Annotated in this window: 53 protein-coding genes and 1 pseudogene (2 of these 54 cut by a window edge); 29 read left to right on the top strand and 25 right to left on the bottom strand. The window is 59.6% G+C overall.

Annotation, left to right across the window (positions count from 1 at the left end; translation table 11 throughout):
* Positions 1-202, bottom strand: the beginning of a protein-coding gene (locus tag ABRP66_RS05360) for a Na+/H+ antiporter family protein (RefSeq protein ID WP_349838423.1). The gene continues 1,145 nt to the left of window position 1, outside the view; only the first 202 of its 1,347 coding nucleotides appear in the window; it begins with the start codon at positions 200-202; its stop codon lies beyond the left edge, outside the window.
* Between the two features lie 65 nt (positions 203-267).
* Entirely contained in the window at positions 268-591 is a 324-nt protein-coding gene (locus ABRP66_RS05355; RefSeq protein WP_349838422.1) for a chorismate mutase, read from the bottom strand.
* Between the two features lie 118 nt (positions 592-709).
* Here ABRP66_RS05355 and pcrA point away from each other — a divergent pair, with 118 nt between their 5' ends.
* On the top strand, positions 710-3,241 hold the full coding sequence (pcrA, locus tag ABRP66_RS05350) for a DNA helicase PcrA (RefSeq protein WP_284783438.1): 2,532 nt from the start codon (positions 710-712) through the stop codon (positions 3,239-3,241).
* Here the strand turns inward: pcrA and ABRP66_RS05345 are convergent.
* The 3 genes from ABRP66_RS05345 to ABRP66_RS05335 all read right to left on the bottom strand — a co-directional run bounded on the left by ABRP66_RS05345 (position 3,238) and on the right by ABRP66_RS05335 (position 7,064).
* Positions 3,238-3,996 (bottom strand): M23 family metallopeptidase, encoded by a 759-nt coding sequence (locus tag ABRP66_RS05345; protein ID WP_284783439.1) that lies wholly within the window; start codon positions 3,994-3,996, stop codon positions 3,238-3,240. The genes pcrA and ABRP66_RS05345 overlap by 4 nt on opposite strands.
* A 424-nt stretch (positions 3,997-4,420) precedes the next feature.
* Positions 4,421-6,061: a histidine-type phosphatase gene (locus ABRP66_RS05340; protein ID WP_349838421.1), complete on the bottom strand. Its 1,641-nt coding sequence runs from the start codon at positions 6,059-6,061 to the stop codon at positions 4,421-4,423.
* A 247-nt stretch (positions 6,062-6,308) separates the two neighbouring features.
* Positions 6,309-7,064 (bottom strand): M23 family metallopeptidase, encoded by a 756-nt coding sequence (locus tag ABRP66_RS05335; protein ID WP_284770605.1) that lies wholly within the window; start codon positions 7,062-7,064, stop codon positions 6,309-6,311.
* A gap of 517 nt (positions 7,065-7,581) precedes the next feature.
* On the opposite strand from ABRP66_RS05335, the gene ABRP66_RS05330 reads away from it, so the two are divergent.
* From ABRP66_RS05330 to ABRP66_RS05310, 5 genes are read left to right on the top strand one after another with little or no spacing between them, the layout of a single operon-like run.
* Positions 7,582-9,369, top strand: a complete 1,788-nt coding sequence (locus ABRP66_RS05330; protein ID WP_284783441.1) for a cell division protein PerM — start codon at positions 7,582-7,584, stop codon at positions 9,367-9,369.
* Between the two features lie 22 nt (positions 9,370-9,391).
* Positions 9,392-10,000, top strand: a complete 609-nt coding sequence (gene purN, locus ABRP66_RS05325; RefSeq protein WP_284783469.1) for a phosphoribosylglycinamide formyltransferase — start codon at positions 9,392-9,394, stop codon at positions 9,998-10,000.
* Positions 10,001-10,027: 27 nt separating this feature from the next.
* Complete coding sequence (gene purH / locus ABRP66_RS05320) at positions 10,028-11,560, top strand: bifunctional phosphoribosylaminoimidazolecarboxamide formyltransferase/IMP cyclohydrolase (protein ID WP_284783442.1); 1,533 nt, start codon at positions 10,028-10,030, stop codon at positions 11,558-11,560.
* 31 nt (positions 11,561-11,591) lie between these two features.
* Positions 11,592-12,572, top strand: a complete 981-nt coding sequence (locus ABRP66_RS05315; protein ID WP_284783443.1) for a hypothetical protein — start codon at positions 11,592-11,594, stop codon at positions 12,570-12,572.
* 32 nt (positions 12,573-12,604) lie between these two features.
* On the top strand, positions 12,605-13,219 hold the full coding sequence (locus ABRP66_RS05310) for a hypothetical protein (RefSeq protein WP_284783445.1): 615 nt from the start codon (positions 12,605-12,607) through the stop codon (positions 13,217-13,219).
* An 80-nt stretch (positions 13,220-13,299) separates the two neighbouring features.
* Here the strand turns inward: ABRP66_RS05310 and ABRP66_RS05305 are convergent, their stop codons facing one another.
* The 6 genes from ABRP66_RS05305 to rpmB all read right to left on the bottom strand — a co-directional run bounded on the left by ABRP66_RS05305 (position 13,300) and on the right by rpmB (position 16,233).
* Positions 13,300-14,019, bottom strand: coding sequence for a TetR/AcrR family transcriptional regulator (locus ABRP66_RS05305; RefSeq protein ID WP_284770610.1), 720 nt, complete (start codon positions 14,017-14,019; stop codon positions 13,300-13,302).
* A gap of 112 nt (positions 14,020-14,131) precedes the next feature.
* Complete coding sequence (locus tag ABRP66_RS05300) at positions 14,132-14,914, bottom strand: putative nucleotidyltransferase substrate binding domain-containing protein (protein ID WP_284783446.1); 783 nt, start codon at positions 14,912-14,914, stop codon at positions 14,132-14,134.
* A gap of 336 nt (positions 14,915-15,250) precedes the next feature.
* The gene (gene rpsR / locus ABRP66_RS05295) at positions 15,251-15,505 is read right to left on the bottom strand and encodes a 30S ribosomal protein S18 (protein ID WP_005279904.1); all 255 of its coding nucleotides are present in this window, start codon (positions 15,503-15,505) and stop codon (positions 15,251-15,253) included.
* Positions 15,506-15,520: 15 nt separating this feature from the next.
* On the bottom strand, positions 15,521-15,826 hold the full coding sequence (gene rpsN / locus ABRP66_RS05290) for a 30S ribosomal protein S14 (protein WP_005279906.1): 306 nt from the start codon (positions 15,824-15,826) through the stop codon (positions 15,521-15,523).
* A 3-nt stretch (positions 15,827-15,829) separates the two neighbouring features.
* Entirely contained in the window at positions 15,830-15,994 is a 165-nt protein-coding gene (gene rpmG, locus ABRP66_RS05285; RefSeq protein ID WP_023025964.1) for a 50S ribosomal protein L33, read from the bottom strand.
* Between the two features lie 2 nt (positions 15,995-15,996).
* The gene (rpmB, locus tag ABRP66_RS05280) at positions 15,997-16,233 is read right to left on the bottom strand and encodes a 50S ribosomal protein L28 (protein ID WP_005279911.1); all 237 of its coding nucleotides are present in this window, start codon (positions 16,231-16,233) and stop codon (positions 15,997-15,999) included.
* Positions 16,234-16,749: 516 nt separating this feature from the next.
* Here rpmB and ABRP66_RS05275 point away from each other — a divergent pair.
* Together ABRP66_RS05275 and rpmF are read left to right on the top strand one after the other, a co-directional pair.
* Positions 16,750-17,019, top strand: a complete 270-nt coding sequence (locus ABRP66_RS05275) for a type B 50S ribosomal protein L31 (protein WP_005279912.1) — start codon at positions 16,750-16,752, stop codon at positions 17,017-17,019.
* 15 nt (positions 17,020-17,034) lie between these two features.
* Entirely contained in the window at positions 17,035-17,208 is a 174-nt protein-coding gene (gene rpmF, locus ABRP66_RS05270) for a 50S ribosomal protein L32 (protein ID WP_005279913.1), read from the top strand.
* A gap of 173 nt (positions 17,209-17,381) precedes the next feature.
* Here rpmF and ABRP66_RS05265 read toward each other — a convergent pair.
* Positions 17,382-18,755, bottom strand: a pseudogene (locus ABRP66_RS05265) (MFS transporter).
* A gap of 315 nt (positions 18,756-19,070) precedes the next feature.
* On the opposite strand from ABRP66_RS05265, the gene ABRP66_RS05260 reads away from it, so the two are divergent.
* The 3 genes from ABRP66_RS05260 (at position 19,071) to ABRP66_RS05250 (ending at position 21,502) form a co-directional block, all read left to right on the top strand.
* Positions 19,071-20,573: a S1C family serine protease gene (locus ABRP66_RS05260; RefSeq protein ID WP_349838420.1), complete on the top strand. Its 1,503-nt coding sequence runs from the start codon at positions 19,071-19,073 to the stop codon at positions 20,571-20,573.
* A gap of 61 nt (positions 20,574-20,634) precedes the next feature.
* Positions 20,635-21,243, top strand: coding sequence for a MogA/MoaB family molybdenum cofactor biosynthesis protein (locus tag ABRP66_RS05255; RefSeq protein ID WP_023025969.1), 609 nt, complete (start codon positions 20,635-20,637; stop codon positions 21,241-21,243).
* A gap of 28 nt (positions 21,244-21,271) precedes the next feature.
* Positions 21,272-21,502 (top strand): hypothetical protein, encoded by a 231-nt coding sequence (locus tag ABRP66_RS05250; RefSeq protein WP_284851804.1) that lies wholly within the window; start codon positions 21,272-21,274, stop codon positions 21,500-21,502.
* Positions 21,503-21,613: 111 nt separating this feature from the next.
* Here the strand turns inward: ABRP66_RS05250 and mscL are convergent, their stop codons facing one another.
* The 3 genes from mscL to ABRP66_RS05235 all read right to left on the bottom strand — a co-directional run bounded on the left by mscL (position 21,614) and on the right by ABRP66_RS05235 (position 23,609).
* Positions 21,614-22,111: a large-conductance mechanosensitive channel protein MscL gene (gene mscL, locus ABRP66_RS05245; RefSeq protein WP_284783451.1), complete on the bottom strand. Its 498-nt coding sequence runs from the start codon at positions 22,109-22,111 to the stop codon at positions 21,614-21,616.
* Positions 22,112-22,266: 155 nt separating this feature from the next.
* Positions 22,267-22,989 carry an SAF domain-containing protein gene (locus tag ABRP66_RS05240; RefSeq protein WP_349838419.1) on the bottom strand — a complete coding sequence of 241 codons (723 nt, stop codon included), beginning with the start codon at positions 22,987-22,989 and terminating at the stop codon, positions 22,267-22,269.
* 38 nt (positions 22,990-23,027) lie between these two features.
* Positions 23,028-23,609, bottom strand: coding sequence for a 5-formyltetrahydrofolate cyclo-ligase (locus tag ABRP66_RS05235; RefSeq protein ID WP_349838418.1), 582 nt, complete (start codon positions 23,607-23,609; stop codon positions 23,028-23,030).
* 68 nt (positions 23,610-23,677) lie between these two features.
* Between ABRP66_RS05235 and ABRP66_RS05230 the strand changes: the two genes are divergently transcribed.
* The 4 genes from ABRP66_RS05230 (at position 23,678) to sepX (ending at position 28,310) form a co-directional block, all read left to right on the top strand.
* Complete coding sequence (locus ABRP66_RS05230) at positions 23,678-24,604, top strand: UTP--glucose-1-phosphate uridylyltransferase (protein ID WP_284770618.1); 927 nt, start codon at positions 23,678-23,680, stop codon at positions 24,602-24,604.
* A gap of 75 nt (positions 24,605-24,679) precedes the next feature.
* Complete coding sequence (gene glp / locus ABRP66_RS05225) at positions 24,680-26,014, top strand: molybdotransferase-like divisome protein Glp (protein ID WP_349838417.1); 1,335 nt, start codon at positions 24,680-24,682, stop codon at positions 26,012-26,014.
* Positions 26,014-26,724: a GNAT family N-acetyltransferase gene (locus ABRP66_RS05220; RefSeq protein WP_284783460.1), complete on the top strand. Its 711-nt coding sequence runs from the start codon at positions 26,014-26,016 to the stop codon at positions 26,722-26,724. Before glp ends, ABRP66_RS05220 begins: the two co-directional genes overlap by 1 nt.
* A 146-nt stretch (positions 26,725-26,870) precedes the next feature.
* On the top strand, positions 26,871-28,310 hold the full coding sequence (gene sepX, locus ABRP66_RS05215) for a divisome protein SepX/GlpR (RefSeq protein ID WP_502879907.1): 1,440 nt from the start codon (positions 26,871-26,873) through the stop codon (positions 28,308-28,310).
* On the opposite strand, the gene ABRP66_RS05210 is transcribed toward sepX, so the two are convergent.
* Positions 28,307-28,969 carry a DNA-3-methyladenine glycosylase I gene (locus ABRP66_RS05210; RefSeq protein WP_284770622.1) on the bottom strand — a complete coding sequence of 221 codons (663 nt, stop codon included), beginning with the start codon at positions 28,967-28,969 and terminating at the stop codon, positions 28,307-28,309. The two genes, sepX and ABRP66_RS05210, sit on opposite strands and share 4 nt — an antisense overlap.
* Positions 28,970-29,140: 171 nt before the next feature.
* Here ABRP66_RS05210 and ABRP66_RS05205 point away from each other — a divergent pair, with 171 nt between their 5' ends.
* Positions 29,141-29,554: a DoxX family protein gene (locus ABRP66_RS05205; protein ID WP_239269179.1), complete on the top strand. Its 414-nt coding sequence runs from the start codon at positions 29,141-29,143 to the stop codon at positions 29,552-29,554.
* On the top strand, positions 29,541-30,242 hold the full coding sequence (locus ABRP66_RS05200; protein WP_284785413.1) for a zf-HC2 domain-containing protein: 702 nt from the start codon (positions 29,541-29,543) through the stop codon (positions 30,240-30,242). Before ABRP66_RS05205 ends, ABRP66_RS05200 begins: the two co-directional genes overlap by 14 nt.
* Positions 30,243-30,262: 20 nt before the next feature.
* On the opposite strand, the gene pmt is transcribed toward ABRP66_RS05200, so the two are convergent.
* Complete coding sequence (gene pmt, locus ABRP66_RS05195; RefSeq protein ID WP_502879906.1) at positions 30,263-31,888, bottom strand: protein O-mannosyltransferase; 1,626 nt, start codon at positions 31,886-31,888, stop codon at positions 30,263-30,265.
* A 24-nt stretch (positions 31,889-31,912) separates the two neighbouring features.
* Between pmt and rsmI the strand changes: the two genes are divergently transcribed.
* The 3 genes from rsmI (at position 31,913) to metG (ending at position 36,867) form a co-directional block, all read left to right on the top strand.
* Entirely contained in the window at positions 31,913-32,761 is an 849-nt protein-coding gene (gene rsmI / locus ABRP66_RS05190; RefSeq protein ID WP_284783467.1) for a 16S rRNA (cytidine(1402)-2'-O)-methyltransferase, read from the top strand.
* 282 nt (positions 32,762-33,043) lie between these two features.
* Positions 33,044-34,900 (top strand): BCCT family transporter, encoded by a 1,857-nt coding sequence (locus tag ABRP66_RS05185; protein ID WP_284853818.1) that lies wholly within the window; start codon positions 33,044-33,046, stop codon positions 34,898-34,900.
* 134 nt (positions 34,901-35,034) lie between these two features.
* The gene (gene metG, locus ABRP66_RS05180; RefSeq protein ID WP_284770626.1) at positions 35,035-36,867 is read left to right on the top strand and encodes a methionine--tRNA ligase; all 1,833 of its coding nucleotides are present in this window, start codon (positions 35,035-35,037) and stop codon (positions 36,865-36,867) included.
* Between the two features lie 93 nt (positions 36,868-36,960).
* Here metG and ABRP66_RS05175 read toward each other — a convergent pair whose 3' ends face one another.
* Together ABRP66_RS05175 and ABRP66_RS05170 are read right to left on the bottom strand one after the other, a co-directional pair.
* Positions 36,961-37,461, bottom strand: coding sequence for a GNAT family N-acetyltransferase (locus tag ABRP66_RS05175; RefSeq protein WP_284783720.1), 501 nt, complete (start codon positions 37,459-37,461; stop codon positions 36,961-36,963).
* 10 nt (positions 37,462-37,471) lie between these two features.
* Complete coding sequence (locus tag ABRP66_RS05170) at positions 37,472-37,966, bottom strand: GNAT family N-acetyltransferase (RefSeq protein WP_349838415.1); 495 nt, start codon at positions 37,964-37,966, stop codon at positions 37,472-37,474.
* 25 nt (positions 37,967-37,991) lie between these two features.
* Here ABRP66_RS05170 and ABRP66_RS05165 point away from each other — a divergent pair, with 25 nt between their 5' ends.
* From ABRP66_RS05165 to ABRP66_RS05150, 4 genes are all read left to right on the top strand, one after another.
* The gene (locus tag ABRP66_RS05165) at positions 37,992-38,831 is read left to right on the top strand and encodes a TatD family hydrolase (protein WP_284770629.1); all 840 of its coding nucleotides are present in this window, start codon (positions 37,992-37,994) and stop codon (positions 38,829-38,831) included.
* A gap of 269 nt (positions 38,832-39,100) precedes the next feature.
* Positions 39,101-40,276 carry a resuscitation-promoting factor gene (locus ABRP66_RS05160; protein ID WP_284770630.1) on the top strand — a complete coding sequence of 392 codons (1,176 nt, stop codon included), beginning with the start codon at positions 39,101-39,103 and terminating at the stop codon, positions 40,274-40,276.
* A gap of 93 nt (positions 40,277-40,369) precedes the next feature.
* On the top strand, positions 40,370-41,233 hold the full coding sequence (gene rsmA, locus ABRP66_RS05155) for a 16S rRNA (adenine(1518)-N(6)/adenine(1519)-N(6))-dimethyltransferase RsmA (protein ID WP_349838414.1): 864 nt from the start codon (positions 40,370-40,372) through the stop codon (positions 41,231-41,233).
* Entirely contained in the window at positions 41,230-42,210 is a 981-nt protein-coding gene (locus ABRP66_RS05150) for a 4-(cytidine 5'-diphospho)-2-C-methyl-D-erythritol kinase (protein WP_284783730.1), read from the top strand. Before rsmA ends, ABRP66_RS05150 begins: the two co-directional genes overlap by 4 nt.
* A 54-nt stretch (positions 42,211-42,264) precedes the next feature.
* Here the strand turns inward: ABRP66_RS05150 and ABRP66_RS05145 are convergent, their stop codons facing one another.
* The gene (locus ABRP66_RS05145) at positions 42,265-43,584 is read right to left on the bottom strand and encodes a hypothetical protein (RefSeq protein ID WP_284770633.1); all 1,320 of its coding nucleotides are present in this window, start codon (positions 43,582-43,584) and stop codon (positions 42,265-42,267) included.
* Positions 43,585-43,675: 91 nt separating this feature from the next.
* Here ABRP66_RS05145 and ABRP66_RS05140 point away from each other — a divergent pair, with 91 nt between their 5' ends.
* From ABRP66_RS05140 to ABRP66_RS05125, 4 genes are all read left to right on the top strand, one after another.
* The gene (locus ABRP66_RS05140; RefSeq protein ID WP_284783731.1) at positions 43,676-45,484 is read left to right on the top strand and encodes an ABC-F family ATP-binding cassette domain-containing protein; all 1,809 of its coding nucleotides are present in this window, start codon (positions 43,676-43,678) and stop codon (positions 45,482-45,484) included.
* The gene (locus tag ABRP66_RS05135) at positions 45,451-47,184 is read left to right on the top strand and encodes an alpha/beta-hydrolase family protein (RefSeq protein ID WP_284783733.1); all 1,734 of its coding nucleotides are present in this window, start codon (positions 45,451-45,453) and stop codon (positions 47,182-47,184) included. Before ABRP66_RS05140 ends, ABRP66_RS05135 begins: the two co-directional genes overlap by 34 nt.
* Positions 47,185-47,320: 136 nt before the next feature.
* The gene (locus ABRP66_RS05130) at positions 47,321-47,899 is read left to right on the top strand and encodes a hypothetical protein (protein ID WP_284783734.1); all 579 of its coding nucleotides are present in this window, start codon (positions 47,321-47,323) and stop codon (positions 47,897-47,899) included.
* A 99-nt stretch (positions 47,900-47,998) separates the two neighbouring features.
* Positions 47,999-48,322 (top strand): putative quinol monooxygenase, encoded by a 324-nt coding sequence (locus ABRP66_RS05125; protein WP_005279956.1) that lies wholly within the window; start codon positions 47,999-48,001, stop codon positions 48,320-48,322.
* Between the two features lie 208 nt (positions 48,323-48,530).
* Here the strand turns inward: ABRP66_RS05125 and ABRP66_RS05120 are convergent, their stop codons facing one another.
* Both ABRP66_RS05120 and ABRP66_RS05115 read right to left on the bottom strand, forming a co-directional pair.
* Positions 48,531-51,623 (bottom strand): acyltransferase family protein, encoded by a 3,093-nt coding sequence (locus ABRP66_RS05120; protein ID WP_349838413.1) that lies wholly within the window; start codon positions 51,621-51,623, stop codon positions 48,531-48,533.
* Positions 51,624-51,767: 144 nt separating this feature from the next.
* Entirely contained in the window at positions 51,768-52,559 is a 792-nt protein-coding gene (locus tag ABRP66_RS05115; RefSeq protein WP_284852447.1) for an HAD family hydrolase, read from the bottom strand.
* A gap of 68 nt (positions 52,560-52,627) precedes the next feature.
* Here ABRP66_RS05115 and ABRP66_RS05110 point away from each other — a divergent pair, with 68 nt between their 5' ends.
* The gene (locus tag ABRP66_RS05110) at positions 52,628-53,662 is read left to right on the top strand and encodes a 3-hydroxyisobutyryl-CoA hydrolase (RefSeq protein ID WP_349838412.1); all 1,035 of its coding nucleotides are present in this window, start codon (positions 52,628-52,630) and stop codon (positions 53,660-53,662) included.
* Here ABRP66_RS05110 and ABRP66_RS05105 read toward each other — a convergent pair.
* The 3 genes in view from ABRP66_RS05105 to ABRP66_RS05095 are tightly spaced (at most 25 nt apart) and all read right to left on the bottom strand, a layout consistent with a single transcriptional unit that may run on beyond the window.
* Positions 53,652-54,845, bottom strand: coding sequence for a DUF6882 domain-containing protein (locus ABRP66_RS05105; RefSeq protein ID WP_284783368.1), 1,194 nt, complete (start codon positions 54,843-54,845; stop codon positions 53,652-53,654). The genes ABRP66_RS05110 and ABRP66_RS05105 overlap by 11 nt on opposite strands.
* Positions 54,846-54,870: 25 nt before the next feature.
* Positions 54,871-55,470, bottom strand: a complete 600-nt coding sequence (locus ABRP66_RS05100; protein WP_284783370.1) for a TetR/AcrR family transcriptional regulator — start codon at positions 55,468-55,470, stop codon at positions 54,871-54,873.
* Positions 55,463-56,249, bottom strand: partial view of an MMPL family transporter gene (locus ABRP66_RS05095; protein ID WP_284783373.1) — the final stretch only. It continues 1,592 nt past the right edge of the window; the window shows 787 of its 2,379 coding nt (coding positions 1,593-2,379); its start codon lies off the right edge, out of view; it ends in the stop codon at positions 55,463-55,465. The genes ABRP66_RS05100 and ABRP66_RS05095 overlap by 8 nt, the downstream gene beginning before the upstream one ends.

The raw sequence follows: 56,249 nt of genomic DNA, 5'->3' as shown, positions 1-56,249 counted from the left end.
CAAAGGCGCCCAAGAGGGCATAACTTAAGGCAATCTTGGCGCCGCCGCCGAGCCCGTCCTGGAAGGCGACCATGGTGGCATCCAGGCCCATGCCGGATAGGAGGCCGCCGACGATTGCACCGATGAAAAGCGCCACCACCACGTGCACGCGCAGGAGGGCAAGCGCGAGCATGACGATGACGGCGATGAGTACTGCATTCATGCCCCGAAAGCGTACTGCATAGTATGGGTGAGCTCGTAATTAATCCGAGGGGTTGAGTGATGGCTTTACCCCAGACGGCCGCGCCCCATGCGCAGTAGGGCAGAGGCGATGGTGGGGCCTTCCTCCCCAAGTTCCGCGCGAAACTCATTGAGGATGGCGATCTCGCGGGTGTGTACCAAGCGCGTGCCGCCGGAGCTCATGCGGGTGCGACCCACCGCGCGGGAGACCTCTGTACGGCGCTTGACCGCATTCAAGATGATCTGATCCAGGCGGTTGATTTCCTCGCGATACTGCTGGATTTCCGCATCAGATAGGGGATCATCCGTGCCAGTGGGCGTGCGGATATCCAAGCCATTGTCAACGATGGATTCATTATTTTCAGCGGTCATGGTCTCTTATTGTGCCACTTCGCCGTGCCAAGGTGCCACTCGGTTAGGTATTTAGAAAACGCTGTGTACGCCGCAAATACGGGCCATGTCCGGTGGGGCTAGTAGGTTGGTAGGCATTATGACGAATAACTCTCCATTTAGCCCTTCTTCCACCCCGCGCGAACCCGCATCTGGCACTACCTCCCGTGGCGGCTTTGCCCCTAGCCAGAATCCCTTTGGTAGCACGCCCAGGCCCGCGGAATCCGATCCTTTAACCCAAGGATTGAACCCGCAGCAATTAGAGGCGGTTACCCACACCGGCAGGCCCCTGCTGATCGTCGCCGGTGCGGGTTCCGGTAAGACCGCGGTGCTGACTCGCCGCATCGCGTACCTTATGCGCCATCGCGGGGTTAACCCGTGGGAAATCCTCGCCATTACCTTTACCAATAAGGCCGCCGCGGAGATGAAAGAGCGCGTGGGCTCTCTGGTAGGTCCGGTGGCCGAGCGCATGTGGGTGTCCACCTTCCACTCCATCTGCGTGCGCATCCTGCGCCAGAACGCGCAGCTTGTACCTGGACTAAATACCAACTTCACCATTTATGATGGCGACGATGCCCGCCGGCTTTTATCCATGATTGCCAAGGACATGCAGCTGGATCTGAAGAAATACACCCCGCGCGTGCTGGCGAACCAGATCTCCAACCATAAGAACGAGCTCGTGGGCCCGGCTGAGGCGGCAGAAAAGGCGCAGCAGACCAAGAATCCGTTTGAGACAACCGTGGCGGATGTCTACGTCGAGTACCAGCGCCGCCTGCGCGCGGCCAATGCGGTGGACTTTGATGACCTCATCGGGGAAGTAGTGCGCATTTTCACCGAGCACCGCCAGGTGGTGGAGTTTTATCGCCGCCGGTTTAAGCACGTGCTGATTGATGAGTACCAGGACACCAACCACGCCCAGTACGCGCTGGTTGCAGCGTTGGTGGGCAAGGGCGAGCTGGGCCCCGATGCCCCAGAGCTGTGCGTAGTGGGTGATTCCGATCAGTCCATTTACGCCTTCCGCGGCGCCACTATCCGCAATATCGAGGAATTCGAGCGCGATTACCCGCAGGCACACACCATTTTATTGGAGCAGAACTACCGCTCCACGCAGACCATTTTGAACGCGGCCAATGCCGTGATTGCGAAAAATGAGAACCGGCGGGAGAAAAACCTGTGGACCGCGCACGGCGATGGCGAATCCATCGTGGGGTATGTGGCGGATAATGAGCACGATGAAGCCCGCTTTATCGCCGCGGAGATTGATGCGCTGGCGGATAAGGGCCACAGCTACTCCGATATCGCCGTGATGTACCGGACCAATAATGCCTCCCGTGCGCTGGAGGATATCTTCATTCGTTCCGGCATTCCCTACAAGGTCGTTGGCGGAACGCGCTTTTACGAACGCCGCGAAATCCGCGATATGGTGGCCTACCTGCGCATTATGGATAACCCCGACGATACGGTGAGCCTGCGCCGCATCATCAACGTCCCCAAGCGCGCCATCGGCGATAAGGCCCAGGGCCAGATTGCCCTGCACGCGGAAAACCAGGGGATAAGCTTTGGCAAGGCGCTTGCCGATGTCCCCCGGGGCGACGTCCCCGGCCTCGGCACCCGCGCCGTTAATGCCGTTACCAAATTCAACGACATGATGGATGGAATCCGCGCACAAATCCCAGGCATGCGCGATGAGGTGACCGGCCAGCCCGATTTGGGCGAACTGCTCACCGCAATCCTGGATGCCACCGGTTATAAGGCGGAGCTAGAAAACTCCAATGATCCGCAGGACGGCGCGCGCCTCGATAACCTCAATGAGCTGGTGTCCGTAGCCCGCGAATTTACCTCGGAGGCTGCCAACCAGTTGGCCGCTGCTGGTGCGGATGCCGTCGAACCCAATGAGCTATTAGAAGAAGGCGAAGCCGCGCCGGGCTCGTTGCAAGCCTTTTTGGAGAAGGTCTCCCTAGTTGCGGATGCGGATCAGATTCCGGATTCTGAGACCGGGGTAGTGACCATGATGACCCTGCATACGGCCAAGGGCTTGGAGTTTCCCGTCGTCTTTGTCGCAGGCTGGGAGGACGGCCAATTCCCGCACATGCGCTCGCTGGGTAACCCGAAGGAATTAAGCGAAGAGCGCCGCCTGGCCTACGTGGGCATTACTCGCGCCCGCGAAAAGTTGTACCTCACGCGCGCCATCTTGCGCTCTGCGTGGGGCAATCCGGTAACCAATCCCGCCAGTCGCTTCCTCGCCGAGATCCCAGAGGATCTCATCGACTGGCGGCGAGAGGATTCTGATAGTGATCTCACCGGTTACTGGGGAGCCGATGACTATCAATATGGCCGGAGCTATCGCCGCGGTTCTAGCGGCGGCTATTCCGGCGGTGGGGGTGCTGGGTTTGGCCAGCGCGCTACGTCTTCCCCTTCGCAACGCACTCGCCAGCCTGCAGCTAATTCCATGCCGAAGAATAAGAACCTCAACCTTGCTGTAGGAGACCGCGTCAATCACGCGAAGTACGGGCTTGGAACCGTGATTGAAACGGCCGGTTCCGGCGCCCGCGCCACGGTGACCGTGGACTTCGGTTCCTCTGGCAAGGTGCGGCTCATGCTCATCGGCGGTGTGCCGATGGAAAAGCTCTAGACCGAAATCCCGCGCTCGTCGAACCAGCCCACTGGGTCAACGGCTGCGCCGCCGCCTGGGTGGATTTCGAAGTGCAGGTGCGGGCCGGTGGAGCGGCCCTCATTGCCGATGTCCGCGATGTGGTCGCCGGCAGAAACGTGGTCTCCCACATTGACGCGCAGCGAGTTGGCGGGCATGTGGCCGTAGACAGAGATGCTGCCATCGACGTGCTGGATGCGAATCCAGTTGCCAAAGCCTTGTGCTGGACCGGAGTTAATGACTGTGCCGTCCATGACGGAGTAGATCGGGGTTCCGACTGGGTTAGCGACGTCGATGCCGTTGTGCATCGCGCCCCAGCGCATACCGAAACCCGAGGTCAAGGTGCCGGAGGTGGGAAAGACCACCGTATTGCCAGCGGCGTCCTTGCCACGCTCAGGGGTCAGCCCGGAGCGGTCTCCCTCGGGAGCGAAGGCTTCCCGCAGGCCTGGAACGGAGGAGGGGTCCAAGACGATGTTGACTCCGCCGGATTCATTCTGGCTAAATTCCGGGACCGCATCGCCGTTGAGTACACCAACGGCGGTATTTGCGAGGCCGACGGCGGCGTCGATCACGCCTGCGTTATCAACGTTGGTGGCTTGCGGCTCAGAGGAGCCATTGGAAACGTCCACGCTGGCCACTGGATCAGCAGCAAAAGCGGAGGTGCCGGTAGCAAAAACGGTGCCAAGCGTGATGATGCTTAGCGCTACATTCCTGCGTGCGCGGTTCATGCGCTTCATAAGTTTAAGTCCTTTTCATGGCTGTGCATGGTCTCGAGGCGCGCAAACCTTGAAGGTTTCGCGTCTTTCAACTGCCCTGTGCGACACGCCGAGGGAATGGAAATACCCCATTTGGTGGTCGCTTGTGGCAACGAGTTAAAAGTTAGCCTGCCCATGGGTACCGCGCAATCTGGAAAAATGCTGGTAGAAACCACGATTATTCGAAAAGTTTCGAACATGCCAGCTTGTTGCGCGTGTTACGAAAGTGGCCAAAGTTGCGGGTTTGAAGTACTGGTTTAAGCTCTGGGGGTAGCTGGCGGGGGTGCTGGGATGGGCTTGTCGGTGTCGAGCCGGAAAACTGCCATTTACCTGCGACAAGGCCCTGTACTGGACTCGGCTGAAAGCGTCTTGGGGTCCCTGTCGGGCAGGGTCATTCCTAAGGGCGTTAGAAGGGGAGCTGGCTACCAAATTTGTGCAGTTGTTGTTGAATTTGTGGGCCGAAAGCGTTGACCGCACCGATTCCTATACTGATGGCCAGTGCGCCCGCAATGACACCGATGATCCCCCAGAACTGCGGCTTGGAAGAGAGGGAATCAGCAACCGGTAGTTGGTGATCTGCAGCGTCTTCAGCATCCATGAGGTGGGCTTGAGAGTGATCTGAGGTGGAGCCTAAGGGTAAGCAATCGGCGAGCTCCTCGATAGTATAAAACGTTGAGTCAGCGGCAATAGGCTCACAGCCATCGTGGAACGGGATTTCCTTTTCGTTGTAGAGCATCCGCACAAGGGTCTCTCCGCGATCATTTTGGAATGCGTCCCATTGAATATTCGCGCCCATCGGGGAGACGGTATCACCACGCCATGCGGAGTTATCCCAGCTGTATAAATCATCCTCTGGGACACCTTGTTCGGAACCAGGCAGCTTCAGTAGGGCAGCCAGCGGGATGATGGTCTCGGCGTGGCCGAAGCGATAATTGGCCGCCACGTCGCCGCCAGCAGCGCGGTCCTGAACGTTTCTAATCATCTCCTCAAGCAGTGGTTCATAGTTGTCGTAGGCAATCGTCTGGCCCTGGATAGCCGGGCCTTTCTCATAGAAGTCTTCTACGTCAAGCAGGTACGCAAAGGTTGGTCCGCTGTTATCGTCCATGTACTCATCAAAGATCCACCCCTCCGCCGGGGCCTTTTCCTCGTGCTCCAAAGCTGGAGCGATGATGTAGAGGTTGTAGAACTGCAAGGCGGCGTCAACGATGCCCTCAACGGATTTATCGTCCTTTTCTCGGGCGGAAAAGCGAACGGAGCCATCTGCTAAACCGTTGATAAATTCTGGCGTAAAAATCTTAGCCAGCAAGCTGCGTGCAGCCTGCTGCGACTCTGGCTTGGCGTAGGCCTGTTGTAGTTTTTCCTGTAAAGCCTGAGAGTCCTTCCACTCTGTATAGCGCTGATAGGATGCAGCGTTTTTATCCTTGTGTGCGTACATCAGGTCAGGGCGTGCGGCGATATTAACGTGGCCATCTTTCGTGTCATCGTCCAAGTGTGTGGCCAGTGAAGGGGACTGTTCCAGTAGACCTTCCCCGAAGTTCCACCCAGAGTCATTGGCGCGGTCCTCTCCAGAGGAAGTGAAGCTCACCTTGAGGTCCTCGGCGGCAATCGATCCCAGTAGCTCCGCATTGCGCTGTGCATTGCGCTTGCCGATGCCCCTGAGCTCTTCTCGTCCCACTTCCGTCAGGTTTCCATAACCGGCTTCTTGGCCAGGGCCACCGGATAGCTCTCGGTTTACCGCTATCATGGCCTCTACTTGCGGGATGAGCTTTGTACCGAGCTCGGTAAGCTGATCGCGTTGTTGGGCATACTCCAGCATCTGCTGCGCGAGGTCATCGTATTTAAAGCTTGATAGGCCGCGGGATCCGTGGCGATCTACCGTTGAGGTGTAAATCTGGTGAAACCCACTGGGGGCTTCGGCGTAGCTTGATCCCTGTGGCTGGTAATGCTGCTTGGTGGAGTAGTAGGTGGCGCCTTCGGAAGCTAGAGCTGGTGCGGGCGCGAGGGTACAGCTCAGGGCAGTGATGAGGGAGAGAGTGCGTGTACGCATATGAGTATTCCTTGCTGGAGAGCTGGATAAAAAGACAGCTGACAGCTTAAGGGCCGCATCTTGCAATCACATGGCATGTAGGTAAATTGCGGGAATACTTTTCGGCTCTCGGCGGAGTGTGCGACGCATCCGCGAATTGGGATTGAATTCTGCTGCTGCGAGCGAGCGGAGGTGGATGAGACAGTAGGTATAGCAAAAGCGCCGCAGAGGATGTCTGCGGCGCTTTAACAAGAAGGGAAGAAGGCTCTTAGAGCTGGATGCCTCGCTCGGCCAGCCATGCCTGTGGGTCAACGGCGTCACCGGAGTTCGGGTGAACCTCGAAGTGGAGGTGAGAACCGGTGGAGAAGCCCATGGAGCCCATACCGGCTATCTTCTGGCCGGCACGCACGTGCTCGCCCACGGCAACGTCGAGGGTCTGCATGTGGCCATAGACGGTCATGGTGCCGTCATCGTGGAGGATGCGGATCCACTGGCCGTAGCCGGAGGCAGGGCCGGAATCGATAACGGTGCCGTCCATGATGGAGAAGATGGGGGTTCCAATGGCGTTGGCGATGTCAACGCCGGCGTGGAACGAACCCCAGCGCGGCCCGAAGCCGGAGGTGAAGGCGCCTTCAGCGGGGCGGGCAATGGAGGGGGCGCGAGCGGCAAGGTCCTCGGCGGCGCGGTCAGCGGAAGCCTGGATGGACTTGCTCAGCTGGTCCACCAAGTTGGTGACCGGCTTTGCCTCAGCAACGTTGAGGATCTGCGGTGCAGCATCGGAGGAGCCTGCTGGGGCGTTGTTAACCTCGGAAGTATCAGCGGCAAGCTTGTAGTCAACAGACTGCGTCTTGGTGGTGGTAGTTGCAGTGTTGTCGGACTCAACGTTAGCGGCAGCTGCGCCGCCTACGCCGGCGGTGGATACGGCACCGGCTGCAACGGTCATGACAGCGATACGACCCTTGGTGGTCTGCGAGGTGACAATCTTGCGATGGCGGCCGGCGCCACGCTGAACTTTGCTTCGCATTAAATCTTCTTTCGTATCTTTCACAATCTTCAAAAAGAGCGTTACATCGTCTCTGGGGTAGTTACGAGATTGTGACCTTCTTGTTACCAACGAGATGTAACAGTAGCGTCTCAAAAAGATAACAGCAAGCCAAAAGTTGTTTTTTTCTCGGGCCGATCTGGAATAAGCCTACATGCAGGCAACTTCTGGAGAATTTTACGCATGGTGCGATATAGATCTCTTAAAGCCAAGCCCCCGCGGTAGCCCCGAGTCTGTAATAGTGCACCTTAGGTGCCGGTTGTGGAAGCGCCCCCGCATGAAATTACTGTGACCAGTGGGGGATAAGGGGGAAAACTTCATTCCTTATATATATGTCTACAGTAGTTACTGAAGAAGTCCACGGTGATTTTGGAGGTGCCTCGTCGCGCCACCCCGCTACCGCGCGGAAAAGGTGGCAAAGTGGACGCCGATGAACAAAAACACCAGCCCCCAATCTCGGTCAACGCCCCGCCCGCGTAGCCAGGCGCGGGGCCGGACAGTGCAGACAGAGCGCGCCCCTCGTGCACCCCACGCCACCGCGACGCAGAAGCCACATAATTCTGCAGAACGCGTCGCCCGCAAAGCCGGGTCGAAGGCGAAGGCCCGTCGCACGCCGGCTCCGCTGACGAAGGCCGGGCGCATTCGCCAATTATTCATGTCGGCGGCGCTGCCGAATATTATTGTCGTCCTTATTATTGTGGCGCTCGCTTTCGGTGCGCTCTTGCTTTTCGGCTCACCGCTCGCGTGGTTGCCCACCATTGTGGCGGAAGCCTGGATGGTCTTTAACCTCGCGCCGGTATCCGCGGCCGGGGTGGACCTGTCGTTCCTCCCAGCCTTGCCCGCCCTCATCCTCGCCACGGTGGTGGCGGTGCGCGTGCGCGCCGCGGTGAAACACAAAGTCAGCGTGAAGGACCTGGCGATACTTGTCGCTTGCGTGGTGGGCGTTCCCGTGGTGTTGACCTGCATTGCTTGGGTGATGTTGTGGGATGCCGGCAAGGTCTTCGATGTGTCCCCGCCCAACCTTGCTGCCGCGCTGGCCCGGGTTATCGTCGTGCACTTGGCCGCGATGGCGGCTGGCATGGGCGCCCGCCTGTGGCGTGCCTTGGCCAAGCGTTATGACGCCCCGCCGCTGCTTGTCGATGCCGCCCTTATCGCCCTGCGCTACCTTGCCTACCTCGCCATTGGTGCGGCGGTAGTCTTCGTGCTCGTTTTCATCGTCAACTTCTCGCGCCAAGGGGAGATGATGGATGAATATCCGTCCATCTCTGGGCTGGGCATTTTCACCCTTATTTTGTTGAGCCTGCTGTATATCCCCAATGCCATCGTCAGTACCGGGGCAGTGCTGGTGGGCTCGGAGTTTTCGGCAGGGGAGGCACAGGTAAGCCTCTTTAGTACACACCTTGTTCCGCTGCCACCGCTACCGATTACTGGTGGCATCCCGGCTTCCTCGCCGGGGTGGGCGGTTGTGTTCATGGTGGTTCCCCTCATCGCCGCGACGCTGTCCTTGTATAAGAAGCGCCCATCCTTCCAGAAGGCGCTCGCAGCCACAGTGGCTACCGCGGTCATCATGTTCTTCGCGTGCTACCTCGTCAGCGGCACGCTGGGCTACTACGGCCACACTGGCCCGCACCTGTGGACCGCTGCCGGCCTCGCCGCGCTGTGGATCGCCCTGGTGGGCTTGGCCGTCGCGGCGGCCTTTGCGCTCATGAACTGGCGCGACGCCCGCGCAGCCGAGGTGGAGTCTTCGGCGGCGGAGTCCGCCGAAGAGGATTCAGAAGACGCTGCAGAGTCTGCAGAAGATACCGCTTCCGAGAACACCGCTGATGCAGAGCAGCCTGATGCAGACAAGGCCGAGGCCGATGAGGCTGATGGCGACGATGCTGATGCCGATGTGGGCGAGAGCGACACGGACAAGGACGAGGACGAATCGGAATCGAGTGACGGTGAGGACTCCGAGTCAGCGGCGAATGACGCGGACGACGCAGCCGACTACGATGATGCTGCCGCAGAATCCACGGACACCGCAGACACCGCCGAGGACGAGGTCATCGAAGGGGAGGTCGTCGAAGACGGCGACGACGGCGCTGATGCGGAGGACGCCGCGGGCGATGGTGGGAAAGAGGGGGCATCGGAAAGCAGCGAGCACGAAGCAGCTGAAGACCCCGAGATCCTGGAAGGTGAGATCGTGGAAGAGGACGCAGACGAGCACGGCGCTGGTGCGGTAGAAGGCGGCGAAGCACCCCAATCGGAAGCGGCAGATTCTACTGAAAGCGGGAAGAGGGACTAGGCTATAGCGCGTGACTTCACCGATGCCACCACGCGCTACTGATGCTACTGACCGCCTACGAGTTGTCGTGCTTGTTTCTGGGACGGGCTCGCTTTTGCAAGCCATCTTGGATGCCCAAGATGAGCACTACCGTGTGGTGAAGGTGGTAGCGGATAAGCCGTGTCGAGGTATTGACCGCGCCCGAGAACGCGATATCGATACTGAGATCGTGGAAATGGGCGCCGACCGTGCCGAATGGAATACATGTCTGGCTGATGCAGTAGGTGCTGCGCAGCCAGACATTGTTGTTTCTGCAGGTTTTATGAAGATTTTGGGGGAGGGCTTCCTCCGCCGCTTCGAAGGCCGCACCATCAATACCCACCCGGCGTTATTGCCTGCGTTTAAGGGCGCGCACGGGGTGCGCGATGCGTTGGAGTATGGCGTGAAGGTCACAGGCTCTACCGTCCATTTCGTGGACGCGGGCGTGGATACCGGTTCCATCATTGCGCAGCGGCCGGTGGCCGTGCGGGCAGACGATGATGAGGCCAGCCTCCACGAACGCATTAAAAAGGTAGAGCGCGAACTCATCGTCGATGTGCTGCGCGCGGCGCAGCCCCGCGGCGAGGAACTTTTTATTCAACTCGCAGACTAAGACTTTTCGAAAGGCTTAATCCTCCTCATGAGCGAAGACCGCAAGCAGGTAAAGCGCGCACTCATTAGCGTGTACGACAAGACAGGGCTGGAGGATCTGGCCCGCGCACTTGATAAGGCAGGCGTAGAGATTGTCTCTACCGGCTCCACCGCCAAGAAGATTGCAGACCTGGGAATCGAGGTCACCCCGGTTGAAAAGCTCACCCGCTTCCCCGAGTGCTTGGAAGGCCGCGTCAAGACGCTCCACCCGCGCGTGCACGCCGGGATCCTGGCCGATACTCGCAAGGAAGACCACCTGGCGCAGCTCAACGAGCTTGAGGTAGAGCCCTTCCAGCTCGTCGTGGTCAACCTGTACCCCTTCCAGGAAACCGTAGCCTCCGGCGCGGACTTCGATGGCTGCGTGGAGCAGATCGACATCGGTGGACCTTCCATGGTGCGCGCGGCGGCCAAGAATCACCCGTCCGTTGCCGTGGTCGTGGATCCGGCGCGCTATGGCGAGGTAACCCAGGCCGTTGAAGAGGGGGGCTTTAGCCTTGACCAGCGCCGTGGTCTCGCCCGCGATGCCTTCCTTCACACCGCTAATTATGATGCGGTGGTCTCCGCGTGGTTCGTGGACCAGCTCAGCGACGGCGAGGAGACCACCTCGCTGCGCTACGGCGAGAACTCCCACCAGGCCGCCACCGTCACCCGGATTGGCACCAAGGGCTTGGCCAATGCCAAGCAGCTCAACGGCAAAGAGATGAGCTACAACAACTACCAGGACGCCGATGCCGCCTGGCGCGCGGCCTGGGATCATGAGCGCCCCTGCGTGGCTATTATCAAGCACACCAACCCGTGCGGCATCGCCGTATCGGACGAGTCCATCGCTACGGCCCACCGAGCGGCGCATGCCTGCGACCCGATGTCCGCATTCGGCGGCGTCATCGCCGTCAACCGCGAGGTTAGCGAGGAGATGGCCGAGCAGGTCAAGGGTATTTTTACCGAGGTCATCGTCGCACCCGCCTATGAGGAAAAGGCGCTGGAGATTCTGCAGTCCAAGAAAAACCTGCGCGTGCTTTTGGCCGAGCCAGAAGCACAGGGCGAGGAGCGCAAGTACATCTCCGGCGGCGTGCTGCGCCAAGAGCCGGATACCTACCAGGCCGAGGGCGATAAGCCCGAAAACTGGACCCTAGCAGCGGGCGAGGCCCTGAGCGACGAGGACTTGGCTCAGCTCGAATTCGCCTGGCGCACGGTGCGCGCGGTCAAGTCCAATGCGATTCTGCTGGCCAAAGACAATGCGACCGTGGGCGTGGGCATGGGCCAGGTCAACCGCGTGGATTCCGCCAAGCTTGCGGTCGAGCGCGCCAATACGCTTGCCGATGCCACCAACCGCACCCAAGGCTCCTTCGCCGCCTCCGACGCCTTCTTCCCCTTTGCCGATGGTTTGCAGGTGCTTCTCGATGCCGGCGTGAAAGCCGTTGTTCAGCCCGGCGGCTCCATCCGCGATGAAGAAGTTATCGAGGCAGCTAAGGCCGCTGGTGTTACGATGTATCTCACTGGAACGCGCCACTTCGCTCACTAGCGTTAGCGCCTGAACCCTAAGGATCCTGGCCATGCTCGCACCAACCCGCACCGCACCGAGGCGTACTGCACCGAGGCGCATGGCGTTTGGTGGCCTACTTTTGGCCGGGGCGCTGTGTCTTAGCGCGTGCGGGCAGGGCGAGCAGGAGACGGAGTCAGAGCCGGGCATCGCCAAGCAGACAACGTCGCGCTCTACGGAGAGCGCGGCGGATACGGCGGATAGCCCTCGCGATGCCGCAGAGAAGGCCGAGGGTGCGCCAGCCGATGCCCAGTCAGATGCCGCGAACTCAGCCGGTGCCGACGGGGCGGCTGTGGCTGGTGACCTGCAGCGCGAGCTCGACCGCATCGCCGCCAACTACGGCAATGTAGGCATCGCGGTATCGGATGGCACCACCACCGTTGCCGCCGGGCGCACCGCGCCCGAAACCGCCTGGTCCACCTCCAAGGTGCCGGTGCTCATCGCGGCCCATCGCGCAGGGCTCATCGGCCCCGACGTGGTGACGTCTGCGATTACCTATTCCAATAATGAGGCGGCTCAATCCGCCTGGGACGCGCTGGGCGGCAGCGCACAAGCCGCCCAGGCCGCGCAACAAGTGCTTGCCGATGCCGGCGATGCCACCACCCAGGTACAAAGCCAGGTCACCCGCCCGGAATTTAGCGCCTTTGGACAAACGCAGTGGAGCGTGGGCGACCAGGCTGCGTTCATGGCAAAGCTGCGCTGCGTCAACGGTGCCGAGCCCATCCTCACCGCGATGTCTACGCCCGACCCCGCCCAAAGCTATGGCCTGCGCAACCTAGAGGGGGCCGCCCTCAAAGGCGGCTGGGGCCCAGATACCGCCGGCGGCTATGATGTGCGGCAGATGGGTCTTGCCACCATCGGCGGCCGCGAGGTGGCGGTAGCACTCATCGCCTCGGCCCCGGATGGTCAGTACGCCTCCGCCCAACCATTACTTTCGGGCATGGCGCTTGATCTCTCCAAGGCCGACGTTGCTTGGCCCACCCCAGCTTGTTAGCTCCATCCCTGGCTTGTGAGAAAGGACTTATCATGCCGCATTTTCATCTAACACCACGTTTGCGTTGGGGACTGCACCTCGGCGCGGTAGCGACCGCGGGCATCGTTTTGAGTGCATGCAGCAATGGCACGGATGAGGATCAACCCGACTTTTCCGGCGATGGCGGCATGACCACCGTCGAAAGCACGACGGATACTGCAGCAGAAGAATCCTCGTCGGCGACAAAGTCTCCGGAAACTCAAGAGAAAGAACCACCCGTGGTGACGGTGACCGAAACCGAACAGGAGCAGGCACAGCCACCAAAAAACAATAACGGCGGCGGAAATGAACTCATCGACGGCTTGGGTGAATACGGCTGGACCGATGCCAATACTTATGCCAATTGCCACCGTTATGAACGCGTCGTCTTTGCCGGCAAAGGCCCAGACGGCAGGGCCATTATCTGTGAAAATCAGGGAAACGTCCTGACGTACCGCTCGACCATCTTTGGTGGCGAATTTACTGGGTCAATCATTGGCCAAGACGGCGGCAATTACTACGTGGATGCCACACCATCGACCATCGTTGTAACCCCCAGCGGGATTAGCGTGCGCGAAGGCGGCGGACTGGCCGCCACCGCGGACTTTACTCAATCCTGGCAACGTTAATCACTGGTAAGTGGTTAACGACGCCACAAGGAAATGGTTAGCGTTAACCTCAGGGGAGAGGTTAACGCGCCATAACGAGGTTAACGGGACTTTTTCTTATTGCGGTCCGCTGCTGCCGCCGCAGCCGCAGAAATCGAGTCATTGCGGTTCTTCAGCAGCTCAAGTGTCATCGCTTCGGCGTCCTCAGGAACGGTGGCGCCGAGGACGGCAAGGGCGGCATCAGCAAGCATGGCGGCAGTCTCCGGAACCGACTGGGCCGCGGCATAGGGAGGCGTGCCATCATTGGGGCGCATCTCGATGACCGACAGCGCGATGTGGAAGGGCAACTCGATGCGCGGATCCGCATCGCCCACAATGGCAGCGGCGGTGGTGCGGAAGTGGTTCTGCAGCCGCTCGCGGGAGCTGTGATACTCCGAAAACTCCGGCGAATTGGCCACCGGCAACTGGTACAACCGGCCGACGTTCCAACCGCTGGTGAGCAACAGGCGCGATTCCGCGGCGACCAACGACCACAGGCGCTGCTCGGGCTCGGCATCAGAATCCACCAGCTCATCGGCTAACTCCAGCGAGGGCTCAATGGTGGAATTTAGCAGCGCGAGGAAAATCTCCGTCTTGGAGGGAAAGTGGTAGTACAGCGATGCCTGCCGGATGCCCACCGCGTCCGCGATCTGGTGGGTCGACGTCGTGGCAAAGCCCTGGGTGGTAAATAACTCTGAGGAGGCGTCCAAAATCTCTTCCCGGGCGCTATTGCCTCTGCGGCGGGGGCTATGTTTACGCGGCCTACCTACGTTTCCTGACATGCGGCGGACGCCTCCTTTCTCTCAGCAGAAAATGCTTTTACTCAACAACTCTACAGCCCTGCAGCCCGCCGGCGCGGACCGCATGCGTAGCCACAAAAACTTTGTGGCGATTCTAATGTGCGCCATCCGCGGTGCGTTGGGAGATGGACTCGAAGGTCGCAGATACCATGCGGCAGGCCGTGCCATAAGCCGTGCGCTCCAGCGGCGGGAGATCCTGCAGCGTGGATTCGCGGCCGTGCACGTTGTCGAACCAGCGCCGCATTTCTACCGAATACCCTGTGCGCCACGCAAGATCCAAGGTCTCTGCGTCCTCCGCGGTGAGCATCCCGCGCTCTTGGCCAATGGCAAGGCGATCGACCGTGGGGCGCGGGCCCGGTGCCGCCCACCGTGCAATGGCGGCGATGGGGGACAACAACATGGACTTAATGTCCACGGCCGCGCTGCGATCGGGCAAACCGCCGACGCGCTGAAGCAACGGCGGACGCTGGGACAACGCCTCCTCCAGCAAAGCTTGCTCGCCGCCGCGGCCTAAAGGCAGACCGGCATCGACGCGCGCTGCCATGGAATCGGCTGCTTGGTGCGCCTCTAGACCCACATCGCGAAAGACGGACTCCAAGTCGCTGTCTTCTCCCATCCACTCGATGGGCATGCTGGGAAGCTGATCCCCGCGCGCCGCCGCGCCGGTCAACCGGATATCCGCGTCCACGCCTGGTGCGCGCACGATGTCCGTCAGCAGCCGCGAAAACCAGTTTGCTAATTCAATCTCATCGTCTTGGTGTGCTACCGCATTGCGCAAGACATCTTGCGCCTCCGCCAATAAGCCGCGAGCAGTTGCCCGGGATTGGCAATGGGGAGCAAGCTCCGAAAGATCGAGAAGGGATTGATGCAGGGCCATACAGTCACTGCCTTTCACTCATTGCAAAGCGGTGCGCATCTAAAAATTGTGCGGCGCAGGATTGCTATAAATGTAACACTTATGCGATATCGCAGTAGCGCTCGGGGGAGCGTGCGGCGGGTGCCGCCGAGTAAGGGTGCTGTGGGAGTCCGTCGCGGAGCTTTGCTGCTGGTGCTCTCGCGGAGGTATGGCGTGTGTGCGGTGTAGCGCGAATTTAGGCTACTAAAACGACTTTCGCCGCCTCACCTCGAAAGGCGGGGCGGCGAAAGTTTATGGATCTTTTACCGTGTCACACTTGCCAGCGGCAAAAGTGCGCTGTTGATACCCAGCTACTGTTTAGCGGGTGGTGAACGGCAGGAGAGCCATTTCGCGTGCGTTCTTGACTGCGGTAGCAACCTGACGCTGCTGCTGCGGGGTCAAGCCGGTGACGCGACGGGAACGGATCTTGTGGCGATCCGAGATGAATAGACGCAGAGTCTTGGTGTCCTTGTAGTCCACCTTCTCAATGCCCTCAGCCTTCAAAGGGTTCTTCTTCGGGCGACGGCTCTGCTCCATACGGAACTTCTTTTGGTTATTGCGCTTATTAGCCATTGTGCAATTACCCCTTTACCAGCTGGACTTGCGAACGCCCGGCAGCTCACCACGGTGAGCCATGCCGCGCATACGGACACGGGACAGGCCGAACTTGCGGAGGTAACCGCGTGGGCGGCCATCGGCTGCGTCGCGGTTACGAACGCGGGCTGGGGAAGCGTCACGAGGCTGGCGGTTCAGCTCGAACTGAGCCTCCAAACGCTCCTCATCCGGGGTGTTCGGGTTCTTGATGATCTTCTTGAGCTCAGCGCGACGCTCCGCGTAGCGGGCGACGATTTCCTTGCGCTGCTCGTTCTTAGCGATCTTGGACTTCTTAGCCATGAATTATCGCTCCTCGCGGAATTCGACGTGCTTGCGGGCGATCGGATCGAACTTCTTCAGGGAGATGCGATCCGGGTTATTGCGCTTGTTCTTACGGGTCACGTAGGTGTAACCGGTGCCCGCAGTGGACTTCAGCTTGATGATTGGGCGAATATCGTTACGTGCCATACTTAAATCTTCTCCCCACGTGCGCGGATCTTGGCAACAACGGACTCGATGCCGTCGCGGTCAATGATCTTCATACCCTTGGTGGAAACATTCAGAGTAATGGTACGGCCCTCAGAGGGCAGGTAGTAGCGACGACGCTGCACGTTGGGGTTCCAACGGCGCGAAGTGCGGCGGTGCGAGTGCGAGACCTGCTTGCCGAATTCCGGCTTGCGGCCCGTTACCTGGCAAATAGCCGACATGGGTCTTCTTTCTCCTAGCCGCCCACATCGTGGCTATAAACGACTACGTGCCGACTGCCGTGTGAGGGTGGCAGTGCTCAAAAAGTGAGGTGTGAGCAGGTGCGGCATCGTCGTCAAAAACCAGTAGACGGGGCGTAATACGTATATTTTGACAACAGCAAGAGCAAATCTTACAGCCTTACTCGCGATATACCTAATCGCTGCTGCGATGCCCCTACGTATAAAGGTGTCGGCTTTCTGCCGATGATCAAGCGACAGCGCCCAAAGCATTGGGGAGGTATGAGACCTTACTATAACGAAAGGGGCGCATATGTGTGCCTGTGGCGACTGTGGTTGCCACAGGCGAGCAATTTCGTATATATGGCCGTGGAATGTAGGATAATTCAGGTTATCGGCCGGCGCGCTTTGTGGCGCCGGGCGAGCTGTAACTGTACATCCCAACTCGGGCACGATCCGTACCGGCATAGCAATCCAGTGTGCGGAACCGACCCGTAGTCCAACCCTGAGGGAATATATATGAAGAAAGACATCCACCCGGATTACCACCCAGTGGTCTTCCGTGATGCTGGTACCGGTCACTCCTTTTTGACCAAGTCCACCGCTACCTCTTCTCGCACCGTTGAGTGGGAAGACGGCAACGAGTACCCGCTCATCGTCGTTGACGTTACTGCTGAGTCCCACCCGTTCTGGACTGGTGCACAGCGCGTTATGGATACCGCTGGCCGTGTCGAGCGCTTCAACCAGCGCTTCGGTGCCATGGCTCGCCGCAAGAAGAAGAACGCGTAAGGAGAAGAAGAGAAAATGGCAACTCCTAAGTTTAAGAAGTCCCGTGCGAATACCCACGCACGTCGTTCCCAGTGGAAGGCTGACAACGTCGCCCTCCAGGAAGTCACCATTGACGGTCAGACCGTGCGCATCCCGCGCCGTCTGGTCAAGGCCGCTAAGCTCGGCCTGGTTGACGTAGAGCAGTTCTAAGCCTGCTTTCATCCTCGCCCCCTCCCGGTTGCTTATTAGTGACTGCGAGGGGGTTGCGATGTTTTAGACCCGCTTAGATTCTAGGGGGCATCAAAAAGCACCTGCAGGCCCGGGGTGGGCGGCAGGTGGTGCGGGGAACGCGCAGCCACAGTGCGTTCTCCTAAGCCGAAGGCCTATGCCTCGAGGGCGGCCTTGCGCTCCTCGGTGAGGCGGACTTCTTCCTTATTAATAAAGAGGAAGATGGCCAAAACGAGGATGGTAAAGAGCAGGAAGACCATGAAGGTGACATTCCAACCGGCGTACTTGACCAGGTAGCCCACACCGGTCGAGGCGAGCGTGGCACCGAGCAGGTAGCCGAAAAGCCCCGTAAAACCGGAAGCGGTACTTGCCACATTGCGCGGGGAGAGGTCGAGGGCCTGCAAACCGATGAGGCCAACCGGACCGTAGATGAAGGCACCGATGAGTGCGATGAAGGTAACCATAACCGCGAACGGGGTGCCCACTGGTGCCAGCCAGTAGCCGGCGATGGACAAGCCCGTAGCCAAGATAAAGATCAAGATGACCTTAGAGCGGTTGCCGTGGAAGAGCTTATCGGACATCCAGCCGCAGAGAATGGTGCCCAGGAGGCCTGCGAGCTCGAAGGCGCCGAAGGCGATCAAACCGGAATTGATGTTCATGTGGTGGACTTCGGCGAGGTACGTCGTAATCCAGTTGAGCACGCCGTAGCGCAGTGCGTAAACAAATACATTGGCAATGGCCAGGAGCACAATGATGCGGTTGCGCAGGACGTATTTGAAAATCAGGTCCTTGGTAGAAATTCCATCGCCTTCTTGCCGCCTGATGTCTGCAACCTTGGCAGGATCATCGCGCCATTCATCGACCGTCGGCAGTCCTTCTGAAGGCGGATTATCGCGGATGAGCAGGAAGGCTAAGGCTGCGATGATCAGCGCCGCGACGGCGGGGAACCAAAAGGCTACCTGCCATTGATTGCCGGTCATCGCCAAGCCGACGCCTACCAGCAGCGGTAGTACGCCTGCGCCCACATTGTGCGAGGTATTCTACAGCGATCCTTTCCAACCGCGCTCGGATGTGGAGAACCACTGCACGATGACGCGGCCGCATGGCGGGTGCCCCATGCCTTGGAACCAACCATTGAGGAACATGACGGTGGCAAAGACGCCGACGGATGCTGAGACCCACGGGACGAAGCCGACTATCAGGTTCATCAGTGCGGATAGACTCAGTCCGATGGGCAGGAAGTAACGCGCATTGGACTGGTCCGCGAGCATGGCGGAAAAGAATTTGGATAAGCCATAAGAAATCAACACGGCGTTACTAATGATGCCGATTGCAGGCTTGTCGATGCTCCCGTTATCTTCCAGCAGCAGCGGCGCGATCGTGGAGATGTTGTTGCGGATGAGGTAAAAGCCCGCGTAACCCAGGAAGATTCCCATGAAGACCTGGAAACGAAGGCGGGGGAATTTCTTATCAACGTCCTCTTTAGGTAATTGAGCGCGTGGGCGGGGAGATTTGAGCCATGTCAGCACTGCATACTCCTTGGGTTGGAAAGATTAAAAAGATTTAACTTAAGGTTAAAGTAAGGCTAACCTTAAGTTAAATATAAAAGTACGCTAACATAACTATGGATCGATTTTATTCCTCGGTGATTCTGTTCACAGCGGTGTGCCGCAGGATGGGAGGATGTCTAACGGGGTGATGGTGGAGTCGAGTGCGAACGTAAGGGAGGCGACAGGTGTGGTGAGTTTGACCAGCTTATTGCCTACAGTAACTTCACAGGAACTTCTAGTACGTTGGCAGAGTAGTTTAAGTTGTGACTAAGCGAAGCGAGGCATAGTGTTCCTATGAACATGAGGAATGATGACAACCGCGGTAATAATGGTCAGTCGCACGGTGTCCCGCAGGAACCCAACGGCGCGAACAATGGGCAGGCGCCGTATAACCAGCCGCGCGGAGGGCAACAGGATACTGGATCCGCGTATTCCAACGGAACCTATTCCCAAGGCTGGAACCAGCCGCGCATCAACGAGCAGGAGGCACAAGCCTCCCCACACGGTAACGAGGCGCCGCAGCACGCGCAGCACACCCCGCCCAGCAATCGCCTCTTTGGCGGCGCTCAGCCGGGTGCTACCCACGGGCAGCATGAAACTTCTAGCTTCGCTACCCAGCAAGGCGAGTATTCCCAGCAGGGGCCTGCGAATAATCAACCCGGCCAGCTGCCCGTGCCTGGGGTAACGCCATTGCCGCCGCAGCCAAAGCAGGAAAAGAAGATCGGGCTGGGTGCCGCGATGGCAATCGCTGCGGTAGCGGCAATCGCTGCAGGCTCCATTACCGGCGTGGTCGTGGGAAAGAATCAATCCAGCAGTGGCACGTCCGTGGTCAATGAGGCGCTCAATAGTAAACCGGCCGCCAACAGCATGGGCAAGGAGCCGGAGGAAGGCTCGGTGGAAGCGGTTTCTGCCAAGGTTTTGCCGGCCGTGGTATCCATTCAGACCGCTACTCGGACCTCGGCTGCGGAAGGTTCCGGTTCCATCATTTCTCCTGATGGTTATGTGTTGACCAACCACCACGTCATCGCCGGTGCAGAGCAGGGCGGCATTATGCAGGTGACCTTGAACGATGGCAGCAAGCACGAAGCCGATCTCGTGGCTTCCGATGCCAATACGGATGTTGCCATCATCAAGATCAAGGACGTGCACGACTTGCCACACCTCCAATTCGGTGACTCGGATGCGGTAGCGGTTGGCCAAGAGGTAGTCGCCGTCGGCTCGCCCCTCGGGCTTAATGCCACGGTGACCTCCGGCATCGTGTCCGCAAAGAACCGCCCGGTGCGCGCGTCTCAGCAGGGTGGCGAGTCCTCGCTTATCGATGCCATCCAGACCGACGCCGCCGTCAACCCCGGCAATTCCGGTGGTCCCTTGGTGGACATGGAGGGCAATATCGTTGGTATGAACTCGATGATTGCATCGTTGTCCGATAAAACCTCGGGTGAGGGCGGATCTATCGGCCTCGGGTTTGCCATTCCTTCCAACTTTGCCAAACGTATGGCTGATGAGCTCATCAATAAAGGTCATGTAACCCACCCCACCTTGGGGGTTAAGGTCTTGGCGCGCGATGACGGAAATGGCGCGCGCATTGCCGAGGTTGAGCCAGGGGGACCAGCGGATCAAGCAGGTTTGAAGCAAGGCGATATCGTCACCCGCGTCAATGACCGGCTGATTGAAAACGCCGATGCGCTTATCGCAGCCGCGCGTTCCCAGGACTTCGGTGCGACCGTCACCTTGGAAGTATCCGATGGACATTCGGATGACACTCGTCAGGTAGAGGTAACCCTGACAGGCGAGTAGATTAAAACGCAGCCCGCGCCGTGTCCGCATTGCGCCCCCGACGTTTCTTTGAAGGAGAAAAATGGCAGACTCCCAGCAAGACTTGACCGACTCCACCCGATTGGAGGATTCGGCTTCCACAGACGCTTTGCGGGATGTGGCGGAGCCGGATGATGCCTACCTTTTGGCCAGCGAGAAAGAAGACCGGGTGGCGGCGCCGCGTCGCGCGCTCGTTGTGATCGTCACGGATCACCCCGGCGAAAATTCAGATAGTACCTCCAAACTGGTTACTGAGCTTTTGGCAGAGGCGGATTTCCGCATCGATGGTTCGGTAGTTGTGCGCTCGAAGAAATCCAAGATCCGGCAGGCCATTGAAACTGGCGTCGTCGGCGGTGTAGATCTCGTACTCACCGTCGGCGGTACCGGAGTGGGCCCGCGCGATAAGACGCCGGAAGCTACCACTGGGGTCATCGACAAGATGGTGCCGGGCGTGGCCCAAGCCTTGCGCTCTTCTGGTCAGGCTTGCGGCGCGGTCGATGCGTGCGCATCCCGCGGAATTTCGGGCGTTTCTGGTTCCACCGTCGTGGTCAACCTTGCGCCGTCGCGCGCTGCCGTGCGCGACGGCATGGCCACGTTGACCCCGCTGGTCCACCACCTCGTGGATCAACTGCAAGAATCCAGCGTGCAATAACGCGAAGGAAAGGGGTGGAGATACTGCCATGACCTCGCAACCACGCCGACAGCGCAGGCGCGTATTCCGGCGATCAGATGCGCCGGAATATGACCGCAGCGCGGATCGCCCGGTAGGGCAGGACTTAGCTAGTGGGGAAGGCACCGATGCCCAGCGCATCGTCACTCTCGAGGATGCCGCAGCGGAAGGCGATGGCGCTCAGCCAGCCGAGCGCGGCGAAGAATTTTACCGCGAAAACCAGCCGCCGCACCACGGCTAATAGTCTGCTTATCCTTGTCGCGAGCCAAAAATGCTCAAGCAGTCATTACAAAAGCCCGTGGCCTCCTTCATTGCGAAGGTGGACACGGGCTTAACTGCTTCTTAGCAAGAATTAGTCGTCGTGGCGGCTGTGCTTGCCCTCAGAAGCAGTGGAGCCATCGGTGTCCTCGACCGCAGTGGCATCCCCAAGTGCCTTATCTGCGGCGGAGACAGCTCCCGCGTTCTGGGCCTGCAAGAGATCGCGGATTTCTGCCAAGAGTTCTTCCGAGGTTGGTGCCGGTGCCTCTGGGTCGACACCCTGGCGGCGCTTGGATGCTTCAGTGAGCTTGTTTAGCGGCATCACGATGAGGAAGTAGACCACTGCGGCGATGATCAGGAAGTTAATCGCTGCGGTAATGACGGCGCCAAAGTCTACGAGGGTGGACTTATTATCGGTGATTTGGAAGCCCAAACCATCGACTTCGGCGGAGCCAAAGGAGTTAATGATCGGCTGAATAATGGAATCCGTTACGGAGGTAACAATCGCCGTGAATGCGGAACCGATGATGACTGCGGTGGCAAGCTCGACCACGTTGCCGCGCATAATGAAGTCTTTAAAGCCCTTGAGCATGGGAGACGGAGAACCTTTCTGGGAATAGATAAGGATGGGTGTGAACCATGAGCAAGCGGGAATTTTAGTTCAAGCTAAAAGTACTCACAACTTGACGGACACGTGAATGCCACAACTCACTTGACGGATGTAGTGGTCAACCTTTGTGCAGGCATTTATGGTGAGGCATCTGCATCAACGGCTTGAGGCTGAGCGCGATCGCCCACGATGACCACGGTCAGCGGTTGGTTCAATGAGGCAGCGGCTACGTCATTGGCATGCTCATTAGGAAGTGCGAGCAAGACGGTGGCAGAAGAAACCTCGCCCTCCGCAGTGGTGGTGGAGACCACCCGGGCGCCGGAGGCGATGACGCGGGCGGTCGCGGGCTGGGAATCGGTGGCATCGCTTGCCGTGACGATATCGACGGTATCGCCGTGCTGCAGGTGGGGAATGATGTCAGGATCGGCAAGTTTTACAGGGATCATGCGGCCGGAACTTCCTTCCTTAGAACCGGCAGACCCCGATTCCGTGACGAGGCTAGACACCAACTCTTGGCCTAGGAGTCTCTGGCTGGTGACCACCTCACCCCTGCCCGCGGCGGCGGTGATGATGCGGCCGGCGAGATCGGAGGGGGCATCGGCAAGCGCGCTGCTAGGAATGGAAGAAGAAGGCAGGCGCTCGAGGGAGACATCGGAGGCGGAAAGCTCCGCACCGGCGGGCAGATCGTGGCTAAAGACCAGCACCTGCGGCAGTTCCTTCGCCCTGGAAATCGCGGAAACCAGTGCGGCAATGAGCAGGACCAGCGCGATGACGCGCCGCACGAGCACGCCGCGGCGGTGGCCAGGGGTGCGCAGGGTGCGAAGGAATTGAGAGATTCGCGGGGACGGAGAATAAGCCATGCACAATTAGACTGCGCTACTGCCTGCGCGGTTCCCGCCTAGGAAGAAAAGCGGTGGATTCCTGCGGCGGTAACCACGGCCTCGACCCGGCGATCGTGGGATGTGGCCGGGATAGAGTCAAGGAACTCGGTGGGGTAGACCATGGCGAGTACTGCGGGGTGGTTGCGCGGCATCGGGGAAAGCGCGCGGTCGTAGTACCCGCCGCCTTTGCCCAGGCGGTTTCCGGCGGCATCGATGGCCATGGCAGGGGCCAAAATCAGATCGCAACCGCACAGCACGCGGCTATCAAAACGCGGGCCGGCCGGCTCAGAAATACCCAATTGGCCGGGCTGCATGCTGTGCGGGCCCTTGTATTCTGCCCAGTTCAAGACGCCGTTACCGCAGGTGATGGGCAATAATACGCGGTCGACGCGGCGGGAAAGCCACGGGATGAAATCCGCCCCGCCCGGCTCTGAGCCCAGTGGCCAATAGGCAGCGACGCTCGATACACCGGCAAGCTCGGGTTCTAACTGCTCGCGCAAGGCAGTGGTCCATTCCGCGCGCTTATCGGCGGTGAGGCCGCGGCGCGCGCGAAGCAGGCGGGTGCGCAGTTGAGCTTTGATATCGCTGGAAGAAGGCATAAATAAATAATAGCGTCCGTGGCGTAGCGCTACACAGGAAAATAGTGCGCCGTTGTACCCTAAGATCCATGGCTAATGAACTCGAAGATTCCGCCACCGGAATCACCACGGTTGTAGTTCCTGCGGCTGGCATGGGCACCCGCTTTCTGCCCGCCACGAAAACCGTCCCCAAAGAATTGCTGCCCGTTGTGGATACTCCCGGCATCGAATTGATTGCTGAGGAGGCAGCCTCTGTGGGCGCGCGCCGCCTTGCGGTCATTACCGCACCCGAAAAGCAAGAAGTAATGCGCCATTTTGCGGAATTTCCGGATCTGGTAGAAACCTTAGATTCCCGCGGCAAGGATGAGCAGGTGGCCAAGGTCAACCGCGCCCACCAGCTCATTGAGCCCATCGCGGTAGAGCAAGAAAAGCCCTTGGGCTTGGGCCATGCCGTGGGGCTGGCGGAAGAAGTCCTGGCAGAGGACGAGGACTCTTTTGCCGTCATGCTGCCGGATGACATCGTGCTGCCGGCTACCGTCATGGCAGATATGGCGCGCGTTCGTGCTGAGCTTGGCGGTAGCGTGCTGTGCGCCTTTGCGGTGCCGCAGGAGCAGACGTTTAACTACGGCGTTTTTGACGTAGAAGATACTGACGCGCCGGGCGTGAAAAAGGTCGTCGGCATGGTGGAAAAGCCGGACCCAGAGGACGCACCGTCCAACCTGGTTGCTACGGGGCGCTACCTTTTGGACCGCAAGATCTTTGATGCGCTGCGCCGGATCGAACCGGGCAAGGGCGGGGAATTGCAGCTTACCGATGCCATCGAGCTGCTCATTGAAGAGGGCGAGCCCGTCCACGTGGTGGTCCACGAGGGCAAGCGCCACGATTTGGGCAACCCCGGTGGCTATATCCCAGCCAACGTGGACTTTGGCCTGCGCGATGAAAAATACGGCCCAGCGCTGTATAAAGCTATTAAACAAATCATGTCCGATTTCGAGGCGGAACAAGGCCTTAACTAATTACCTTGCACCGCGCGCACGTGCGTTGAGGGAAGCAAGGTAAGAGGGCAAGAAGAAAGGGCGGGCAGAGACCGTATGCGTTCAGTTGATGACCAGTTAGCGCTGGTTACTGATGCGGCGACGACCCCGGAGCCGGTGCGGATGAGCATTTCTAATGCGCTGGGGTTAATGTGCGCCGAGCAGGTGCAGGCCAATCAGCCCTTACCGGGCTTTCCCCAGGCGGCCATCGATGGTTATGCGGTACGCGCCGTTGATATCGGCGGCGAGCGCGGGCTGAAGGTCCGGCGCGCGAAGAATCAGGACCAAGACGGCAGCGAGGGGGAGGAGTCGGCTGAGCAGGCCGAGGACGCCGCCGCGCAGCCCGCCCCACCCGAGGTCGAGCGCTCCTTGCCCGTCGTGGGCGACGTTCCGGCCGGTTCGAAGCAGCCGCTGCGCCTGCAGCCCAAGCAAGCCGTGCGGGTCTATACGGGTGCTCCCTTGCCCACGCTTGCCGATGCCGTCCTGCCCCTCGAGTGGACCGACCGCGGACGCAAGCGCATCACGGCGCACCGGACGGTGCGCTCGGGCGACTTCGTCCGCCGCGTGGGCGATGATATTCAGCCCGGCGATGTCGCCGTATCCTCTGGCACCGTCCTTGGCCCAGCACAGATTGGCCTGCTGGCCGCCGTGGGCCGCTCCAAGGTGTTGGTTTATCCGCGCCCGCGCGTGACCATCGTGTCCTTTGGCCGCGAGCTCGTTGATGTGGACAAGGAACCGGGCCTAGGCCAAGTCTTTGATGTGAACTCGTATTCCTTGGCTGCCGCTGCAAAAGAAGCGGGGGCGGACGTGGTCCGCGTGGGCATTGCCGAAGGCGAACCCCGTCGCATCCGGGAAGTGCTAGAAACCCACATCACGCGCAGCGAGGCCCTCGTGATTACCGGTGCCGTTGGTGGCGCCGGTGCCGAGCAAATCCGCGAGATTTTGGCGGAAATTGGCGATATCGATACCTCCCGCGTGGCTATGCACCCAGGATCCGTGCAAGGTTTTGGGCTGGTAGGAGATGAACGCATCCCCACCTTCCTCCTTCCCTCGAACCCAGTATCGTCGCTGGTTATTTTCGAAATCTATATTCGACCCTTGATTCGCCTGGCCTTGGGCAAGCGCAATGCCCACCGCCGGGTGGTGCGTGCCCGCGCGCTCAACCACATTGATTCCCGCCCCGGACGCCGTGGTTTCATCCGTGCCCGCTTGATGCGCGATGCCGAGACCGCCGATTACTTGGTCGAGGGCCTTGGCGGTGCGACCGGCGCGCCGGCGCACCTTCTGGCCGGACTGTCAGAGGCTAATGCCATGATCCGCGTGCCGGAGGAAGTCACCGAGATCCGCCCGGGCGATGTTGTTGACGTCTTATTTCTGACCCAGCGCAGCTAATGCTTGACCCTTTCGGTACCGCCTCAGCCAAGCTGCGCCATCCAGTCACCGGGCCCACTGATGATCTGCATCCCGGTTGGCCGGAGGCGACGCCGACGGTGCAGCTTCCTTCCTCGGGGACACTGCCGTCTGGCGGGCGAATGCGGCTGAGACCCTTGCTGCGCTCGGATGGTCCCGAGTGGCGGCGCCAGCGCATTGAGGATGAACCATTGCTCCGGCCGGTGGAGCCTACCCAAGCGACCACCTGGGCACAAGCCCACAACTCGCAGGCCTGGTGGAATTACCTCATTTTTCTGCGCAACTCCGCGCGCGATGCGCAGGTAATCCCCTTGGCCATTGAGCTCGGGGGAAAATTCGTTGGCCAGGTAACACTTGGCAATATTCAGCATGGCAGCATCCGGGACTGTTGGATTGGCTATTGGGTGTATTCCGCCGTGCAGGGTGCCGGCGTCGCTACAGCGGCTACCGCCTTGGGAGTGGATCACGCCTTTGGGCGGGTAGGCCTGCACCGGGTGACTGCTACCTATTTGGAGCAAAATCCCGCTTCCGGGCGCGTGCTGGGGGCCAATGGATTTCGCGCCGAGGGGTATTTGCGCCGCAACCTGCATATCGATGGTGCTTGGCGGGATCACCATTTCGTGGCCCTGGTTAAGGAAGACTATTCCTCCACGGCGGTTGAGCGGCTGCGCCAAGCTGGGCGGTTGGTGTGAAAAACATGCGTAATTCCGGGTAATGCTTTCTCAATTTTCACATAAGTAACAACATTGTAATTTGCGGCTTCTGTGGCCCCTAAAGTGCGGTTGTGGCGATTAGAGTGGAGTAAATCATTTGCACTCCAAGGGAAGGTCCTTAAGTCGTGTCCACAGCTGTGCCAGTTATTGCAATCATCGTGGTGTGGCTCTTCGTTCTCGCGCCGTGGCTCTTGGGCAGGAGCAATCGCCCGATGAGCCACACCGGAGAGGCCTTTGAGGATACCCGCGTGCTCTTTTCCGGCGATTCCGGCAATGTCGCCGGCCGCCGCCGCCCGCGCTTGCGGGCTGACGATGTCCACCGCAGTGCTGCGGATGAAGACCAAGACTACGAGGTCGTACCCGCTTCCACTGAGGGCTCAGACCGCGAGGTAGACGTCGATGACGTGCTGATTGAGGATGAAGCAGAGGACCGCGCTTCCCGCGCACAGTCGCGGACCATCGCCGGTGCTGCCCGCCGTGCCCGGGCACAACCCTTTGGCGTGGGTGGCCGCGCATTCCGCTCTGCCACCGACGAGGACAGGGCGGACGCGCACGATGAACACTCCGCCCCAGTTGAAGACGCTGCAGAGACCATCGAGGGTGAAGTCATTGAGGAATCGGCGACTCCGGTCGCGTCTGCTGACACTGCTGATACCACCACCGCCGCCGATAGCGCGCGCACGTCAAGCGCTTCTGACGATCCAGATGCGGATACAGATGATGCCGATGATGTTTTGCTTGCTGATGAGCGCGCCGACGGGGAAGAAGGTGGTGCAAAGCGCAAGCGCCGCCGCGGCGGTGTGGTTGCCAATTCCACCGAGTCTTTCACTGCGCCGGTGGCAGCGGACATTGCTGAGGACGCGTACGACTACGACGAGACTTATACTTCCCCGGTAGACCTGATGTATCCGGGTGCGGTAGATCCCGCCCCAGTCATTGATGCAGAAGAACCGGATACCGCAGAGACAGAGCACGATGGTGTACTAGAGGAATCGGCCGAAGTAGATGAGTACGGTGCACATGGCGCTGAGGACGCGGCGCTGAATACTGATCTTTCTGAGGACGAGGTGGCATTTGCTCAGCGCCGCCTTGGCCGCGGCGGCTGGGACCCAGTGGCGGATAAGGAAAAGTCCGCCACTCGCTATCAACGCCGACAGCGCACGCTCATTGGCCTAGCCATCGCCGTGGTCCTCACCGTGGCCCTCGGCATTGTGGCTGGCGGATGGACCTGGTGGCTGGCAGGTATCGTCGGCGTTCTGACCGGCATCTATCTGGTGGCGTTGCGCGCACAAGTCCGCCAAGAGCAAGCACTCTTGCGCCGCCGCGTAAAGCACCTGCGCCGGGCGCGGTTGGGCGTTCACAATACCGATGATGAGGCGTTGAAGATCCCCCGCAACCTGCGCCGTCCGGGTGCGGTCGTCGTCGAAATCGACGATGAAAGCCCCGACTTTGAGCACCTTCCCTTAAGCTACAGCGACGATGAAGACGGTGACTTTGATGGCCCACACGCCGGGCCCGATGGGGTAGGTCGCCGCGATGACCTGGCCGCTCGCCGCGCGGGTTAATTAGCCCGCTGCGCCTGGCTTCCGTGGAGCTTTTCGGTTTCCTCCGGCCATACGCCGGAGGTGGCCCGGCGGTGGGAGCCTAAGAGGTGGGTATCGACCATGCCGATGGCCTCCATGAGCGCAAAGCAGGTCACCGGCCCCACGAACTTAAAACCGGCCTTCTTTAATTCCCGCGACATGGCCTGCGACTCGGGGCTCTTTTTCGGGATATCCTCCATGACCTCGGGATAGATATTTTCTGCGGGCTGAAAGCTCCAAATGAAATCCGCTAGGCCGCCATTTTCGCGCAGTTTAATGGTGGCCTTCGCGTTATTGATGGTGGCGCGGATCTTGGGCTCGTTGCGGATAATGGAGGCATCGGCAAGCAAGTGCTCCACCTCGGCCTCACCGAATTCCGCAACCTTGTCCGGATCAAAGTGGCAAAAGGCCTCGCGGAAGGCGGGGCGCTTTTTTAATACCACGGCCCAGGACAGCCCAGACTGGAAGGACTCCAAGCTCAGGCGCTCAAACAGTCCGGCCTCATCCCTAATGGGAAGGCCCCATTCGGTGTCGTAATAATTCGTTAGCAGCGACGATGTCACGGCCCACGGCGTGCGGGCTATACCGTTTTCGTCGTACGCTAGCGGGGTTCGTTCTTCGGTAGTGGTTTCAGTATCCATGGGAGGTTCTCCTGTTGCTGTGTAGTGCCTATTTTCCTTGTCTTTTCCATTGAAGCAGCGATGGCGGGCGAGGCGCAGTGTGTACCTAGCTAGTTGGTGAAATTGCGAGCTCAGCGGGTGGGGCAGTGGCGTCTTCGCGTTGGGGTGGGCATTCGATGTAGTCTATTGACCATGAATAGACCTGCCGTTCGCGATGCCGCGTTGTTGCTTTTTCGGTTGGTCCTCGGACTCATTTTTATCGCGCACGGCGTGGACAAGATGTTCATGGACGGAATGGATGAGACTGTGGGGCAGTTTTCTGCCCTCGGCATCCCGCAGCCACAGATTGCCGGTTATGCCGCCGCAATCGGGGAAATGGTAGGCGGCGCCTTCCTCGTCATTGGTCTGTTGACCACTTTTGCCGCTGCGGCGCTGGCCGTGGACATGGTGGGCGCGCTGTACTTCGTGCACTGGGGCAATGGCCTCTTTGCTGGCGACGGTGGCATCGAGTACCCCTTGGTGCTGTGCATGTCACTGCTGATGATCGTTATTTTTGGTTCTGGCCGGGCGAGCTTGGATAGGGCGTTAAGCAATGTTGACGCATAGCCAAGTGCAAGCGGCGATTTCCGCCCAGCTGGATGGGGAAGAAGCGGAGCTTTCCGCTGACGTCATCGACGCTCACCTAGAACACTGCGCGGAGTGCCGAGCATTCCGCGATAAGGCAGCGGCGCTATCGCGTTCCTTAAGCTTCGTGGAACCGGCGGATTCCGGCATGGCGCCGCCGACCGACCTTTCTGAGGTAATCCTCGCAGGGGTAGAACCGGAGTGGAAGCGGGCCTCGAGCGCCAGGCAGGCCAACCTCACGGTGGCGCGCATCGCTTTGGTGGTCATGGGACTTGTCTTTGCGGTGTGGGCCATCGTGCAGGTGGTACGCGCCTCCGGCCTGGTACCGATGGGCGCAGAGGGTTCGGTGCTGGACCCCGCGGCCGATCCAGAGCGCGCCAACCTGCTGATGGAAGGCGCGGCCGTGCGCTTTGGCATGGCGTGTGGCCTGCTGTGGAGCGCGTGGCGCCCAGCGTCTGTGACCGGGCTGTTCCCGGTATCCGCCACGATGTTTGCGTTTCTTTTTGGCTTTGGCGTGCGCGATATTGCGCTGGGGACCGTCACCCTGGAGCAGGTCTATTTGCTCATCGCTACCGCGCTATCGACCCTGAGCCTGGCCTGGGCGTGGGCGGCCGAGAAGGGCTACCTGGTGCGCGCGTGGTGGAAATCCCTGAACGCGCAGCCGCACTAAGTGGATCGGGTTTCTGCGAGCTATTTCCAGCTGGGCAGCCACATCATGGATTGGTACCACGATTCCGGGATGATGAAGCCGTACAAGATGGGCGCGAAGTAGAAGAACATCGCGACCACCAGCGCGAGGTAGCAGGCGGCGGCAAATGTTCCCCGCCGCATCGTGCCGCCAGCGATGCGCGTTATCCATCGCCACCTTATGGGCTTACCGCGCCCGACCATTTGGCCCAGTATGAGGGCAAGCAGCACGATGACGAAGGGGATAAACGCGGTGGCATAAAAGAAGTACATCTGCCGGTCAAAGGCCGCGAGCCACGGCAGGAATCCGGCCGCGAAGCCCACGAGGGGAATGAGGAAGGCGCGGTTGCGGCGGATGATAAGGGACCACAGCCCCCAAAGCACCGCGGGGACCACCAGCCACCAGATCGCCGGGGTACCAAAGAGGTAGAGCATCTTGCGGCATTCGCCACCGCCGCTGCATTCCAGATCCGTGCTGGAGTAGTACAAAATGGGCCGGGCCCCGGCCAGCCATGCCCACGGCTTGGAATCCCACGGGTGGTGGTGGCCACCGGAAGAGGTCAAGCTGGCGTGAAAATCTAATACGGATAAGTGGTAATAAAACCAGCCGGCCACAGATTCTGGTAAGTGCATGAGCCAGGAGTCTTCCCCGATGGTCCCATCCACCTTGGCGTGCCGGTAGACCGCGGTTTCTGAGGCAAACCACGCGCGCCAGCTCCACACATAAATGAGCACGGGCACGGCCACCAGAGAAGCGAGGGCCGCGGGAGTATCGCGGATGAGCGTGCCCACGATATAGCGGCGAATGCCATACTTGCGGCGCAGTGAGAGATCACTAAAGACGCAGAGCAACCCGAAAAACATGATGTAGTACAGCCCAGACCACTTCACGGCGAGCGATAGTCCTAGGAAGACGCCGGCGGTAAAGCGCCACCACCGGAAGCCAAAGCGCGGTCCGAATGGGGAGGTGCCCATCCCGTCGTTCAACAGGGCTTGGTGGAGGCGCTCGCGCATTTGTTGATGATCGTGGGCAAGCGCCCACGCAGCGGCGACGATAAAAAAGACCTGGAAGATATCCAGCATGCCGAATTTTGCGGAGACCAAGAGGACGCCATCGCACACGGCTAAAATGCCGGCAAAGGTAGCCACCTGCCAGGAAAAGGACAACCGGCGAGCCAGCGCCATGGTCATCAGGACGGTGCCGACGCCGAAGAGGGCCGTCATCAAGCGCCAGCCCAGCGGGGTATAACCAAAGACCCATTCTGAAAAGGCAATGATCTGCTTTCCCAGCGGCGGGTGAACCACGAGTCCAAAGCCCGGGTTGGTCTCGATGCCGCCGATGACTAAGTTATCCCAGCTTTTGACCATGTCCCAGGCTTGGGGCACATAGTGCTTTTCATCGAAGACGGGTGTGCCCTGGGACACCGGTGCGGTAAGCCCCACGAACCGGGTAATCAGCGCGAGAACGGCGATGATGCCTGTGCTTATCCAATCGGCCTTGCCCCACGTGTAGGTACGCGGTGCCGGTGGCATCACGCGGTTATGTGGGGTGCGCGGTGAGCTAGCGGGGGCAGCGGTAGCAATAGTCACGAAGAAGAGTTTAGGCGACGAGCCTGCGCGCGGGCGCATAGGAGAATGTGGAATGCTAGAGGCATGTCAGCTTTAGGTCTGGAACCACTTCCGCGCGGCGTTATCCTTGCCGCCACGCCCTTGGGAAATGTCGGTGATGCTTCGGCGCGCCTGATGCAGGCATTGGCGCATGCGGATGTCATCGCTGCCGAAGATACCCGCCGCGTGCGCAACCTGGCGCAGGCCCTGGGTATCGAGATGTCCGGATCCGTGGTATCCAACTTCGACCACAATGAACAGGCGCGTGCGCAGCAGCTTATCGATGCCGCCCAGCACGGCACCGTCCTCGTGGTCACCGACGCCGGCATGCCGATCATCTCCGATCCGGGCCTGTCACTGGTGGCCGCGGCCGCCGAAAGAGATATTCCCGTGACGTGTTTCCCGGGCCCCTCAGCGGTGCCCACGGCGCTTGCCTTGTCTGGCCTGGGCGTGGGCCACTTCCTCTTCGATGCATTCCCTCCGCGCAAGCCCGGTCCGCGAAAGGCATGGCTGGAATCGCTGCGCAATGAAAAACGCGCCATCGTGTTTTTTGAATCGCCCCACCGCATCGCCGAGACGCTTGCCGATGCCGCCCAGGTTCTCGGCGGCGATCGACTCGCCGCGGTCTGCCGCGAGCTGACCAAGACGTACGAGGAAGTGCGCCGCGGCTCGTTAGCTGAGCTGGCCGAATGGGCGAGCGAGGGAGTCAAGGGCGAAATTACCGTGGTCATCGAAGGCGGAACCGGCGCTGCCGTGACCGCCGCTGACCTTGTCCCGCAGGCCTTGGAGTTGGCCGCGGCCGGCATGCGCTTGAAGGACGCGTGCAAGCAGGCCGCCAAGGGGACTGGGGTGTCGAATCGGGAGTTATACGATGCCGCGTTGGATGCCCGCTGACGGTCTGCTAATTGAACACTTGTTGAGCTGTCCGCAGGTTATTTCTATGCAGCGTATAAAACGTCACAATTAGTCGTGCTAACAGGTGGTTTCATGCTTTTATATATGTTATCGAATCGTTATATTTCTCGGGCGTGTGACGCCTAAAAGCTGTCTACGTGGGGATATGCAGCCTATGGGCGTACAGGAAGCCTTAAGGAAATACCCAAAAATGTGCGTAAGCTGGGGTTTTGTTAACAAAACGGTTTGAAAAATTGGGGTCGCGCCGCCACTGTAGAGAGCATGACTAATACTGAAAATAACGGCACTGGTGTGCCCGAAGAAGGAAAGGGGTCCGGTGAAGCGCCTGCTGGGACCACCTCTACTGCTTCGAGTGATCAGCCGATTGAGGATTATCAAACGGTAGAAGAGGCACTGGACGAGCAGACGGCGACGAGCCAGATCCAGGACATGATCAACTCTGAGGGGTTCCACCCCGAAGAGTATGACGATCCGGAAATCGAAATCGCCGCAGACCGCGATAATATCCCGATTGACTGGACCATCATGGGGATTGCGGGTGTGCTCGTTGCCGCCATCGTTATCTGGGGCCTTGCCGCACCGGATAACTTCGCGGACTTTTCTTCCGCGGCCCTGACGTGGGTCGTCGATAAGTTCGGTTGGGCCTACGTGCTCTTTGGCACCGTCTTCGTGGCCTTCGTTATCTTCATCGCTTCCTCCAAGTTTGGCTCCATCAGGTTGGGCCATATTAATGAGGAACCGGAATTTTCCACGCCTTCGTGGATTGCCATGATGTTCGCTGCCGGTATGGGCATCGGCCTGATGTTCTACGGCGCTTCCGAGCCGCTCGCGAACTACCGCGACGGCACTCCCGGCCGGGGAACGGAAAACGTGGGATCGTCCATGGCCTATGCCATGTTCCACTGGACGCTGCACCCCTGGGCTGTGTACGCCATCGTTGGTTTGGCTATCGCGTACTCCACCTACCGCATCGGCCGCAAGCAGCTGCTGAGCCAGGCCTTCGTCCCGCTCATCGGCGAGCGCCGGGCCAACGGCGGATTGGGCAAATTCATTGACATCCTGTCCATCTTCGCCACCGTCTTCGGCACCGCCTGCTCCCTGGGCCTTGGCGCGCTGCAGATCCAGGCTGGCCTGGAGGCATCCGGCATCATCGATAACCCAACCCAGTCCGTGGTTATCGGTATTGTCTTGGTCCTGACCCTGGCCTTCTTGTTGTCCGCGCTCTCCGGTGTGGGCAAGGGCATTCAGTACGTGTCCAATGCCAACATGGTCTTGGCTGCGGTGCTGGCCATCTTCGTCTTCATCTTGGGCCCAACGGTGACCATCCTGAACCAGGTTCCAGGATCCATCGGTAACTACTTCAACTACTTCACCGAGATGATCGGCCGTACCGCAGAATCCGAAAACGGCACCGCCGGCGAGTGGCTGTCTGGCTACACCATCTTCTACTGGGCATGGTGGGTTTCTTGGTCCCCGTTCGTGGGCATGTTCTTGGCGCGCATTTCCCGCGGCCGTTCCGTCCGCGAGTTCTGCCTAGGCGTCCTGCTCATCCCAGCCGGCGTTTCCACACTGTGGTTCGCCATCTTCGGCGGCACCGCAATCCACATGGAGCAAAACGGCGAATCCATCACCGGCGAATCCGCCGAGGTAGAGCTGTTTAATCTCCTGCACAACCTGCCTGGTGGCTTCATTGCCGGCGTCGTCGCCGTCATCTTGCTGTCCACCTTCTTCATTACCTCCGCGGACTCCGCTTCCACCGTGATGGGTTCGATGACCCAAAACGGTGCCGCAACCGCGAAGCCGTGGCTCTCCGCCATGTGGGGTGCCCTGACCGCAGCCGTTGGCCTCACCCTGCTTTTGGTCAATGAGGACGCGCTGTCCAACCTGCAGAACGTCACCATCGTGGCGGCGCTGCCGTTCTTGTTTATCGTCATTGGCTTGATGTTCGCCATCTACAAGGACTTGAGCCAGGACATCATTTACCTCGAGTACCGCGAGGCGCAGCAGTTCCAGCGCAAGATGGCCCGCGAGCGCCGCTTGCACCGCGACTACCAGCGCACGCAGGTGCTCAAGAAGCGCCGCAACGAGCGTTTGAAGAACCCGATGAAGCGCAAGTAGATAGACCATCTACCGCCTTCGGTAGCAGCGCCCGCCGCTTTCCCAGAGTTGGGAGGGAGGCGGGCGTTTTTCGGTCGGAGAGGTAATGTGCCCTCAACGTGTGTTCATGCAGGTGCTTCGATAAACTGGACTCCATGACTGAGTCTTTAGTAGTAAATGTTGCCTGGCCATATGCCAATGGCCCGCGCCACATCGGTCACGTGGCTGGCTTTGGCGTTCCCTCTGACGTATTCGCTCGCTTCCAGCGAATGCGTGGCCGCAACGTACTCATGGTCTCCGGTACGGATGAGCACGGCACCCCGTTGCTGGTCCAGGCCGATAAGGAAGGCGTATCCGTTCGCGAACTCGCGGATCGCTATAACCGTCAGATCGTCAACGATCTGGCTAACCTCGGCTTGTCGTATGACCTTTTTACCCGTACCACCACCCGTAATCACTACTCGGTGGTGCAGGAGCTGTTCAAGGGTCTCAATGAGAACGGCTACATGCTGAAGGAGACTACCAAGGGGGCAATCTCTCCGTCCACCGGCCGCACGCTGCCGGACCGCTATATCGAGGGCACGTGCCCCATTTGCGGCGCGGATGGCGCCCGCGGTGACCAGTGCGATAACTGCGGCAACCAGCTGGACCCAGTAGACCTCATTGACCCGGTATCCAAGATCAACGGCGAAACGCCGCAGTTCGTGGAGACCGAGCACTTCCTGCTGGATTTGCCATCTCTTAAGGACGAGCTGCAAAAGTGGCTTTCCACCCGCGAGGATTGGCGCCCCAACGTGCTGAAATTCTCCCTGAACCTGCTGGAGGATATGCGCCCGCGCACCATGACCCGCGATATTGACTGGGGCATTCCCATTCCGGTGGACGGCTGGCAGGACAATAACGCGAAGAAGCTATACGTGTGGTTCGATGCCGTCGTGGGCTACCTGTCCGCTTCCATCGAGTGGGCGCACCGCACCGGCCAGCCGGAGGCATGGAAGGAATTTTGGCAGGACCCAGAAACCCGCCACTATTACTTCCAGGGCAAGGACAATATCACCTTCCACTCGCAGATCTGGCCGGCGGAATTGCTGGGCTATGCCGGAAAGGGTGCCAAGGGCGGCGAGCTGCACCAGTACGGTGAGTTGGACCTGCCAACGGAAATCGTCTCCTCGGAATACTTGACGATGTCCGGCTCCAAGTTCTCCTCGTCCAAGGGCGTGGTGATCTACGTTAAGGACTTCCTGGCGGAGTTCGGTCCGGATCCGCTGCGTTACTTCATTGCCGTGGCTGGCCCGGAAAACAACGACGCGGACTTTACGTGGGATGAATTCGTGCGCCGCGTCAATAACGAACTTGCCAATGGCTGGGGCAACTTGGTTAACCGCACCGTATCCATGGCGCACAAGAACTTTGGCGAGGTTCCGGTTCCAGCGGCCCTGGAGGAGCGCGACGAGGCCATTTTGCAGCTGGCGGAGGAGACCTTTAACACCGCCGGTAACCTGCTGGAGCAATCCAAGTTCAAGCAGGCCATTGTCTCCATCATGCACGTGGTGGGCGAGGCGAATGCCTATATCGCCTCCCAAGAGCCATGGAAGCTGGCCAAGGATGAAACCCAGCGTGAGCGCCTAGCCACCGTCTTGTGGACCGCCCTGCAGGTTGTGTCTGACTGCAATGTCATGCTCACCCCATTCCTGCCATTTACCGCGCAAAAGGTGCACGAGACTCTGGGCCGCACGGGCGAATGGGCCGCGCAGCCTGAGGTGCGCGAGGTCAAGGATGATATCCCGGTTGAGCTCGTAGGTGCGGGGCTTCCCCCAGAAAACCACGAATATCCTGTCATTATGGGTGACTACACCCAGCAGCAGGCCAAGTGGGAGCGCATCCAGGTGGCACCGGGTACTACCTTGGCAAAGCCGAAGCCGCTTATTTCCAAGCTGGATCCAGAGCTCGGCGAAACCGGCCCGGAATGGGCGCCGGTGGTGAACTAGCGCGGTAGCACCCCGCTAGATATACAAAGCGCGGTGGCCAGTCCCAATGAAAGGGAAGGCCACCGCGCTTTTGTTATGCCTTTAAGGTTCTGCCTAGTGCTGGAAATCGCGCTGCAGATGAACCAAACCTAGGCGCACGCCGTCCTTGGTGTGGATATTGGGCATGCGGCCGGTTTCTGTGAACCCAAACTTCTTGTGCAGCGCAATGGAACCGGCATTGGTATCCACGATGTAGGTAATCATGGTTTCGATATAGGGATCGTCGGCGGCGATGTCCATGAGGGCATCGAGAAGCTCGGAGCCTACGCCCTGGCCTTGGGCTGCGGGGGAGATGTATACGGAATCTTCGACGGTGCCGTAGTAGATGGCGGGCGTGACGAATTGAAAGTAGGCGGCCCAGCCGATGATTTCATCATCGTCTACGGCAACGAGCACAGGCGAGCCCGCCTTGGCCATGTCTTTTAGCCAATCCTCGCGGTCAGAAACCTCTTCTTGCCAGGTGATGAGGTTATTGGCCGGTTTAGCGGCGGAGGCGGCGTTGTAGATGGCGGAAATCGAGGGGGCATCGGCAAGCTCAGCGGGGCGAATATGCATCAAAAGTCCTTTACACCAGAAGTTCTAAGTGGGTGAGGCTAAGCCAGTGATCGAATTTGTAGGTTACCTCTTTGAGAGTTCCCACGTTTTCAAACCCGAACTTTTCATGCAACTTTAATGATGCCGTATTAGTAGACACGATCAAGGCGAGCAGCGAATGCACCTTCTCATCTGCCCGGGCGCGGTCTACGAGCTCACCCATAAGGGCGGTGCCCACGCCTTGGCCCTGGGCATTGGGGGAAAGGTAGATCGTGGTTTCATAGCAGCCCTGCCAGATGCGGGGATCGCGGTAAGGGTGGTAGAGCGCCCAGCCCAAGTATTCGCCCGCATCGGTTTCGGCAACGAGGAAAGGACACTCCATGTCCTGGATGTGGCGCAGGTATTCTTCGCGTTCAGCCACGGTGACTGGGGTGGAGTTAAAGATGACATCGGTGTGCTCGATGGCCCAGTTGAGGGTATCGGTCATGGCGGGGACATCGCTCAGGTCCGCTGGTCTGATCAACATAGCTGCCAATATTACAATTGCGGGTATGTCTAAAAAGAAGCGACGTCCTACTCCCATTCCAGCCCCAGGGCTCAGCGGGCTCAGTGATGCGCATACGCACCTTTTCTCGCATAAAGATACCGATGAGGTGCTGGTTAACCGCGCCCGCGCCGCCGGGGTATCCCGCCTGGTGACGGTAGGCGATGACCGCCGCGAGTCCGAAGCGGCGCTTGCGACCGCGCACGCGTTTCCCAATGTGTATGCCGCCTGTGCCATCCACCCGGTGCGGGCGAATGAGCTAGACGCGCCCACCAAAGCCGCTTTGGAGGACATGGTGGCGGATCCGCGGTGCGTGGCGGTGGGCGAGACCGGCATGGACGCCTATTGGGTCCACCACGAACCGGAGACCACCGCGAGCTTGGTCCAGCAAGAAGAATCTCTGCGCTGGCATATCGATCTGGCGGTGCGCACCGGCAAGACCCTTATGATCCATAACCGCGAGGCGGATAAGGATCTGCTGCGCATTCTTGCCGATGCCCCCACGCCTGAAACCGTCATGCTCCACTGCTTCTCCTCACCGCTGCGGGTGGCAGAAGAAGCATTAGAGCGCGGTTACGTGTTGTCCTTTGCTGGCAATGTCACCTTTAAGCGCAATGCGCAGTTGCGCCAGGCGGCCGCGCTGGCTCCGGCGGGGCAGTTGCTGGTGGAGACTGATGCGCCGTTTATGACCCCGGAGCCATTCCGCGGGCAGCGCAATGAGCCTTCCCTGATTGGGCACACCTATGACTGTATTGCTCGGGCGCGCCACCAGACCACTCAGGCATTGGCGGCGGAGGTCAATGAGACTTTTGACCGGGTATATGGAATTAAGACGACAGGCGAGTGAGGATTGTCACAAAATTAAATACGCTGGTCGCTGGTGGCATGGGTGCTGGATGTGACAACTGTTTTCGCCAGTTATAGCTGTGGCGCAGCGCTTCTCGACTTTCCTCACTCGTTATCGTATTGTTATTGATTGTTCGTTGAGGCTTAACGCCTCTACCTTCCCGCCGCGCTGGTTCACAGTGGAGTAGTCGCGGCACCGCCGCTGGTTTCCCTAGCCCGCGGCAATAATTGTGATACTGGATAGACAGCACCACCGGAGATTAACTACACATGGCACCTCACCACATTAAGCGCATCAATAATTCACGTTCCCTGCCGCTGCGCCTGGCAACGGGTGGCGTCTTGAGCACCCTCGCCGTAGGCGGTGTCGTGGCGGTTGCTGCGCAGAAAGACCTAGTCGTAGAAGTCAACGGTGACAAGGTAGAGCTGGCCACCTTTGCCAAAGACGTGGACGGCGCCCTGCAGGCGGCCGGCGTCCAGGTGGGCGAAGAAGACATCGTCTCGCCCGCACCATCTGAGTCCGTGGCCGATGGCGATGAGATCTCCGTGCGCACCGCCAAGCCGGTTGCCGTATCCATCGATGGTGAACAGCAGCAGCTTTCTACTACTGATCTCACCGTGTCCGATCTGCTCAATAACCTGCAGGGCGTAAACCCGGGAGCTGCCGTGAAGTCTGGCGAAGATGACGTGGATAAAGATACCCAGTTAAAAGATGGCATGGATCTAGAGGTCGTTTCCCCCAAGATCATCAAGATCAACGATGGGGGCAAGAATACCTACACCAAGATTGCCGCCAAGACCGTGGACGATGTGCTCAAGGAGCGCGGTATCAAGCTCGATGAGGATGACCGCGTTTTCCCAGCCAAGGAAGAAAAGGTCACCGAGGGCATGTCTATCAAGGTTGAGCGGATAGACATTCAGACCGAGGATGTCACCGAGGAATTCGAGGCCGAGCCGCATTTCGTGGATGACCCTGAGCTGGAAGCTGGCGCTGAAGAGGTGCGCGAGCAAGGCGAAAAGGGCAAGCGCGAAATCACCCGCAAGGTGGTCCTGAAGAACGGCAAGAAGGAATCCGAAGAGGTCATCAAGGATGAGGTCGTTGTAGGGCCAAAGCCTGCGACCATTGCCCGCGGCACTAAGCAGGCGGAGCCGGAGCCGCAAGGCGGTAACTCGGGCGCGGCTGCCCCCGCCGTGGCTGATGGCTCCGTGTGGGATTCCATCGCGCAGTGCGAATCCACCGGTAACTGGTCCATCAATACCGGCAATGGTTTCTCCGGTGGCCTGCAATTCGCACCGTCCACTTGGGCTGGCTTCGGCGGCACCGAATACGCACCTGAGGCTTGGCAGGCCACCCGCGAGCAGCAGATTGCCGTGGCACAAAAGGTACAAGCCTCCCAGGGCTGGGGTGCATGGCCTGCATGTACCGCCAAGTTGGGCCTGCGCTAAAAAGCACGCGCAGCACCGCGCATTCTGCGTCGCACCCCGCGTCACTACGGCGCGGGGTGCGACTTTCTGCATTCTTCTACTAGGTTAGAGAACATGACTGAATCTCCGGGCGCCGCGCTTTTAGGCCCAGTAGAAATCCGAGCTTTAGCGGAGAAACTGGATATCACGCCCACCAAGAAATTGGGACAGAATTTCCTCCACGATCCCAATACCATTCGCCGCATCATCGCGGCAGCGGATCTGGATCCCACAGACCGCGTCGTGGAGGTCGGCCCCGGGTTGGGGTCACTGACCCTAGGGCTGGTGGAGACCGTTGAGGATCTCACCGCGGTGGAAATCGATCCGCGCTTGGCGGCGCAGCTGCCGGAAACGGTGGGAGAGCGCGCCGCCGACTACGCCGAGCGCCTGCGCGTGGTGGAAAAAGACGCGCTGCGCGTGACCAGTGAGGATGTCGCGGCTCCTACGGCGTTGGTGGCCAACCTGCCCTATAACGTGGCGGTGCCGGTGCTCTTGCACTTTTTGGAGACGTTTCCTTCCATCCGCCGCGTGCTCGTCATGGTGCAGCTGGAGGTGGCGCAGCGCCTCGCCGCGGAGCCCGGCAGCAAGATCTACGGCGTGCCTTCCGTGAAGGCCGGGTTTTATGGCACGGTGAGCCAGGCTGGGACCATTGGCAAGAATGTCTTTTGGCCCGCGCCCAATATCGCCTCCGGCTTGGTGCGCATCGATGTCTTCGATACCCCGTCCTGGCCGGTCGACGATGCCGCGCGCGCTGCGGTTTGGCCGCTTGTCGATGCCGCCTTTGCCCAACGCCGCAAGACCCTCCGCGCCGCACTATCGGGCCACTATGGTTCCGGTGCGGCCGCCGAAGAGGCGCTGCGCGCGGCCGGAATCGATCCGAAGCAGCGCGGGGAGAAGCTCGCTATTGCAGACTTTGTACGATTGGCAGGACTACAGTGAGCGCACCACACGGAAACGAGCCGATAACCTATACAGCCCATGCGCATGCCAAGGTCAATGTGTACCTTGGCGTGGCGGAACCGCGGGAGGATGGCTTTCACGAGCTGGTCACGGTCTTTCAGTCCCTGAGCCTGCACGATACGGTAACGCTGACTGATTTAGGCAACGCCGAAGTAGATAAACCCCGCGTGCAGTACCTCAAGGTATCCGGTCCGCACGCGGCGGGCGTGCCAGAGGATGACACGAACTTGGCGTGGACTGCGGTGGACCGCATCATGCAACACCTGTATGTCACCCGCGGCGGCATCAAGATTCCGGAGGTGGGCCTTGAGATTCACAAGGCAATTCCCACCGCCGGCGGCATGGCAGGCGGTTCCGCGGATGCAGCGGCGGCGCTGCGCCTTGCGGAGCGCTGCTACGGTCGTTATTACGGAATCGATTCGGTAGGAGAGCACATTCTGGATGCCTTGGGCGCCGCTCTTGGCTCCGACGTGCCGTTTACCCTGCTGGGCGGCACGGCGCTTGGTACCGGGCGCGGGGAGCAGTTGACTTCCATGATGACTAGGGGTACCTATCACTGGGCGCTGATTGCCTCCGATCGCGGCCTATCCACACCTAGTGTGTTCCGCAAGCTCGATGAATTGCGCGATGCGGGGCGGGTAACCGCGCCGGCGCTTGATACGACGGAGATTTCCCAGGCGCTCATTTCCGGCGATGCCCAGCGCGTGGCAGCGCACCTGCACAATGACCTGCAACCCGCCGCGCTATCCCTGCGCCCAGATCTCCGCAAGACCTTGGAGGCGGGCATGGATGCGGGTGCGCTCAACGGCATCGTCTCCGGCAGCGGGCCCACCTGCGCGTTCTTATGTGCCACCCGCGAAGACGCGGAAGAAGTTGCAGCACAGGTCGGCATAGAAATACCGGGCACCAAGGGCGTTGTAGCCCAGGGCCCGGCTGCGGGTGCGGAAGTGCTCTAGCTTGGGGCGATGGGGATGGGCATCGCCAAGCACGAGCACTAGAGCGCTAGAAACTTAGAGCACGGCCATTTCGGTGGGCTCGAAGTCCAGCTCGTAGCGGTCCGTTTCCTTACCGCGCAAGAGGTCGATGACGACGAGCTCCTTCTTCTGTGCATCCGTGATGTAGGCATAGCCATTGGCGGCCTTCAGGATTGGGCCCGGCTGCTGCCACTCCTCGTTTTCCTTCCACTTGGAAATCGCGTCGATCTGCTTGGTGATTTCCCCGGAGTCAGGGTCGATGACATTGAGCTTGCCATCGGTGGTCAGCACCAGGGCCTCGCCCATAGGACCGCGTGCTAGAGAGCGGAACCAGTAAGAGCCGTCCAAGTCCACCTTCTTGGCGGAGTAGTCCTCGGTATTGATCAAGGTTACCGAGGTGGGGCGCTCGAAATCGGCGTCCTTCTCGGTCTTGTTATCGGCCAAGATGACATTGGATTCCTCGGATCCCGCGGAGTTTCCGGAGCGCTGGTAGCCATCGGCACCGGCATAGTCGGAGACGTCTACCTTGTGGAACTTGGAGCCGTTAAAGACTACGGGGCCGTCTTCGCAGCCGAAGAAAAGCTTGCCATTTCCTGCGGCTGCTTCGCCGTGGACGCCGGGGCACTCGGTGGTCTCATCCAAGACCTTGCCGTCCTTGTCGAGGTGCTGGATGGTGTGGCGCTCGTCTTCGGTGCCCTTGGTGATGACCACGGAGCCATCCTTAAGCGGGACGGCCACGCCGTGGTGCGCCTCGCCGGTCTTGACGGTGTTGACGGGCTTGGCGTCCTTGGAGCCAATGTCCTCGGTCTTATAAATCTTGGCTACGCCATCGCCATCAGAAAATAGGGCGGTAAAACCATCGTGGTGGACTACGTGGCCAGCGTGGGGTGCCTTAATTTTGTCATCGCCCAGCTCTGGATCCGCGGTGTAGTAGTGGTTGTGGTCGCCGTGAGCCTTGGTGATGCGGCCGGTGTCGTAGGTGAGGAAGTTATCGCCCTTGGTCACCATGACGTGGCGGTCATTGCCAGCGTCATTGAGGCGAAGGAAGGAATTCATCTCCTCTTCATCGAGGATATCGCCGGATTTGGCATCGTAGGTGGTCAGGCCATCAGCGTGGGAGAAGACGATGCGCGGGGGAAGCTGGGCTACCTCGGTCTGGCCTTCTTCGGCCTCCATACCGTCGTGGGAGTGGCCCTCGTGATCATGATCGTGGTCATGGTCGTGTTCGTGGCTTTCCGCGGTGGTGGCCTCGTTGGGGTTTTGGGCGTCGGTATCTTCTTCCGGCGCCGAGCAGGAAGCGATGGTGAGCGCTGAGGCAGAGAGGATAGTGCAGAGGGTAAGTGTGTGCTTCTTCATACACACGCAGAGTATTGCAAGTGAAATTCGGTAGCAACATGTTTGGGAATGCGGGGGTGGCGGTAGGGAGGTATTAAGATGAGTCCCTGTTATGGCAAACCTGATTAACCTCGAGCAAGTCACCAAGTCCTATGGCTTAAAAACTCTCCTTGATGGGGTATCCCTCGGCGTACAAACCGGGGATCGCATCGGCATCGTGGGCGTCAACGGCGGCGGCAAGACCACCCTGCTGGAAGTGCTCACCGGTATTGAGCCGCCGGATTCTGGCCGCGTATCCCACACCTCGGATCTGCGCATGGCCGTGGTGACGCAGCGCTTTGACCTGCCCGAAGAGCTCACCATCGCGCAGGCGATCATTGAACCCCTCGAGCTCGAGACCTACGAATGGGCCTCCAACGCCAAGGTGCGCGACGTGCTCGGCGGCCTTGGCATCGTGGACCTGGGGCTAGATACTCTCGTGAGCTCCCTGTCCGGCGGTGAGCGCCGCCGCGTCAACCTTGCCGCCGCGCTGGTGCAGGATCTAGACCTCGTGGTGCTCGATGAGCCCACGAACCACCTGGACGTGGAAGGCGTGCAGTGGCTGGCTGACCACCTGCTCAAGCGCAACCTCGCCGTCATCGTGGTCACCCACGATCGTTGGTTCCTCGATACCATTGCCACCTGGACATGGGAAGTCCACGACGGCACGGTCGATGCATACGAGGGCGGATACAACGACTGGACGTTCGCCCGCGCCGAACGCGCCCGCCAGGCCGATGCGATGGAGCAACGCCGCAAAAACTTGGCCCGCAAGGAATTGGCGTGGCTGCGCCGCGGGGCACCGGCGCGTACCTCGAAACCGCGCTACCGGATTGAGGCCGCGGAAGCGCTTATTTCTGATGTTCCCGAGCCGCGCAACAAGGTCGAGCTCATGTCCTTTTCCAAGCAGCGTCAGGGCCGCGTGGTCATCGAGCTAGAAGATGCCACCGTGAAGTCCCCGGATGGCCGCACCTTGGTCGATCACCTCACTTGGCGCCTGGCCCCAGGCGAGCGCATCGGCCTCGTGGGTGTTAATGGCTCCGGAAAGACCACGCTGCTGCGCACACTGGCTGGCGAATACGAGCTCGCAGCCGGAAAGCGCATCGAGGGCCAAACCGTGCGCTTAGGTTGGCTGCGCCAGGAACTCGATGACTTGGATCCGCAGCGGCGGCTTCTCGATGCCGTCGAGGATGTTGCCACCTACGTGCAGCTAGGCAAAAAGGAGCTCAGCGCCTCTCAGCTGGCCGAGCGCCTCGGCTTTTCCGCCAAGCGCCAGCGCACCCCGGTCGGGGATCTTTCCGGTGGCGAGCGCCGCCGCCTCCAGCTCACCCGCGTGCTCATGGCAGAACCCAATGTTTTACTCCTCGATGAGCCCACCAACGACCTGGATATCGATACGCTCCAGGAACTGGAATCCCTACTCGATTCGTGGCCGGGTACCCTGGTGGTCATTTCGCACGATCGCTACCTGATCGAGCGCATTGCGGATAATACGTATGCGCTCTTCGGGGATGGCAACCTGACGAACCTTCCCGGTGGCATCGACGAGTACCTGCGCAAGCGCGAAGAAATCGAGGCCGGCAAGAACACAGGGGTTATAAACCTGGGAGAAAAGAAGACGGGCGCGCCGGCGCCGAAGCCGGAAAAGAAGCTTTCTTCCCAGCAAGAGCGCGAAATCACCAAGAAGATGAACGCGCTTGAGCGGAAGATGCAGAAGCTGGAAAAATCCGCCGCGCAGATCAATGAGAAATTGGCCGCGGCGGCAGAAAAAGTCGATACCGAAGCGATGACTCGCCTCGATACGGAATTAAAGGACAATCGCAGCGCCTATGAGGATTTGGAGATGGAATGGCTGGAGTTAGGGGAGAAGCTCGAGCAGTAGAAGCTCGCATCGCCGATATTGTCCGCCACCTCGATCCGTGGGGCATTATCGGCGCCGCCATTTTGTCTACGCTGGGCCTTACTCCGTCCATTTTGCCCCGCGATTGGCCCTATCAGGGCCTGATTTCGGGCCTTGCCGCCGGGTTTGGCTACGTGGTGGGCATCGGCGTGAAACTGGTGTGGTACCGCTTCGTCGTTAGCAAATGGTCGGATAAGTATCCCTGGCTTGCTGCCTCTGCGTGGGAACCAAAGCGCTACCGGCTGCTCGCGCGCATCGCCACAGGTGCGTTCATAGCCTGGATGGTCGGTTTCGTCATTATCGCCGTGCGCTGGCAGCACGAGCTCGCGAACGTATATTCCGTGCCCGCGCCGTCCATGACCAGCTACCTGCTGGTGGTGCCCCTGGCGCTGGCGGTATTTACCGTCTTCCTGCTCATCCTGCGCTCCATTATCTTTCTGGTGCGCTGGTTAGCGCGGCGCTTCCCGCAGCGGTTCCGCTCCACATACCGCCGCCTCGGGGCAGTACTCATTGTTGCGGTCATCGCTATCTACACCATTGAAAACATCATTCCCGGTGCCATCGTGGGCTTGGGCGATAGGGTATTTACCGCCCAGAACGCCGACCCTGATCCGGATACCCAGCGCCCCACCCTCAGCGAGCGCTCCGGATCGCCTACTTCCGATGTCGACTGGAACGGCGTAGGCCTGCAAGGCTCCCGGTTCCTCAGCTCCGGGGCGCATAAGGCCGAGCTAGAACAGGTCACCGGTAAACCCGCCAAGGAGCCCATCCGCGCCTACGCCGGTCTGGGCAACCGCGATTCCAATGAGGGGCGGGCGCAATTGCTTATCGATGAACTCGAGCGCACCCACGCCCAAGACCGCAAGGCCCTCTTGTTGACCATGACCACCGGTACCGGCTGGGTATCGTCCTATTCCGCGCAAGCCTTCGAACTGCTCTATGGAGGGGATACCGCCATTGCTGCAGCGCAGTATTCCGCCATGCCGTCCGTTTTCCACTTCCTTGGGGGCGGCGGCCAAGTAGAACGCGCCGGGGAAGAGTTCATCAACCCCGTCGTGGACTGGTGGAATTCGCTGCCCGAAGATGACCGGCCCAAGCTCTACCTCTACGGCGAGTCCTTAGGCACAACCGGCATCGAGGCCGCCTTTTCTGGCGTGCGCGATATCGCTAATTCCGTCGACGGCATCTTATTGACCGGCCCGCCGCACTTTAACCAGTTGCGCTCGCAGTTTGTGGAGCGCCGTGATCCCGGGTCGACAGAAATCTCGCCGGTCTACGCCGGCGGGCTCGTGGTCCGTTTTGCCAACGAGGTGGACCAAGTCCGCCGCTGGGGACGCGTTCCGGAAGAGGAGTGGGGCAGGACCCGCATGCTATATATTCAGCACCCTTCCGATCCTGTGAGCTGGTGGTCGCCCGGATTGGCCTTCAAAGAGCCGGATTGGATGAAAGAAGACAGCCCCTATTCGCGTGAGCGCGTGATGCAGTGGATGCCTATTATTACCTACCTACAAATTGCTGCGGATCTACCCGGAGCCAAGGATGTTCCCGATGGGGTGGGCCATAATTACGGGAACTCTGTCCTCGATGGATTTGCGGCCATCGCCGGGCCCGATCTTGCCCGTTCCATTGATTCGGAGGAGCTGCAGCGGCAATTCAATGAACTCGATGTTGGTATTTATTAGGCTTCCTAGGGCTTCTTAACCCCGCGAGGTAACCCAGAGCACGCAGAGCACCGCTTGTATAACAAAGCCATATCGAAGTGGGGCGGAACCGGCGATATGCTTTCGCCCTCTGAAAAGTTATGACAAGCTGAAAATCATGAAGCCGATTCGAAGCGCCACCGCAGCAGTCCTGACCACCGTACTCGCCCTGTCTGGTACCACGGCAGTGGCTTCTGCGGAGCTTACCGCGGCCCCGCAGGTTCAGCAGGTTTCCACCCTTGCTGAAAAGTACAACGTTACTTTGCCCAGCTTTCTAAAGGCCGCACCTGAAGCTGAACCGGAAGTAGCAGCGGAAGAAGCGCCTACGGATGCAGCCGCTCCGGAGCCACAGGCCTTCGAGGCCCCGCAGGTTGCCGCTGACTTGCAGGTAGCCACCGCCGATCACCTAGCCCAGGCTGGTCACCACCCAGATGAGACCGCAACCGCTATCGCACAGGAATGGGCAAACCAGGGTGCAGGCGGTGAGCTTACGTACTACGGCGACGTGGCAAGCGGCGTGACCCACACCGATGAGGGTCAAGGCAACGTCTACCGTCTGTCTGAAGAACAAGCCCAGGAGCGCCTCAACTGGTTCAACCTGGGCCTCGAGGTAACCCCCGGACCCGAGTACGGTTACGGCGTCGCTACTGCCTTTGATGGCGAGTTCATCTACATCGCGGAATACTTCCTCAACTAGTTCTTATTCCCGCGATACCTGCCCCCGATTCTCCTGAGGCCCGCGCGCATGGCAGAGCAGCCATGACGCAGTGGGAACAATATTGATAGAATCGGGGGCATGATTTTGATTAACGTACAGTTCCACGTAAAGCCTGAATACGCCGATACTTTCCTTGATGAGATCAACTGGTACACCGAGGCTTGCAACGCCGAGCCGGGTTGCATCGACTTCAAGTGGTACCGCGATCCGGAAGATTCTCAGCGCTTCCTGCTGCTCGAGTCCTACGCAGATGGCAAGGACGTAGAGCACGTTCAGGGCGAGCACTTCAAGCGCGCCTGCGACGAATTCCCCAAGTACCTCGTAGAGACCCCAGACATCATCAACGTCCACATCGATGGCCGCACCGGTTGGGACAAGATGGGCGAGTTCGCCGTCGATTAATCTCGCTGCCTAGTACTAAAGCCCGCACTCATGTCAACCATGAGTGCGGGCTTTAGTTATGCGTTCATCTACGAGCCAGAACATAAAACCCCGCCCTTCATTCTCACGGGGCGGGGAACCCGCCCCGTGAGAATGAAGGGCGGGCGAGGGTGAGGCTGAGGTAGGAGGCCGACCCAGATGTGCTAGCTACCTCCGGCCGCGCTCTCCGTTAAGCCTGGCATTGTGAGGATACGCTCTTGTCGTATTTGGAATATTGCTTCAAAGCGTCATAGAAGGCGTCGGAATAGCCGGTGGCGCCTTCGGGAAGCGGGTGCACGCCATCGGAGTAGAGCATGTCCGGATTATTTTCGGCATAGCCACACCAGTCGGCGATATAGGCATTGTCGTATTCCTTGCCGGCGTCGATGACGTCCTGCTGGGACTGCGCCATCCACTCGCGATCACCGTAGGGAACAACCATTACCACGGTATGGTCCTTGCCGATGATGTCCATGGCCTGGCTGATTTGATTTGGCTGGGCGGCGCCGTTGGTGCCGAAGCCCAAGAATACGGTATCGCGCAACGTGCCGGCGTCCTTCATTTGTTGAAGGATTTGGATACCCACCGTGTAGTGGCGGGATTCCTGGGCATCGATATAAATTCCGGGGAAACGTTGGCTGAGGGCATCGCTAGCCGCCAGCATCACCGAATCACCGATCGCGGTAATATCTGTCCCCTTCGGGATGGGGCGGGTCTTGGCGTCATCCTTTGCTTCGTCTTTATCGTCTTCAGTCGATGTTGTTGACGGAGCGGATGCCTCCGGTGGAGGTGGGTTATTGCTTTCGTTTTGCTGCTGGAGCTGGTCGAGCTGCTGCTCCAATTCGGTCTTGTCGCTGGAATTAACTACGCCGTACACAACGCCCACCAGAGAGGCGACGACCAAGAACGGGACGACAGGCCACATGGCCTTGCCAAAACCATCCTTGAGTTCGCTGAAGCTCGGGCGCGAGGCCCAGTAGTTCTTCCACGTCTTCTTGTATCCGCCGCGGCGGAAAGGATTCTCGATGAACTGATAAGAGATCTCCGAAAGGATCAGGGAGATGGGGACGGCGACAAGACCCAGAATCCAAGTATTCTCAGAATTCTGATTGCCGTGGAATAGCGCCTCCAAAATCATGATGACTGGCCAGTGCCACAGGTACAGCGAGAAGGAACGCTGACCCAACCACCGACTGACCTTCGTCCTAAACAGCGGCGTCATCGGGCCGTACTCGTGGATGACACCCCACACCATGAGGGCACCAAGGATGCTGGTGATAAAGAGCCCGCCGCGGTAGGTAAATTCGGCATCGTCAGGCATGAGGAATAGCTGCGCGACATAGCCGATGAGCGCCAAGAAGCCAATGATGCCGGCGGCACGGGTTTCTACCTTGCCGGAGGATGCCCAAGAATCCGCGTTGGGATCGGACTTCGTAGAGGTCACCAACAAGGAGAGGACAGCGCCGGTCAACAGGCCGAATGCGTGGGTATCCGTGCCGTAGTACACGCGGGTGGGGTCTTCACCTGGCGTAAAGATAAACCACATGGCTGCGAAGGAGGCAAGCCCCAGCACGCTGGCGACGACGACCGGAAGGCGGCGCGGCTGGCGTGACGAGATGCGGAAAATACCCAGCATGAGCAGTGGCCAGATGAGGTAGAACTGCTCTTCTACGGCGAGTGACCAGTAGTGGGCGAATACCTGGATCTCGTTATCGGCGAAATAGGATTGCGAGGTCGCAATCTGCGTCCAGTTATTGACAAAGAACAGGGTGCCGAAGAATTGCTGACGCAGGCCGACGGCCAAATCGCCGCCAACCCACGCAACGATTGCCGTACAGAAAACGAGCACGGCGACGGCGGCCGGCAGGATGCGCCTGAAGCGTCGGACCCAAAAGTCTTTCAGGCTAATCGTCCCGGACGTGCGGTATTCGCGCACGAGGAGTGACGTAATAAGAAATCCGGAGAGGACGAAGAACATGTCCACGCCCAAGTAACCGCCGGGTAGGGCGTCGTCGAAAAAGTGGTAAAAGACAACGGCGAGAACGGCTAGGCCGCGCAGGCCATCGAGGCCCTTGACTTGGCGTAGCCGCGCGTGCCGCTTCTTGCGCACGTTTTTATCCTCTGGCGGTATTGCAAGTACTTCAGAGTCGTTTTGTTGATTCTGCAAGGGGTATTTCGATTTATTGGCGCCCTGCTTGCCTTGCGCAGACGACTGCTCCGCAGAGTGATTGGCTGCAGGTTGTTGTTCTCGCGCGTTCTCTTCGGCAGGGCGCTTAGCCTGAAAGGCCATCGTGGGCGCGGTCTTCTCTCCGCTTGGGTTCCCAGGCTTTTGTTCTTGCGCAGAGGCGGACCCCTGGATAGAGGCAGGCTCCTGGACGGAGGCGGGGCCCTGTGCCGTGGCGGATTCTTGTGTGGTTTGGCGCTGTTCTGGTCGCTTGCGACTAGATGCGCGCTGTTCAGGCTTGTGCTGTTTGGGCTTAGCTTGCTCAGGCGTGTGTTGTTTGGGCTTAGCTTGCTCAGGCGTGTGTTGTTTGGGCTTTTGGGCGGGCCAAGACTGCTGGGTGGGAAATTCAGGGGTTCCTTGTGCGGCGTTCGCCGAATCATCGGCAGGCTTTGCAGGGCCAGAAGGCTTAGTCGTACCCGAAGGACGAGCGCCGTCGGAGGACCGAGTAGTACCGGAAGACTGGGATGCGCCAGCGGAGTTTTTAGGGCGGGAAGTACTAGGACTGCTAGACGTACCGCCGGGGCTCGCTGGGAATTCCTTCGTCTCGGCCGCGGGTTGCTGCGGTTTCTTAGATCCTTTGGGCGTGGCTGGCTTTATCGGTTGGCGCTTTTTCGCTTCGGCCTTTTTCTGGGCGGAACCGTTTTGCTTGTTTTGGGTAGTGCCCTTAGTTGGAGCGGATTTGGCAGCCTTCGCATTTTGGGTGCGAGTTGCCTGCTTTTGTTGCGGCGTGGGCGTACCTATCTGGCGCGACTGGCGCGCGAGACCACGGTTGATGTCCGTAGGCTGTGTTTGTGCAGCTTTCTTACTGTCCTGCTTGCCTTTGTCCTGTGGTGTTGACTTGCTGTTTTGCCCACTCGAGCGGGGAGCCTGTTGTTGCTTCCGCGCGCCTTTATCAGTGTGGCTTTCCGCATTCGGTTCGGCGGGTGCGGTGGATTTAGGCGTAGAAGCCTCAGTGGAGGAATCACCTGTAGGCCCATCCTTTTGCCGCGTCGAAGGCGGCGTGGCCTCATTACGCTCGGAATCTTTCTTCCCCAGCAGCGAGCGCAGAAAACGATTCACATGAACTCCCATTGCACTACGAAAATGTACTAATCGGCCAATTTTAGACCGCGAGCAGCGCCATTACCCAAAGTAGAGAGCACGGCGTGGCGCGGGAAATTGGCAATATTTAACGGATAGATGGTGAAAGAAAAGAGTCTAATCCTATTGGCTGGCAAAAAGCTGATTCAGCACTGTCAGCACCCCATACTCGGTATTGGGCGGGGCGATTGTATCGGCAATGGCTTTGAGCTTAGGATGCGCATTGTCCATGGCAATGGCGGTGCCAGCGGCTTGGAGGAGTTCGAAATCATTGAGGAAATCCCCAAACGCCGCGGTGCGAGATTGGGGGATACCCAGCAGCGATGCCATGGTTTCTAGCGCCACCCCCTTATTGACCCCGGCCGCCATCACATCGAGCCACACTGCCCCAGATACCGCAATATTGTGCTCGGGCACGGCCTCGCGCAGCGGATCGTGGAGGTGTTTCTCGCTGCCATCGGCGCAGAAGGCCGCGATTTTGATAATGTCCTCATCGAGCAGATTGTGCAGGTCATCCACCCAGGTGATGGATTTATAGTACTTGGAAATTTCGGCGGAGGCTTGCTCGTCGATGCGCGTTTCCACAAACGCCGTTGCCGGCGTGCACAGCACCACGGTGTGGGGTTGGGCTACCGCGTCGAGCGCTCTCACCGCAGCGTGGACGGCCGATGACGGCAGGGGCGTAGTGCTCAGCAGCTCGTTATTGTGCACAACCACGGAGCCATTTTCCGCAATAAAGGTCTCTTCATGAGGAAACATCTCTTGCAGGGTGGCGAGCTGGCGCCCCGATGCCGGAACGAGGGTGACGCCAAGCTCGGTTGCGCGCTGGCTAGTCTCCGCGAATCCTGGCGGCAAGTCGCCGTTTCCATCGAGCAGGGTGCCGTCCATGTCTAGGGCGATAAGCTGTGGAAGCAAAATTAAGACCTATCTGTGAAGTCGCAAACGGTAGCTAGGTATATGAGTTGTGTGTCACAATAGGGGATATGACTAATGATGCACCTATCGTGTCCTCAATCCGCAACCATACCGGAGTCATTGAGCTCAACCGCCCAAAGGCTCTCAACTCCCTGAGCCCAGAAATGATCGATCTCATTGCCGCCGCTTTGGATAAGTGGCGTGATGATGACGAGGTAGAGCAGGTCCTTTTGACCTCTACCAACCCCAAGGCTTATTGCGCCGGCGGCGATGTCCGCTTGGCCCGCGACGGCATCGTGGACGGCAAATACGACGAGGTGGATGACTTCTTTGCCTCGGAATACACCCTCAACGGGGATATCGCGGAATACCCCAAGCCGGTCATCGCGCTGGTGGATGGCATCGCTATGGGCGGCGGTCTTGGTGTCTCCGCGCACGGCTCGCACTGCGTGGTCACGGATAAGACTTTCGCCTCCATGCCGGAGATGAATATTGGTTACGTCACGGATGTGGGCATGGCGTATGCCTCCCAAAACGCCGTAGGCACGCGCGGTAAGGCCTCGCCAGAGCTCGCGAAGTTCTGGGGTATTACCGGCTACCGCATGTACGCCGCCGACCTCGTGTGGAGCGGGCTGGCCACTGACTACGTAAAAGACGGCGATGCCTTTGCCAACGACGTCATTGACAAAGGCATTGACGCCGCGCTGGAACAGCACTCCGTGCAGCCGGAAGATGAGGCCCCGCTTGCGGAGCTCATCGAAGGGATCGAGGCTAGCTTCCGCCACGATTCCTGGCAGGACATCACCGCTGCCGCAGAGGAGTACCCAGAACTGAAGGAGCTGGTAGAAAAGCTCACCGCGCAGGCCTGCCCGACCTCCATCGTGGCCGCGCTGGAGCTCTACCGAGCAGAGGCGGAGTGCTCGAGCATTCGCGATGCCCTTGAGCTGGAAAAGAAACTCGGCGCCTATATGTATCGCCGCGATGACTTTTCCGATGGCGTGCGCGCGGTATTGGTGGATAAATCCAATGACGCGGCATTCAAACCGGCAAGCGTCGCGGATGTGGATGTAGACGCCATCCGCGACGTATTAGCTAAAGATTAATCCCGCGGAAGGAGGCGTAGGCCGATCGGGCCCGCGCCTCATTGATCTCTCGGGGTGGGGTAGCCGCCAGCGTTGCCTCCGTGGCCGCGGATGTGGGCTGCGGCAAATGCAGCGCTTCGGAATCGAGGAGGACGAGGCCGACGCGGCCATCGGCAAGCGTGGTGCCCACCAAAGTCCACATGCCCAGGATGGGCAGGGCTAGCTGGGGTATCTGCCGGGCGCGCGCGTAGTCCAGCGGTAGCGCGGGCCGGATTAGCGCCGGTACCTGGTGATCGATGCCGAAGCGGTACAGGTTCGCGGCAGCCTGCGCGGCTGCGGTGTCCTTGACCTCAGGATCGGCCCACGCCCACAGGAATCGCTCCTCCGAAATGGTGGCGATGAGTACCGCCGTGGCCTCGGCCTTCCCGCCAGAATAGCGGATCTCCGCCGTTGCCTCGTTCGCATTGAGGTGCACCGTGGCCTCGGGGAAATTGCCCTGGAAGTACATCTGGTGCTCCATGCCGTAATAAAAGGCATCCTCGATGATGCGGGTATCCTTCATGCCCGGCTCGATGGCGGTAATCTGCGGCGCACTCTCTGCGCTAGAAAAATACAGCGTCGTTCCATCGGAAAAATGCTCGACGGACTCCGCAGTGGAGTCCGCGGCAGATTCCGCGCCGACCTCTGCGGCCGTGATGCCTAAGTGGTGGGCGAGTTCGTGCACCGCGCGTTGCTCATCAATGTCCGGCGCGCTGCGGCGAATGCCTGCTGCAACGCTGGTGGGAAAGTCGAGGCGAGGGTGAAAATCCACAGCAATAATCGCCTCATGATCGCCTTGTTGTGCCCGCAGTACCGGGGCATTGCCGGCCAAGAGGCGAGCGAGGGGGATGAACTTTGCCGGGTCATCCCCGCCCTGCGGCAGGTCGGCCTCCGCCTGCATCGCCCACTGCCAGGTAGGCGAATCGGCGCGATCGATGACGGCGATGCGTGTGCCCCGGAAGTCTTTGACACCGGAGGGAGAGCTGCAGCGGATTTCCACGGGCTGATTGTGGTTAAGGCGCCCCTCGGAATCCATTGAGGGGGTGAGGAAATTAAATTCCACGTCGGTGGTATCGCCCAAGCGGGCCCGGAAGGCGGCATCAAGGCCCGACTGAATAAAGCAGGCATCGCGGGTGGCCTGGGCAAGCGAATTCGAAGTATCCATAATTACCTACGAGGATACTGAAACCTCATACGAGGCCGCGCAGGGTGGCAAAGGCGTGGTGGACCAGCTCATCGCGTTCCCTTTTGCCGGGGGACCTGCCCAATTCGCAGCGCCTTTTCAGCTCTTGCTGGCAGGCATTGCCGGTGCTGCCGCACGCGGTCAAGATGATGGTGAGCTCGAAGGCCGAATATTCGGGGTAGCGCTCTTGAAAGGCAACGACGACACGGTGCGTGACGCTATCGAATTTCTTCTTTTCCTCGGCGGTGTGGCTGAGGTTTTCCATCGCCTCGCCGATCTTGAACAGGCTGTGCAGCGAGCGCAGCTCCATGTCTTCATTGTCTAGGGCATCAATGAGCGTGTATTCCAAGACCGCAGAGATGGGCTCGCCGGGAAATGCGGTGGGGATATCCTCTGCGAATGCCTCGAGGACATCCGCGGTGTAGTGCAAGAGGGAATCGGCCACGGAAGAAAAATAATTATGGAACGTGCGCGGGGACACCCTGACGGCGCTGGTGATATTGGAGACCGTGACTGCCTCAGCGCCGCCGTCCAAGGCGAGGCGGGCCGCGGCATCAGACATGGCCTGCCGCGTTGCTCGCTTCTTGGATTCGCGCAAACTAGTCACGATGAACCTTTCCTACCTTGTCGTGCTGAAAGCGCATGAGTGCCTCGCGCTCCTTGTGCAGGGCTTCGCCCTCGATATCCATATTAGGCACGATCTTATTCAACCACTTAGGGAACCACCACGCCTTGTCTCCCAAGAGGAACATGGTGGCGGGGATGACCATCATGCGGATAACGAAGGCATCGATAAGCACGCCCATTGCCAGGGCAAAGCCCATGGTCTTAATGAATGGCTCGTCCATCAGGATAAACGCCGCGAATACCGAAATCATGATCAGTGCTGCGGCCGTGACCACGCGTGCGCCGTGCTTAAAGCCATTCGAGGTTGCGTTGGCGGCGGTCTTGCCGCTGACGTAGCCCTCGCGCATGCGGGTGACCAAGAAGACCTGGTAGTCCATGGCCAGGCCAAAGGTCAGGCCAATGAGCATGATGGGCAGGAAGGATAGCAGCGGCTGCGGGTCGTTGACGAGGCCGAACATGCCCTCTTGCCAGATGCCAACGGTAATGCCGAAGGTGGCGGCCACGGAAAGCCCGTAGCCTGCGGCGGCAATGAGTGGAACCCAAATGGAGCGGAAGACCAGCATTAAGACGATGAAGGCAAGGCCCAAGACGATGGCCACGTACGGTACGAGCACGCTACTCAGGCGCTCAGAAATATCGTCGAAGATCGGGGTGATACCGGTAATGCCGTAGGAGCCGCCGTCCTTAGAAAATTCGCCCTGGTACTCGCGCAGGTGCTCCAAGGTCTCGGTGGTTTTCTCATCGGTTGCGCCGGTGGTT

This window comes from Corynebacterium sp. KPL2680, from assembly GCF_040225675.1.
Classification (GTDB): domain Bacteria; phylum Actinomycetota; class Actinomycetes; order Mycobacteriales; family Mycobacteriaceae; genus Corynebacterium; species Corynebacterium rhinophilum.
The sequence above is the reverse complement of the archived record's forward strand: the minus strand, read 5'-3'. Positions and strand labels throughout refer to the sequence as shown.

Excerpts from the sequence above, each read along its gene's own strand:
- ABRP66_RS05355 (WP_349838422.1), bottom strand. The coding sequence starts at position 591 with ATGACCGCTGAAAATAATGAATCCATCGTTGACAATGGCTTGGATATC.
- pcrA (WP_284783438.1), top strand. The coding sequence starts at position 710 with ATGACGAATAACTCTCCATTTAGCCCTTCTTCCACCCCGCGCGAACCC.
- ABRP66_RS05345 (WP_284783439.1), bottom strand. The coding sequence starts at position 3,996 with ATGAAGCGCATGAACCGCGCACGCAGGAATGTAGCGCTAAGCATCATC.
- ABRP66_RS05340 (WP_349838421.1), bottom strand. The coding sequence starts at position 6,061 with ATGCGTACACGCACTCTCTCCCTCATCACTGCCCTGAGCTGTACCCTC.
- ABRP66_RS05335 (WP_284770605.1), bottom strand. The coding sequence starts at position 7,064 with ATGCGAAGCAAAGTTCAGCGTGGCGCCGGCCGCCATCGCAAGATTGTC.
- purN (WP_284783469.1), top strand. The coding sequence starts at position 9,392 with ATGCCACCACGCGCTACTGATGCTACTGACCGCCTACGAGTTGTCGTG.
- purH (WP_284783442.1), top strand. The coding sequence starts at position 10,028 with ATGAGCGAAGACCGCAAGCAGGTAAAGCGCGCACTCATTAGCGTGTAC.
- ABRP66_RS05315 (WP_284783443.1), top strand. The coding sequence starts at position 11,592 with ATGCTCGCACCAACCCGCACCGCACCGAGGCGTACTGCACCGAGGCGC.
- ABRP66_RS05310 (WP_284783445.1), top strand. The coding sequence starts at position 12,605 with ATGCCGCATTTTCATCTAACACCACGTTTGCGTTGGGGACTGCACCTC.
- ABRP66_RS05305 (WP_284770610.1), bottom strand. The coding sequence starts at position 14,019 with ATGTCAGGAAACGTAGGTAGGCCGCGTAAACATAGCCCCCGCCGCAGA.
- ABRP66_RS05300 (WP_284783446.1), bottom strand. The coding sequence starts at position 14,914 with ATGGCCCTGCATCAATCCCTTCTCGATCTTTCGGAGCTTGCTCCCCAT.
- rpsR (WP_005279904.1), bottom strand. The coding sequence starts at position 15,505 with ATGGCTAATAAGCGCAATAACCAAAAGAAGTTCCGTATGGAGCAGAGC.
- rpsN (WP_005279906.1), bottom strand. The coding sequence starts at position 15,826 with ATGGCTAAGAAGTCCAAGATCGCTAAGAACGAGCAGCGCAAGGAAATC.
- rpmG (WP_023025964.1), bottom strand. The coding sequence starts at position 15,994 with ATGGCACGTAACGATATTCGCCCAATCATCAAGCTGAAGTCCACTGCG.
- rpmB (WP_005279911.1), bottom strand. The coding sequence starts at position 16,233 with ATGTCGGCTATTTGCCAGGTAACGGGCCGCAAGCCGGAATTCGGCAAG.
- ABRP66_RS05275 (WP_005279912.1), top strand. The coding sequence starts at position 16,750 with ATGAAGAAAGACATCCACCCGGATTACCACCCAGTGGTCTTCCGTGAT.
- rpmF (WP_005279913.1), top strand. The coding sequence starts at position 17,035 with ATGGCAACTCCTAAGTTTAAGAAGTCCCGTGCGAATACCCACGCACGT.
- ABRP66_RS05260 (WP_349838420.1), top strand. The coding sequence starts at position 19,071 with ATGAACATGAGGAATGATGACAACCGCGGTAATAATGGTCAGTCGCAC.
- ABRP66_RS05255 (WP_023025969.1), top strand. The coding sequence starts at position 20,635 with ATGGCAGACTCCCAGCAAGACTTGACCGACTCCACCCGATTGGAGGAT.
- ABRP66_RS05250 (WP_284851804.1), top strand. The coding sequence starts at position 21,272 with ATGACCTCGCAACCACGCCGACAGCGCAGGCGCGTATTCCGGCGATCA.
- mscL (WP_284783451.1), bottom strand. The coding sequence starts at position 22,111 with ATGCTCAAGGGCTTTAAAGACTTCATTATGCGCGGCAACGTGGTCGAG.
- ABRP66_RS05240 (WP_349838419.1), bottom strand. The coding sequence starts at position 22,989 with ATGGCTTATTCTCCGTCCCCGCGAATCTCTCAATTCCTTCGCACCCTG.
- ABRP66_RS05235 (WP_349838418.1), bottom strand. The coding sequence starts at position 23,609 with ATGCCTTCTTCCAGCGATATCAAAGCTCAACTGCGCACCCGCCTGCTT.
- ABRP66_RS05230 (WP_284770618.1), top strand. The coding sequence starts at position 23,678 with ATGGCTAATGAACTCGAAGATTCCGCCACCGGAATCACCACGGTTGTA.
- glp (WP_349838417.1), top strand. The coding sequence starts at position 24,680 with ATGCGTTCAGTTGATGACCAGTTAGCGCTGGTTACTGATGCGGCGACG.
- ABRP66_RS05220 (WP_284783460.1), top strand. The coding sequence starts at position 26,014 with ATGCTTGACCCTTTCGGTACCGCCTCAGCCAAGCTGCGCCATCCAGTC.
- ABRP66_RS05210 (WP_284770622.1), bottom strand. The coding sequence starts at position 28,969 with ATGGATACTGAAACCACTACCGAAGAACGAACCCCGCTAGCGTACGAC.
- ABRP66_RS05205 (WP_239269179.1), top strand. The coding sequence starts at position 29,141 with ATGAATAGACCTGCCGTTCGCGATGCCGCGTTGTTGCTTTTTCGGTTG.
- ABRP66_RS05200 (WP_284785413.1), top strand. The coding sequence starts at position 29,541 with ATGTTGACGCATAGCCAAGTGCAAGCGGCGATTTCCGCCCAGCTGGAT.
- pmt (WP_502879906.1), bottom strand. The coding sequence starts at position 31,888 with ATGCGCCCGCGCGCAGGCTCGTCGCCTAAACTCTTCTTCGTGACTATT.
- rsmI (WP_284783467.1), top strand. The coding sequence starts at position 31,913 with ATGTCAGCTTTAGGTCTGGAACCACTTCCGCGCGGCGTTATCCTTGCC.
- ABRP66_RS05185 (WP_284853818.1), top strand. The coding sequence starts at position 33,044 with ATGACTAATACTGAAAATAACGGCACTGGTGTGCCCGAAGAAGGAAAG.
- metG (WP_284770626.1), top strand. The coding sequence starts at position 35,035 with ATGACTGAGTCTTTAGTAGTAAATGTTGCCTGGCCATATGCCAATGGC.
- ABRP66_RS05175 (WP_284783720.1), bottom strand. The coding sequence starts at position 37,461 with ATGCATATTCGCCCCGCTGAGCTTGCCGATGCCCCCTCGATTTCCGCC.
- ABRP66_RS05170 (WP_349838415.1), bottom strand. The coding sequence starts at position 37,966 with ATGTTGATCAGACCAGCGGACCTGAGCGATGTCCCCGCCATGACCGAT.
- ABRP66_RS05165 (WP_284770629.1), top strand. The coding sequence starts at position 37,992 with ATGTCTAAAAAGAAGCGACGTCCTACTCCCATTCCAGCCCCAGGGCTC.
- ABRP66_RS05160 (WP_284770630.1), top strand. The coding sequence starts at position 39,101 with ATGGCACCTCACCACATTAAGCGCATCAATAATTCACGTTCCCTGCCG.
- rsmA (WP_349838414.1), top strand. The coding sequence starts at position 40,370 with ATGACTGAATCTCCGGGCGCCGCGCTTTTAGGCCCAGTAGAAATCCGA.
- ABRP66_RS05145 (WP_284770633.1), bottom strand. The coding sequence starts at position 43,584 with ATGAAGAAGCACACACTTACCCTCTGCACTATCCTCTCTGCCTCAGCG.
- ABRP66_RS05140 (WP_284783731.1), top strand. The coding sequence starts at position 43,676 with ATGGCAAACCTGATTAACCTCGAGCAAGTCACCAAGTCCTATGGCTTA.
- ABRP66_RS05135 (WP_284783733.1), top strand. The coding sequence starts at position 45,451 with ATGGCTGGAGTTAGGGGAGAAGCTCGAGCAGTAGAAGCTCGCATCGCC.
- ABRP66_RS05130 (WP_284783734.1), top strand. The coding sequence starts at position 47,321 with ATGAAGCCGATTCGAAGCGCCACCGCAGCAGTCCTGACCACCGTACTC.
- ABRP66_RS05125 (WP_005279956.1), top strand. The coding sequence starts at position 47,999 with ATGATTTTGATTAACGTACAGTTCCACGTAAAGCCTGAATACGCCGAT.
- ABRP66_RS05110 (WP_349838412.1), top strand. The coding sequence starts at position 52,628 with ATGACTAATGATGCACCTATCGTGTCCTCAATCCGCAACCATACCGGA.
- ABRP66_RS05105 (WP_284783368.1), bottom strand. The coding sequence starts at position 54,845 with ATGGATACTTCGAATTCGCTTGCCCAGGCCACCCGCGATGCCTGCTTT.